This is a genomic window from Spirabiliibacterium pneumoniae, from assembly GCF_014884995.1.
Classification (GTDB): domain Bacteria; phylum Pseudomonadota; class Gammaproteobacteria; order Enterobacterales; family Pasteurellaceae; genus Spirabiliibacterium; species Spirabiliibacterium pneumoniae.
The window spans coordinates 165,930-223,600 of sequence record NZ_JABMII010000004.1; the positions used below are offsets into that span (position 1 = coordinate 165,930).

Genomic DNA, 57,671 nt, shown 5'->3' on the forward strand with positions numbered 1-57,671 from the left:
CCATTTGTGACTCAATCCATTTTCTGGCGTTAATGATTTCAACAATAGGGTCTTGTGCTTTTTCCGTCCACATCTCAATGAGAAAAGCACCACGATAATTTAATCGTGCTAACGTTTCAAAACATTTCACAAAGTCAACACAACCTTGACCAAAAGGGACATCTCTAAATTGCCCTGCGCATGCTTGGGTGACTTTATGGGTATCTTTCAAATGGATAGCCGAAATTTTATCAATACCTAATTCCAGCTCAGAAACCACATCATCATTCCATGCAGATAAATTGCCTAGATCGGGATACACTGTAAACCAAGGAGATCGCAGTATTTCATCATATTTTTTCCACCGCGAAATAGAACTCATAAACTTCGTATCCATGATTTCAACAGCCAATGTCACTTGATTACTAGCAGCCAATTGTACAGCCCACTCTAAACCTTCTTGAAAACGTGCAACTGTTCCTTCATCTTGTTCTTCGTAGTAGACATCGTAACCCGCTAACTGAATCGTTCTAATGCCAAGATCTACTGCAAGCTCAATGGCTTTTTGCATAAGATCGTAGGCTTGTTTTCTTATTGGACTGTCATGACTACCAAATGGGAAACGGCGATGCGCTGACAAACACATTGATGAAATGGTAATTCCAGAATCCAGAACAGCTTTAACAATGTTCAGTCTTTCTGATTTGCTCCAATTTAAACGTGATAGGCGTTCATCAGTTTCATCAATAGACATTTCCACAAAATCAAAACCGCAACATTTTGCAATGGCAAGTCTTTCTCGCCAACTTATTTCCTTAGGTAAGGCCTTCTCATAAATACCAATTTTATGGTTTCTCATTCTATCTCTCCTAAATATATTAGGCTAAGATAATATTCAAACCTCGTGCTTTTAAGGCAGAAATAATGTCAGGATCGGCTTCTTTGCCTGTCACTAAGGTATCAATACGACTTAACTCAGTAAATATCATCCCAACTTCCTTCCCTAATTTTTGACTATCAAGCAGAACAATCAAGCGCCCAACTTTATCAAGCATTTTTTGCTCTGAATTTGCAATCAGCATGTCGGTTTTATAAAGTCCCTTAGCCGAAATTCCTCGTCCGCTTGTAAACATAATATTGGCAGAGTACCCACAATCAACTCCAACGCCTAAAGACAGAGTAATAGCCTGATTTTTATTGTATTGTCCTCCCATAATAACAACATCATTATGGTCATGTTCAATCAACAAATTAGCTAACGGCAAATAATTGGTGATGATTTGCACAGGGCTGCCACACAAGCTTTGTCCTAACATCATCATGGTGGAACCACAGGTCAAAAATACGCTTTCGCCTCGTTGACACAAATTGGCTGCCACTCTCGCAATTCTCTCTTTTTCAGAAAAATTATTGATTTGATTAACATTACTGCTTAAATAATTTCGGTGATTAGAAATGCTTTCTTTAGTAACGGATTGAGCTCCATTACGCACTTTCTGCAACAACCCTAATTTATCTAACATCGTAATGTCGCGTCGCGCCGTTGCTGGCGAGACATTAAGAAGATGAATAATCTCTTCCGTCGATAATATTTCCCGTTCATTGAGAATATTGAGTAATTTCTCATGACGATATTGCTTGTTCATAATGACTTCTCCGTAAAACTAACCATGTATGAACAAAATAACACCACTTTGTAAAAATACAAAGCGGTGTATAAAGGTTAAAGTATTGACTTAAACGGAACATTAGGTTCTTGCTCAAAGCAATCATCAAAGCCACGCGGATAGTGATACTCTGTTAATGCTTTATCTTGAGGATAGACGTATTTACCCCCAACTTGCCAAATGAACGGTTTGAATTGATACTGAAGTCTATCTTTACGCATATTGTAAAGCGCTAAAATTTCATTTGTATCCGCTTGGAAATTTGTCCAAATATCATGATGCACAGGAATGACCACTTTTGTACGCAAGCACTCGGCCATACGCAACAAATCAATAGACGTCATTTTATCTTGAATGCCTAGCGGGTTTTCACCATAGCTACCCAAAGCGACATCAATCTCATAGTCTTTACCGTGTTTAGCATAATAGATTGAGTAGTGAGAATCACCAGAATGATAAATATTGCCACCAGGTGTTTTGATCAGATAGTTAACTGCCTTGAGCCCCATCTCTTCATCGCTTGGGCAAATGCCATTTAATTCGCCGCCATTTTCTTCTGAACCTCGGGCAGGCAGAGTAACTAAGCAAGTGCGGTCAAAAGAATCCAGTGCAATCAACTCAAGATCCTTAATTTTAACACTGTCTCCAGGTTTAACGACTACGCAACGATCTTGTGGCACACCCCACTTCGTCCACATATCCACACAATATTGTGGGCCGATGAATTTAACATGGTTGAGCTCAGGGTTATTGATAACTGCAGCAGCTACATTCACATCAATGTGATCGTTGTGGTAGTGTGTTGCCACAATGGCATCGACTTGATTAATTGCAAATGGGTCTAACACACTGACTGAATTTCTCAAATTTGGCTGTAATTTACGTACACCCGCCATGTTAGCCATTTGGTGGCCACGCACCATGTCTTTAACCTTTTTCGTAGCTTTACCACGACCACACCAAAGATCAATACAGAGATTCGCATTTCCAGGTGTTTTGACCCACAAGCCCACACAACCCAGCCACCACATAGCAACATTGCCTTGAGGAACTTGTTCAAGTTCAATCTCTTCATTCAGCCAAGTGCCCCACTCTGGAAAGGTTGATAAAATCCAGCTCTCACGGGTAATTTCATTCACTTTTGCCATAAATAACGCTCCTTAAAAAGCACAAAAAATCAAATATAACTCAAAAGTAATCATATATAATCATTTTTTATTTTGCAAGCATTAATATTGTTTTCATTAAATTCTTTTATTTATCCCTTTTATACAATAAATTAAATTTAAAAACCAAAAATGACGCTATAAATATTTTGTGATTAAAATCACAAATAATCAAAAAACTTCAAAACAACTCATTTTTTGCTGTTATGATGGGTTGGACGCTAAATGTGGGGCTAATCTCTGAGCTCATACTGATGGCTAACCATCAACATTCATATTGACAACTTACAGAGGTTTGTTATGGATATTTTAAATTCGCTATACGAACTGTTCCTTGGGTTCAATGCCCAGGTTCTATCAAAGGCGCCGCTTCTTCTTGGTATTGTGGCGTGTCTTGGTTATATATTGCTGAAAAAAGACACCACAACCATTTTAAAAGGTACGATTAAAACAATTGTGGGGTTCATGCTCGTTCAAGTAGGTGCAGGAACACTGGTAAAAGGGTTTAAACCAATTATTGAAAAACTCTCAGAATATCACGGTCTCACAGGTGCGGTTATCGACCCATACACCAGCATGCAAGCAACCATTCAGGCTATGGGAGATAATTACGGCTGGGTAGGCTATGCTGTTATTCTCGCACTTTTATTAAATATCTTACTGGTTGTCTTCCGTCGTTTTACTGGCATTCGCACCATTATGTTGACAGGCCACATCATGTTCCAACAAGCTGGCCTAATTGCCGTATTCTATATGATTATTGGCGCTTCAATGTGGGAAACCATCATCTATACAGCTGTTTTAATGGCGTTGTATTGGGGCATTTCTTCTAATATTATGTATAAACCAACTCAAGCGGTAACTGGGGGAGCTGGTTTTTCCATTGGTCACCAACAACAAATTGCCTCATGGATTGCAGTTAAACTTTCACCCAAATTGGGTAACAAAGAAGATAATGTTGATCACTTAAATCTGCCAAAATGGTTACACATCTTCCACGACAGTATTTCAGCAACCGCTATTGTTATGACTGTATTCTTCGGTATTATTTTACTGTCTTTTGGTTTAACTAACCTTCAAGCAATGGCTGGAAAAACGCACTGGACTGTTTATATTTTAGAAACAGGTCTTAAATTTGCCGTCGCCATCCAAATTATTGTTATGGGTGTACGGATGTTTGTTGCCGAGCTTTCAGAAGCATTTAAAGGTATCTCTGAAAAACTTATTCCTAACGCTGTACTTGCCATTGACTGTGCAGCCATTTACGCGTTCTCACCTAATGCGATGGTATTCGGTTTCATGTGGGGTGCCATTGGTCAGTTCATTGCAGTGGGTATTTTGCTTACGATGGGTGCGCCAATCTTAATCATCCCAGGATTTATTCCAATGTTCTTCTCCAATGCAACCATTGGGGTATTCGCTAACCACTTTGGTGGCTGGAAAGCTGTCATCAAGATTTGTTTAGTCATGGGTATGATTGAAGTATTAGGCTCTGCATGGGTCATCCATCTTCTTGCCACTCAAGGCGCTATCTTCAATGGCTGGATGGGTATGGCTGACTGGGCGCTATTCTTCCCACCAGTACTACAAGGTATTGTCAGTATTCCATTCTTCTTCTTTATCATTCTCGCACTTTGCCTTGTCTACATGGCTTATGCATCAAAACGCTTACGCGCAGATGAAGCAGCCGCTGCCGCTGCTGGCAAAACATTAGAACAAATGGACGGCTACAATCTAGACGATCTTGACCAAGACACAACTATCGCGCAAACAACAGAAGCTACTATCGCCAGCGACGAAAAACCAATTCGCATTTTAGCGGTTTGTGGTAGCGGACAAGGTTCTTCAATGATGATGAAAATGAAAATTGCCAATTATCTTGATAAACGTGGTATCCCAAATATTATGGATTCATGTGCTGTGACAGATTACAAATCTCGCCTTAATGATATTGATATTATTGTGTCATCTCGCCACTTGGCAAATGAAATTGAAGTAGGAGAAGGAAAAGCAGTATTAGGTGTACAAAATATGCTAAATCCAAATTCCTTTGGTGATGAATTGGTTGAATTAATCAAACAACATCATGCTCGCTAACTAATAATACTCGCCCACTTCTTTTGTGGGCGAAAAGGAGACAATATGAACTTAAAGCAATCGCTTATTGAAAATAACTCTATCAAACTTAATCAACATGCAGCAAGCTGGCAAGAGGCAATTAAAATTGGCACTGATATGCTGGTGAAGTCTGGCGCTATTGAACCACGCTATTACAACACCATTATTGAGTGCATCAAAAAAATGGGGCCATATATTATTCTAGCGCCAGGCCTAGCCATGCCCCATGCCCGCCCACAAGACGGCGTGAACCGTACAGCATTTGCACTGGTAACATTAACCGAGCCTGTCTATTTTGAAAGCGAGCCAGATCCTGTTCACGTTCTAATCACACTTGCTGGCAGTGACTCTAACAAGCATATGCAAGGATTAATGGAAATAACCCAAATGCTCGATGACCCAGACAGTGAAACAGGTGTTGATTTAGACAAAATCTTACGCTGCAAAACTCACGATGAAGTTTACACCGTGATTGATAATGCATTAAATTCATAACATTGAGGTATATTATGTCAAAACCTTTACTCCAAATTGCGCTGGATTCACTAGATTTAAAAACCGCGCAAGAAACTGCACAAAACGCGGCTGATTCTGTCGATATTATCGAAATCGGCACCATTTTAGCCTTTGCCGAAGGTATGAACGCTGTTCGTACACTGCGCAGTACTCATCCAAATCACATTATTGTGTGTGACATGAAAACAACGGATGGCGGTGCTATTTTAGCTAAAATGGCATTTGATGCGGGAGCCGATTGGCTGACTGTATCAGCAGCTGCACACATTGCCACTATTGAGGCCTGCAAAAAAGTCGCTGACAGCTATAATGATCACCGTGAAATTCAAATAGAAATTTACGGTAACTGGACATTTGAAGATGCCCAAAACTGGGTTGATCTTGGTATTAAGCAAGCAATCTATCACCGCTCGCGTGATGCCGAACTTGCTGGCAAAGGGTGGACAGAACAAGACCTCGAAAAAATGAGAAAACTCTCAGCCCTTGGCTTAGAAATTTCTATCACAGGTGGGATTGTGCCTGAAGATATTCACCTCTTTAAAGGCATTAATGCCAAGACTTTCATCGCAGGACGTGCTCTAGCAGGCGAGAGAGGGAAAGTAACAGCACAACAATTGAGAGATGAAATCAACAAATACTGGTAACATCCCATCCCCCCACCAATCGGTGGGGGTTATTTTTAAAACGCAAAGTGCGGTTAAAGTTTTTTCTCAAGCATGGCTTCGAGTTTTTCTTGGTCGGCAGCAAATTTGCGGATGCCTTCAGCTAGCTTTTCAACCGCCATTGGATCAAGGTTGTGTTCCCAGTAGAATTGCGCTTCAGTCATCTTTTCTGGGCGGGCAACTGTTTCGCCTTGGTAATCCAATTTGCGCTCAAGTTTGGCATCGGATTCTTGCAGCTCTTTGAGCAGTGCTGGGGCGATGGTTAAGCGGTCGCAGCCAGCCAGTTCGGTGATTTCACCCACGTTACGGAAGCTTGCACCCATCACGACAGTTTCATAGCCGTGTTTTTTATAGTAGTTGTAAATGTCAGTCACGGAAATTACACCTGGGTCTTCAGCTGGTGCAAATTCTTTTTTCTCGCCGTTCGCTTTGTGCCAGTCTAAAATGCGCCCTACAAATGGTGAGATGAGATACACGCCTGCTTCAGCACAGGCACGTGCTTGTGCTTGCGAGAATAACAAGGTAAGGTTACAGTTAATGCCTTCTTTTTCAAGGATTTCCGCTGCGCGGATGCCTTGCCAAGTGGAGGCGATTTTAATTAAAATGCGATCGTTGCTGATGCCAGCGTCGTTGTATAATTTGATTAAACGACGTGCTTTTTCAACGGTTGCGTTGGTGTCGTAAGAAAGACGCGCGTCCACTTCTGTTGAAATGCGTCCAGGGACAATTTTTAAAATTTCCAGTCCAATATTAACTGCCAATTTATCTTCTGCGTCAATGAGTTGTTGCGCTTTGTCTTGGCTTTGTGCTTTGGCATATGCAATAGCCTCATCGATAAGTGGGGCGTATTGCGGCAGCGATGATGCACTTAAGATCAGTGACGGGTTTGTGGTGGCATCTTGTGGTTGATAGGTTTTGATGGCCTCAATGTCGCCGGTGTCGGCGACAACCACTGTCATTTCGCGTAGGGCTTGTAATTGTGACATAGTTATTCCTTCTTTTTTCAGTAAAACTTCCGTTCATTCTAACCTTTAGAACGAAAATGTGCCAATAATTTGTCTGATAGGTAAAATTTTTCATTTTTGCGACTGCACTTTAAGAAAAATATGCGCGAAGGCGCAAATTCTTGTACAATCCGAGATAAGTCTATTGATTATTGATATGGGTTATGCAATGAAACGCAATCAGGTTACCCTTTTGACGGTGCTGGTGTGCACCGCACTTTACGGCAATCAGGCTGCCGCTGATCTCAAGCAGCAGTGCCTGCTCGGTGTACCGCACTTTGAAGGCGAAAAAGTCACTGGCAATGTGAACGACATGCCTGTTTATATCGAAGCTGACCGTGGTGAAATGCAAAATGCGACGCAAGCAACTTACAGTGGCGATGTGCAAATTCAGCAAGGCAACCGCACTTTGCATTCTGATCATGCGCAAATCACCACTGAACAGCGAGGCGATAAGGCGCAGCGCTATGCTTTTGTTAACGGCGCACTGCGTTATCAAGACGATTTAATCGCTTTAAAAGGGCGTGATGCGAAGATTGATCTCAATAGTAAAGACAGTGATATTCGCAACCTTGATTATCAGTTTGTTGACCGTCAAGGCCGTGGCAGTGCCGAACAAGCCCAAATGCAGGGGCGCTACCGCACTTTGCACAACGCCACCTTTACGTCATGCTTGCCTGATGACAATGCGTGGTCGATTGATGCCAATGAAATCCGCCAAGATCTGAAAGAAGAAGTGGCAGAGATGTGGGGCACGCGTTTTCGCATTCTCGGCGTACCCGTGTTGTACACACCGTATTGGCAGTTCCCGCTGGGCGATCGCCGCCGCAGTGGCTTGTTGATGCCAGATTTTGGCTCTTCTAGCCGTGATGGTTTGAGCTGGGGCCAGCCGATTTATTGGAACATAGCGCCAAATTATGACGCCACCATCACGCCAAAATACATGAGCAAGCGTGGGCTGCAACTGCTCGGCGAGTTTCGCTATTTAACCGCGTTCGGGCTGGGTAAAGTCGCTGGGGAATACCTTGCCAAAGACCGCTTAAAAGATTACATCGGTGAAAATAAATCTCGCCACTTGTTTTATTGGCAACACAGCGCACAATTTGCCAATGATTGGCGTTTGAACGTGGATTATACGCGGGTGAGTGATAAGCGTTATTTCAGCGATTTCACCTCGCAATACGGTAGCAGCACGGACGGCTATGCGACGCAACAATTTAAGCTTAGCTATTATCAGCCGAACTATAATCTCACCATCTCAGGCCGTCAATTCCAGGTGTTCGATGTGGCAGAAATTGGGCCGTATCGCGCTTTGCCACAGGTGGATTTTCACTACTATTCAGATGACTTAAACCCGTGGGGCATGAACTACGCGCTCTTTTCCCAAGCGGTGCATTTCGACAACGATTCAAAACGCATGCCAAGCGCATGGCGATTCCACCTTGAGCCAGAGCTGAATTTGCCATTGAGCAATCAATATGCCAGCCTCAATTTGCAAGGCAAGGTTTACGCCACCCATTATGCGCAAAAACAAGGCAAAGGTGCCAATGCCTTTGAAGTGCAAAGTGCGGTTACACGTGTGCTGCCACAATTTAAAGCTGACCTTGAAACAGTGTTACTGACCAATAAAACACTGTTTAAAGATTATTCTCAAACCATCGAGCCACATATTCAGTATCTTTATCGTCCGTATAAAAATCAAAGCAATATTGGCGCCAAGGGGCTTAACTCTAGTTTCTTGGGATTGGGCTACGACAGTGCTTTATTGCAGCAAGATTACTTCTCAATGTTCCGCGATCGCCGTTATAGCGGGCTAGATCGCATCGCTTCCGCCAACCAAATTACGCTGGGCGGCACTACGCGCTTTTTTGACGATCAAGCGCAAGAGCGTTTTAACCTCTCGCTGGGGCAAATTTATTATCTGCGTGACTCCAAAGTGGATGAAAGTGCGGTCAACAGCACCAGTGGGCATTCGTCGTCTTCTTGGGCGCTGGAATCAAATTGGAAAATCAACCCACATTGGGATTGGCGCGGCAGCTATCAATACGACACCACGCTGAGCGAAACCTCGCTGGCGAACATGGCGCTAGAATATAATCCATCGGGTAATAATCTAGTCCAGTTGAGCTACCGCTATGCGTCTAAAAATTACATCGACCAAAACTTGCTTAATGGCATCAACCGCTATAATCAAGACATTAAGCAAGTAGGCGCAACATTTGCTTGGGATCTTAGCGACAACTGGGCGGTGGTCGGGCGTTATTACCACGACGTAGCATTGGGTAAACCCGTTGAACAATACGCCGGCATTCAATACAACACGTGCTGCTGGAATGTCACCTTCAGTGCGCGACGTTATTTAACCTCCAGCACCCACACTACGCGTAACAGCGACAAAGAGCTGTTTTACGACAACGCCTTTGGCATCAACTTCCAAATCCAAGGTCTCGGCACAAATTACAATAGCGACCTGCGCAAAATGTTAAGCAAAGGCATGTTGCCATACGTCAAACCATTTAGTTTATAATCAAAAGTGTGGCATAACCGCACTTTGCGTTAAAGCAAACCCCACCAGCTGGTGGGGTTTTTGTTGGAGTTTAAAATTGTCGCTCTTCAAACAACCATTCGCCATCAGGTTGCTTGATCACATTATAAATACGGCTCGCTCCTTCTTCACTGGAAGGTGAAATATACCGCACTTTGAAATAGAGCGCATTGGCTGCGCTCATTTTAATGCTGTGAATGCTTTGAATATTCAAACAACCTGAACGGTGGTAATTCATATTGAGCGTCGGCTGCACATACGTCCATGTTTTATCAAAATAAGGTTTAACTTGGCTGGTGGTGGCATCACAGGCAATCAACCCTAATACCTTTTTGATCCTTGGTGTGGCTTGTTTGAACGCATTTCTCGCATTTTTAGGCACAACAGCTTTTTTTATGGCTAAATCAATGGATTGCTGCGTATTGTCATCAACATAGAGCATACCACCTGATAATACAGAATTGACTTGACCTAATGTTGAGTTGACCGTGCTGGCAATTTCACTGAGCGGTTGACAGGCGGCAAGGCAAGATGTTGTGATGATCAATAGTATTTTTTTCATATTTTCCTCAAATAACGACTTGACATGCAAATAAAAAAATCGCTTAATTTTACAGCACAGCACAGCACAAGCACTTTGCAACTTTTTTGTGACCATGACCGCACTTTGCCAATTAAAAGTGCGGTTTACATTCGTAATCTGCCTTTGCACTAGCTTGACGTGCAATAACAATTGAGATTAACCGCACTTTGCTATACACTATGATCCCGTCTTAGATAAGCCAACTTATCATCCATCACATTCAATTATTAGGTTTCAAATGGCTACCAATTATATTTTTGTAACAGGCGGTGTTGTATCTTCTTTAGGCAAAGGCATTGCTGCCGCCTCCCTTGCCGCAATCCTTGAAGCTCGTGGGCTGAATGTCACCATGATGAAGCTCGATCCGTATATCAATGTTGACCCTGGCACCATGAGTCCAACCCAACACGGAGAGGTGTTTGTCACCCAAGACGGCGCAGAAACTGACCTTGACCTTGGGCATTATGAGCGTTTTATCCGCACTAAAATGACCAAACGCAACAACTTCACCACGGGCAAAATCTACTCTGAAGTGTTGCGCAAAGAGCGCCGCGGTGACTATTTGGGCGCAACCATTCAGGTTATCCCACACATCACTAATGAAATTAAGGCACGCGTGATCGATGGTGCAGCGGATCACGATGTGGCGATTGTGGAAGTTGGCGGCACGGTGGGCGATATTGAATCATTGCCATTTTTAGAAGCTCTACGCCAGCTGGCTGTTCAGGTTGGCCGTGAACGCACATTGTTCATGCACTTAACGTTAGTACCGTACATTGCCGCCGCTGGTGAGCTGAAAACCAAGCCAACTCAACATTCAGTGAAAGAGCTGCTTTCTATTGGGATTCAACCCGATATTTTGATTTGCCGCTCAGATCGCGCTATTCCAGCTAATGAACGTGCTAAAATTGCGCTGTTTTGTAATGTCTCTGAGAAAGCGGTTATTTCCCTTAAAGACGTCAGCTCCATTTATCAAATCCCCGCGTTGTTGAAATCACAAGGCTTGGATGACTTTATTTGCAAACGTTTCCACCTTGAATGCCCTGAAGCAGATTTAAGTGAATGGGAGCAAGTGCTTTATCGCGAAAGCAACCCAAGCAATGGCGATGTCACTATCGGCATGGTGGGTAAATATACCGAGTTGCCTGATGCCTATAAATCCGTCAACGAGGCGTTGAAACACGCAGGGCTTGCTAATCGCGTGAACGTGCATATCAAATATGTTGACTCGCAAGATGTGGAAACCAAAGGTACCGAGATTCTCAAAGGGCTTGACGGCATTTTGATCCCAGGGGGCTTTGGCTACCGCGGTGTGGAAGGTAAAATTGCCACCGCACAATATGCCCGCGAAAATAACGTGCCGTATTTGGGCATTTGTTTGGGCATGCAAGTGGCATTAATTGAATTCGCGCGCCACAAAGCGGGCATGGCGGGTGCAAACTCCACCGAATTTGACAAGAACACACCATACCCAGTGGTGGGGCTGATTACCGAATGGCAAGATGCCGACGGCAAAGTGGAAAAACGCTCTGATAATTCCGATCTCGGCGGCACCATGCGCTTAGGCGCGCAGCAATGCCACTTGGCGTCGGGTTCAAAAGCGCGTGAGATTTATGGTGCGGACACCATTGAAGAGCGCCATCGCCACCGTTATGAAGTGAACAACAATTTATTGCCACAGATTGAACAGGCAGGCTTAAAAGTTAGCGGCTTGTCAGCAGATAAAAAATTGGTGGAAATTATCGAAATTCCAAATCATCCATGGTTTGTGGCAGCGCAATTCCACCCCGAGTTCACATCAACACCGCGTGACGGGCACCCACTGTTTGAAAGTTTTGTGAAAGCCGCGCACACAAATCAAGAAACGAAATAAGTTTAATCCAATACACCTTTATCGGCTTTGCTGATAAAGGTGTATTTTTATCAAAGTGCGGTTTTAAGCATTATGAACATCGAAGTCTGCGTTGAAAATAGTGAATCCATCCATGTGGTCAATCACTCAGGAGTGGAACGCATTGAGCTGTGTAGCGCGCTTGCTGTGGGTGGTTTGACACCGTGCTATGGGTTGCTGAAAAGTGCGGTCAAAATAGCTCAAATGCCAATTGCGATGATGATTCGCCCACGCGCAGGGGATTTTTTATTCAGCCGTGATGAAGTCGCAATGATGGTTGATGATATCCAGATGGCGCGAGAGCTCGGTGTGCATTGCGTGGTGATTGGCGCGTTGACCGAGCGCGGCGAAATTGATATAGCCACCACCCAACGCTTGGTTGAGGCGGCAGGGCCAATGGAGGTGACATTCCACCGTGCATTTGATGTGTGTGCTAATCCACAAACCGCACTTGAAACACTTATCGATCTCGGCTGCACGCGGCTGCTGACCTCCGGCCAAGCGCCCTCGGCGTGGCTAGGGCGTGAGCTGATCGCCAAATTGGTTGACCAGGCACATGGGCGCATCAGCATTATGGCTGGTGCTGGCGTGAGTGCGCAAAACGCCAAAGATTTATTAGCTGTCACCCACGCCGATGAACTGCATTTGTCAGCTAAGCGCTTTCGCTACAGTGCTATGGCACGCCAAAGTGCGGTCGCGATGGGGAAAAGTGCCGATGACGATCAACGCATTATGGTTACCGATGGTGAAGAACTCGCAAAGCTTCGGCAATCACTGGGCTTGTCATAAGCCATACTGGTATACGCTAAACTAGACTTAAATCAATCAATTTGTAATTTTTACAAGACAAACGGCGCAAATAGCTTTAAAATCAAAAAAGATTTTTTGAATTAAATCTTAGCACAAATGAGGAACTAAAAATGGCTAAAATTGTAAAAGTACTTGGTCGTGAAATCATCGACTCACGTGGTAACCCAACCGTTGAAGCAGAAGTACATCTTGAAGGTGGCTTTGTTGGTATGGCGGCTGCCCCATCTGGTGCATCAACAGGTTCTCGTGAAGCGTTGGAATTACGCGATGGCGATAAATCACGCTTTTTAGGTAAAGGTGTGTTGAAAGCGGTAGCTAACGTTAATGATGTTATCGCTCCAGCGCTGATCGGCAAAGATGCGACCAAACAAGCTGAAATCGACCAAATCATGCTTGATTTAGACGGCACAGAAAACAAAACCAAATTGGGCGCAAATGCCATTTTGGCGGTATCTCTTGCTAACGCAAAAGCTGCGGCGGCCGCTAAAGGCATGCCACTGTTTGCTTGGATTGCTGAACTCAACGGCACACCAGGTCAATACGCAATGCCATTGCCAATGATGAACATCATCAACGGTGGTGAGCACGCTGACAACAACGTTGATATCCAAGAATTTATGATTCAACCAGTAGGTGCAAAAACCTTACGCGAAGCCCTTCGCATCGGTGCTGAAGTGTTCCACAACCTCGCCAAAGTGTTAAAAGGCAAAGGCTTGAGCACAGCGGTTGGTGACGAAGGTGGTTTTGCACCAAACTTAGAATCCAATGCTGCTGCCTTAGCATGTATCAAAGAAGCCGTTGAAAAAGCAGGCTACGTATTAGGCAAAGACGTGACTTTGGCGATGGACTGCGCATCATCTGAGTTCTACAACAAAGACAACGGCATGTACGAAATGAAAGGCGAAGGCAAATCGTTCACCTCTCAAGAATTCACTCACTACTTGGAAGAGTTGTGCAAAAAATACCCAATTGTGTCTATCGAAGATGGCCAAGATGAATCAGACTGGGACGGCTTTGCTTACCAAACTAAAGTGTTGGGTGACAAAGTACAATTAGTCGGTGATGATTTGTTCGTAACCAACACCAAAATCTTGAAAGAAGGTATCGAAAAAGGTATCGCTAACTCTATCTTGATCAAATTCAACCAAATCGGTTCATTGACCGAAACCTTGAACGCGATCAAAATGGCGAAAGATGCAGGCTATACCGCTGTTATCTCTCACCGCTCTGGCGAAACTGAAGATGCTACCATCGCAGACTTAGCGGTGGGTACTGCGGCTGGCCAAATCAAAACCGGTTCTATGAGCCGTTCAGACCGTATTGCGAAATACAACCAATTGATCCGCATCGAAGAAGCATTAGGCGACAAAGCGCCATTCTTAGGCTTGAAAGCGGTGAAAGGCCAAGCATAATTTTTGCTTGATAAAAAAGGCTACCTGCGGGTAGCCTTTTTGTTTGACCGCACTTTGCCTTTTGCTCTTGCATTCACAGCTAGGCAATGTCAAACTGAGAGAATAACCCAATGCAAGGAGTGCCTATGCCACAGGATCCGAATTTCGCCCAAGAAGCCGAAAAATACGACAACCCCATCGCCAGCCGCGAGTTTATTTTACAAACCATCCGTGATCACAATGCGCCAATGAGCCGCAGCGATTTGCAAACCGCACTTTCGATCACCGACGAGGAGCAGCAAGAAGGCCTGCGCCGACGCTTGCGCGCAATGGAAAATGACGGTCAATTGGTATTCACTAAGCGCAAATGCTATGCCCTGCCTGAAAAATTATCTTTATTGAAAGGCACAGTGCTCGGGCATCGTGATGGCTTTGGCTTTTTGCAGGTGGAAAATGGGCAAGATTGGTATATTCCAAACAATCAAATGCAGCGGGTGATGCACGGCGATTATGTGCTCGCGCAACCCAATGGCTTTGATCGCCGTGGGCGGCAAGAAGTGCGGATTGTGCGTATTTTGGAAAGCCGTAAAAAGCAAATTGTTGGGCGTTTTTTCCTGGAAAGTGGCATTGGCTATGTGGTGCCTGACGACAGCCGCATCACGCAAGATATTTTAATCCCAGACGAGCACCGCATAGGCGCACGCATGGGGCAAGTTGTGGTGGTAGAGCTACAACAACGTACCCGTAAAAATCAGCCCGTGGGTAAGATTATCGAAATCCTCGGTGACAATATGGCACCTGGCATGGAGGTGGAAATTGCGCTGCGCAACCACGACATTCCGCATGTTTTCCCTGAAAGTGTTGAAAAGCAGATCGCCAATTTAAAAGAAGAAGTGCCAGAGGAGGCGAAAAAAGGCCGCGTGGATTTGCGTGAACTGCCACTGGTTACCATTGATGGCGAAGATGCGCGCGACTTTGATGACGCAGTCTATTGCCGACAAAATGACAACGGCAGCTGGACGCTATGGGTGGCGATTGCCGATGTGAGCTACTACGTGCGGCTGAAAACCGCATTGGACACCGAAGCTCGCGCGCGGGGCAACTCGGTTTACTTCCCTAATCGCGTAGTACCAATGCTACCCGAAGTGCTCTCTAACGGTCTGTGCTCACTTAACCCGCAAGTTGACCGTTTGTGTATGGTGTGTGAAATCACGCTCAATAAGCGTGGCAAAATGACAGGCTATAAATTCTACGAAGCGGTCATGAACTCCCACGCGCGTCTCACCTACACCAAGGTGTGGAAGATCTTGCAAGGTGATGAAGCCCTGCGTGAGCGCTACGCACCACTAGTGGGAGACTTAGAAGCATTATATGAACTGTACAAAGTGCTGATTAGCGCGCGTAAAAAACGTGGCGCGATTGATTTTGATACGATTGAGAGCAAATTTATCTTCAATGCGCAAGGGCGAATTGAGCGCATTGAACCACTGGTGCGTAACGACGCGCACAAAATCATTGAAGAGTGCATGATCCTCGCCAATATCGCCGCCGCCAGCTTTATGGAAAAAACCAAGGAGCCAGCGCTTTATCGCGTGCACGCAACGCCAAGCGAAGAAAAGCTCACTGCCTTTCGTGGCTTTTTGAAAGAGTGCGGTTTAACCTTGGGTGGCGGCTTGAAGCCGACGCCTGCGGATTATGCTGAACTGATGGAAAAAGTGCGGTCGCGTGCCGATCACGAATTAATCGAAACTATGCTACTGCGCTCTATGAGCCAAGCGGTTTATTCTGGCGATAACATTGGGCATTTCGGGCTGGCGCTGGAAGACTACGCGCACTTCACCTCCCCTATTCGTCGCTACCCTGACTTGAGCTTGCATCGCGGTATTAAATATCAACTTGCCAAAGCACAAGGTTCGAGCAAGCGTACCACCGCCACGGGCGGCTATCACTACACCTTAGATGAAATCGACCAACTCGGCGAGCACTGCTCCATGACCGAGCGCCGCGCCGACGACGCCACACGCGATGTTGCCGACTGGCTCAAATGTGAATTTATGCAAGACCACGTCGGTGAAGAGTTTGACGGCATCATCTCCGCTGTGACAGGGTTTGGCTTTTTCGTTCGCTTAAATGATCTGTTTATCGACGGGCTTGTGCATATCTCCACGCTGGACAACGACTACTACCACTTTGATGCACCAAGCCAGCGCCTGATTGGCGAAAACAGCGGGATGTATTACCGCCTAGGGGACAAAGTCAAAGTGCGGGTCAATGCGGTGAGCTTGGAAGAAAAACAAATTGACTTTGCCTTAATTTCAAGCGAACGCAAACCGCAACGCATGGGCAAAACCGCCAAAGATCGCGCCAAAAAACTACGCTACAGCGAAGCGCTGGAAAAACGTCTCGCCAAAGGCAAATGTGCGGTAAAAAAAGAGAAAAAACCAAGAAAACGTAGAAATAAACGGAAGAAATAGAGCAATATAATTATGAGTACACCAACCAATTTAGTTTTGCTCACCTTTGGTGATCGCTTGGAAACACATTACCAAGCGGCATTATCAATTTTGAGCTTTCTCAACGATCCGCATATTAACAAGGTCGTAGTGGTAACCGATCGCCAAGATTTTTATCGCTGTTTTGGTGATCACGTTGAATTTGTTGCCATTGATGAAACCACTCTCAGCGCTTGGCAAGGTGAGCAACAATTTTTCTGGCGGGTGAAAATAAAGGCGCTACAAACAGTTGCTGAGCGTTTTTGCGAACACCATATTTTGTATGTAGACTCTGACACTGTGCTCGGCGCACCTTTAACGCCATTAATTGACGGGCTCAATCGTCAGCAGCCGTTTATGCATATCTTTGAGGAGCGCCTAAGCGAGGGAAACAGCAAAACTGTGAGAAAAATGTGGAAATGTCTGCAAAACCGCACTTTTTCTGGTATCACCATCAACGAAAATACAGCGATGTGGAACGCGGGTGTCATCGCCTTACCACATGAAACCGCACACGAGATTTTGGCATTAGCGTTGACTATTTGTGATGAAATATGTGCTACTGATTGCCCACGACGATTAGTAGAGCAATTTGCGTTCTCTTTAGCGCTCAATCACCATCGACCACTACAAGGCTGTGAGCATATTATTGCGCATTATTGGGGCAACAAAGCGCAGTGGAATGTGCTTGCACAAGACCTTTTGCTCACAGCCTTTTTACACCACGAAAGCCTAGAACAAATGAAAGCACGAGCTGCCGAGTTACCCGTAAGGAGCGTGCCGATTTTTGTAAAAACCAGCAACACTGAAAAACGCCTAATACGTTTTATTCAGCGTTTATTCAAGCGTAATCAACAACGTTATTTCAATTCACAAGAGTAAACTCATGACCGAATTAATTTATGGCATTCATGCTGTGTCGTCATTTTTAGCGCGCTCGCCACAGCGGATTATTGAAGTATTTGCGTTAAAAGGGCGAGAAGATAAGCGCTTGACCGTACTTTTAGCGCAATTACAGTCTATTGGCATAACTGCCCAACTGGCTAATCGTGCCACGTTGGATAAAAAATGTGAGGGCGAGAATCACCAAGGGATTATCGCTCGTGTGCAAGCACAAAAAGAATACAATGAAAATGACCTTGACCGCACTTTGCAAGGCGTGGCTGCGCCATTTTTATTGATTTTAGACGGTGTGACAGACCCACATAATTTGGGTGCTTGTTTGCGTAGCGCCGATGCTGCTGGGGTGACGGCGGTGATTGTGCCTAAGGATAAATCCGCACAGCTTAATGCCACTGCGCGTAAAGTCGCGTGCGGTGCAGCAGAGAGTGTGCCGTTAATCCGTGTGACCAATCTTGCGCGCACGCTGCGTGAGTTACAACAAAAGTACAATATCTGGGTGGTGGGCACCGCAGGTGAAGCCACACAAACGCTCTATCAAGCCAAACTCACAGGCGCCATTGCGCTGGTAATGGGCGCGGAAGGAGACGGCATGCGCCGCTTAACACGGGAGTGTTGTGATGAGCTCATCAGCATTCCGATGGCAGGCTGTGTGTCGTCGCTGAATGTGTCGGTGGCAACGGGCGTGTGTTTATTTGAAATCGTACGCCAACGAGGCTAAAGGAGTGATTATGCAATATGAAGTGGTTGCCTTTGATTTAGATGGCACATTACTCAATTCACAAGGGCAAATTTTGCCTGAAACCCTTCACGCAATCGACAAAGTGCGGTCATTGGGTGTCAAGGTCGTACTCGTCACAGGTCGTCACCACACTGCAGCTCGCCCATACCACTCAGAGCTGGGGCTAGATACGCCAATTATTTGCTGCAACGGCACTTATCTTTATGATTATCAAAATGAAAAAGTGCTCAGTGCCAATCCGCTAACCTGGGCGCAATGCCAGCAAATTATCAGTCTCAACGAACGCTATGGCATTCATCTTTTGATGTACACGCGTGATGAAATGGCTTTTTGTGAAGTAAACCCACACATGGCGAAATTCCAACAATGGGTGGCGAGTTGCCCTGAAAATGTGCGCCCACACTTACGCCACTTAACCAGCTTTTATGAGCCATTGGCTGGACGGGAAACGATTTGGAAATTTGTCATCAGCGATCCTGATACCAAGCTGATGCAACAAGTGGTCGATACCCTGCCCGCCGATGAATTTAGCTGCGAGTGGTCGTGGGTTGATCGCGTGGATATTGCCAGCGGTGGCAACACCAAAGGCAACCGTTTGGCAGCGCTGCTTGATTTATGGCAAATTTCACCTAATGCGGTGATCGCATTTGGGGATAACCATAACGATATTAGTATGCTCTCAAGCGTAGGCTTAGGTGTGGCGATGGGTAATGCTGAAAGTGCGGTCAAAGCGCAAGCAAAATGTGTGATCGGTGATAATAATCACGCCAGCATCGCGCAGTTTCTAAGCGAGAAATTGACCTCGTGCTAATCTAAAATTAGTTGATCTTGCTCGCATTTTCAGCATTCCCTCGTTGACAGTAAGCGTGTAAACACGGTAGAAAAGAGCAACAGCAGTATAAATCGCTCTGCTTTAGTCTTTCGAGGCTTTAGCCCCAACGCCTGAAGGAGGTATTTATGCGAAAAAATGTTGGTCATATTGACCGTGCGATTCGTATTGTTATTGGTGCAGTGTTGTGCATTTTGAGTGCATTTAAAATCATTGGCCCATGGGGCTATATTGGAGTGGTGATTGCTATAAGTGGTGTGATTGGCTTTTGTGCATTATATCAATGGATTGGCTTTTCTACCTGTCCTTATGTCCCTCATCCCGATGTGGACGCAGATGAGGAATAAGCCTAACCTCTCAGCGCACTAGTATGTTTCATAGTGCGGTTTTTTATTTCGTAAACCGCACTTTAGCTTTTCGGCTAAAACTCGTATAATACCCCCATTTGAAGACAGCCATGTACAAATGCTTTATCCTAGCACTCACCGTCATGCTCACAACTCACTGTGGCACCATTGTAACCTTGATCAATCCCACCACGCCTTATCTACCTTATGCAGGCGTCAAATATGACTACGCCATGGCTAAACACTGGGGATTGCCTATGTTAGATATTCCATTATCGTTTATGCTCGACACCGCACTTTTGCCTTATGCGTGGGCGCAGGATAGCCAATGAAATTAAATCCACAACAAGCGCAAGCTGTTCACTTAAGCACGGGGCCGTGTTTGGTGCTCGCTGGAGCTGGCTCGGGCAAAACGCGGGTTATTATTAATAAAATTGCGCATTTGATTCGCCACTGCGCTTACAATCCGAGCCATATTGCCGCGGTCACATTCACCAATAAAGCCGCACGGGAGATGAAAGAGCGTGTGGCGCACGCCATTGGCAAAAAAGAAAGCCGTGGCTTGACGGTTTGCACCTTTCACACCCTCGGTTTTGATTTTCTTAAGCGAGAATATCGGCTGCTGGGCTATAAAGCCAATATCACTTTATTTGATCAACACGATCAGCTCGCGCTGCTCAAAGAGCTGTTTGAGCGCGCTTTCAAAAAGGATAAAGAGTGGTTTGCCCAATTACAAAATTATATCTCGCGTTGCAAAAATGATTTGCTGCTCCCCCCGCAGGCTATCGCACAAGCACATGACGCAAATGATGCGCTTTTTGCGCAGTGTTATCAGCACTATCAACAACAAATGAAGGCCTACAATGCGCTGGATTTTGATGATTTGATCATGCTGCCCACCTTGCTTTTACACGAAAATGATGAGGTGCGCGTGCGTTGGCAAAACAAAGTGCGGTATTTGCTGGTGGATGAATACCAGGACACTAACACCAGCCAATATGAGTTTATCAAGCTCTTGGTGGGTGAGAAGGCCAATTTTACCGTGGTGGGTGATGATGATCAGTCGATTTACTCATGGCGAGGGGCGCGGCCTGAAAATATGCAGCGCCTGCGTGATGATTTTCCTGATTTAACGGTGATCAAACTTGAGCAAAATTATCGCTCTAGTCAGCGGATTTTAAATGCGGCGAATATTTTGATTGATAATAACGATCACGTCTTCGCCAAGCGGCTGTTTTCCCAGCTAGAAGAGGGCGAAAAGCTCAACATTATTGAAGCCAAAAACGAAGAACATGAAGCAGAGCGGGTCATTGCCGAACTGGTGGCGCACCGCTTTATGCGCAAAACGCGCTACAAAGACTACGCGATTTTATACCGCGGCAACCACCAATCGCGCAGCCTTGAAAAGGTGCTGATGCAAAACCGCATTCCGTATAAAATCTCGGGTGGGACATCGTTTTTCTCCCGCGCGGAGGTGAAAGACATGATGGCCTATTTGCGCGTGTTGGTGAACCCCGATGACGACGCCGCCTTTTTGCGCATTGTCAACACACCCAAGCGGGAAATTGGCTCCGCCACGCTGGAAAAGCTCGGCCAGCTGGCGCAAGAAAAGCACATCAGCCTATTTGCCGCCATTTATGAATTTGAGCTGATTCAACGCCTGACACCGAAAAGCTATGCCGCACTGCAACACTTTGCCGACTGGCTGGTGGCGCTAAATGATGAAAATCAGCGCGTGAGCGGTGAAAGTGCGGTGCGCAGCCTGCTTGAGGGGTTGAATTATCAAGCCTATTTATTCGACAACGCCACCAGCCCCGCCATTGCTGAAATGCAAACACGCAATGTGGCAACACTGTTTGACTGGGTGAGCGCAATGCTTAAAGGATCCGAGCTTGAGCCACCGCTGACACTTAGCCAAGTAGTGGCACGCTTAACGCTACGGGATATGCTTGAGCGTGGCGAAGAGGGCGACGACGCCGATCAGGTGCAGCTCATGACACTGCATGCTTCAAAAGGCTTAGAATTTCCCTACGTTTACCTTATCGGCATGGAAGAAGGCATTTTGCCACACCAAACCAGTATTGATGAAGACAACGTGGAAGAAGAGCGCCGTTTAGCATACGTTGGTATTACGCGCGCGCAACGCGAGCTGACCTTCTCCCTTTGTCATGAACGACGGCAATACGGCGAAATCTTTAAGCCAGAACCAAGCCGCTTTTTGCTTGAGTTGCCACAACACGATTTGATTTGGGAGCGCGACAAGCCGCCAATGACGGAAGCGCAAATCGAACAAAAAACCCAAAGCCATGTGGCCAACCTGCGGGCATTTCTGAAGACGAAAAAATAACCAATTGCACTTTAATTGCTTGCAAATCAAGCAACCAAACCAAAAAGTGCGGTTTGAAGGCAAAAAGCATTTGACTTATTTTCAGAAAATCGTATCATGTGCGCTCAAACCAAATGTGGTGAGATGGCCGAGAGGCTGAAGGCGCACCCCTGCTAAGGGTGTATAGGGGAAACTCTATCGAGGGTTCGAATCCCTCTCTCACCGCCATTTATACTGCGCATCCGTAGCTCAGCTGGATAGAGTACTCGGCTACGAACCGAGCGGTCAGAGGTTCGAATCCTCTCGGATGCGCCATTCACTTTTACTCTAGGTGAATGTCAAAAGGATAAGTGCGGTTAACAATATATCAGCGCATCCGTAGCTCAGCTGGATAGAGTACTCGGCTACGAACCGAGCGGTCAGAGGTTCGAATCCTCTCGGATGCGCCATTTCTTTTTATCTTTACTCCACTATTTCTCGCAATCTTACACAGTGCTTTTTTACGTTCAAAACGAAATTAAGAATAAGTGTCATTTGTATTCAATAGTCAAAAACTATATAATCTAGCCATCATTAAATACAAGGACACATCATGTTAGTTACCTTTCTCATCATGCTGCGCGAAGGGCTTGAGGCAGCGTTGATCGTTGCCATTGTCGCTGGCTTTTTGAAACAATCAGGCCACAGCCATATGATCCCAAAAGTGTGGTTAGGCGTTCTCGGCGCATTAATTTTATGTGCACTCATTGGCTACGGCATCTATAAAGGCACAGGCGAAATCCCGCAACAGGCTCAAGCTATGGTGGCAGGCTCCATTGCTTTAATCGCCGTCGGCATGCTGACGTATATGATTTTATGGATGAAAAAAGCCGCACGCTCAGTTAAGCAACAGTTACAAGACTCCGTCACTGCCGCACTTAAACAAGGCAATGGGCAAGGCTGGGCGCTGGTGGGCATGGCGTTTTTAGCCGTGGTGCGTGAAGGGATTGAAACCGTCTTCTTCCTGCTAGCCGTGTTCCAACAAAGCAGCTCACAATATATGCCGCTTGGCGCCGTGCTGGGCTTGGTATTTGCCATTGTGATCGGCTGGCTGATTTATGAAGGCAGCGTGAGCCTCAATTTAGCCAAATTCTTCCGCTGGACAGGCGTATTCCTTATTTTTGTCGCCGCAGGCTTGATCGCCAGCGCCTTTCGTGGCTTTCATAATGCAGGGCTATGGCAATGGGGGCAAGAAGTGGTATTCAACTGGTCAAGCACACTCAACGAAAAAAGCCCGTTTGGCATTTTGCTCGGTGGCATTTTTGGCTACACCGACCACCCAACCGTGAGCGATCTCACGCTCTATTTCGGCTACCTTATCCCAGCACTGTTTTTCTTTTTATACCAAGTTAAACGCATACCTGCGAAGGCTTAATAAAAAACCGCACTTTCAAAGTGCGGTTTTTTTTCTGGTAACTTACTTCCCTTGCGATTGCTGCTTGGCTTTCGCTTGGGCGCGCGTTTTCTTTTGCTGCTCAAGGAGTGGCTCATAACGTTTGTCGGTGAGGGTCTCCATAAACGCCACCAGCGCATCAACTTTACGATCAGTGAGTTTTTGCGCTAACAATTTATCCATGCTCAACGTGCCTTCCACTTCTGGTTTACCCCATGGTTTGCCTGTTTCAGGGTTAATTTTATTATCTGGGTTATTATACTTATCGTAGAACAACACTACCGTACGCAAATCTTTAAACACACCGTTGTGCATATAAGGCCCGGTGACCGCAACATTGCGCAAGGTTGGCACTTTGAATTTGCCGCGTTGTTTCGCTTTATCGGCGGGATCGGTGATCATCGGATTTTCCGCCAAGCCCTCATCTTTAAAACTGTCAGGCAGTTTATCCAGCGCTAACAGTTCAGGATTCGATGGCACGCCAATGTTGTGATATTCATAATTGGTGAAGGTTTCGTTTTTCAGATCTTCACGTTTTTCCAACGTGTGGCATTCAATACATTTCAGATTATTATTTGAGAAAAACAGCGTGCGTCCCAAATCCTCTAGTAGTGTCAGCTCATACTCACCACGCAAATAACGGTCATATTTGGAATCAAATGGCGCAAATTCATCGGTCATTTCATAGGCGGCAATAGCATCGGTCATGGCGGCATAGGCTGTTTTCGTGCTGTCCCATACGTGCTCACCATAGAGCTGAATAAAATTGTCGTGATAAAACGGATTGGCTTTAATGCGTGCCACCACTTCATCTTCATTGCCCATCGCCATTTCAACTGGATTCACTGGCGGCCCTCCAGCTTGCGCGGCTAAATCGACTGCCCGTCCATCTAAGAATTGACCGCCGACATATTCACCCTTTTTCTTGTCAAAATGAAAGTGCGGTGAGAATTTAGCATAAGCGGCCGTTGGCGCATTACGCGTTCCGAAAGAATGCCCATCACTGCCCTCAGACACAATGCCATTCGCTTTGCTGGCACGGCCATCGGTGTAGCCATGATCGGGATTATGGCAGCTTGAACAACTTTCATTTTGGTAAAAAGAGAGATCGGTGTCAAAAAATAGCGCTTCGCCAAGGGCAACTTTGTCAACGGTTGCCTTCGCGAAGGCGAGATTGCCGACGCAGCAACACGCTGCGCTGACGATCAGCGTGAGATAACGTTTTTTCATGATTTTTTCTCCACAACATCCAGCAGTCAACAAACGGCTGCTTAAATAGATCAAATAAAGTGCGGTAATGCTTTGCCATTTTTTCAGGGAAGCCAAATGGCGGTGGCGTGTTGATATGTTCACTGGTTTGCAGTGTGCCAAAAGTGCGGTCGAACACGCTTAAATAGCCGCCAAAATTACGCGCCGCGTATTCATAGGTGTGATGCAATTGGTGCTGTGCTGGCGAGATCAACCAGTGCTCAAGCCATTTTGGGTAACGCAAATAGATGTGTGAGTGCCGCAAATTGCCACCGAGCATGGCCATTAACCAAATAAAGCCATTCGCACCACCGATCATATACACATTAATGCCCGCGCCAAACGCCCATAAAAACACCCCTGTCACCACACCTGCGGTAAGTGCATAGCGTAGCCCAAAGAGCAAGTTCTCCATCGGGTGTACACGATAAAACGTGATTGGGTTAAGCACAGGCGCGCTGTGATGCACTTTGTGAAATTGCCACAGCCATGGCACGGTGTGCAGCCAGCGGTGCAGCCAATAACGTGTAAATTCGCTGGCAACGAAAAGTGCGGTTGTGTAACACAATGTGGTCAGCCAAGGCGACCAACTTAAATGCAACGGTGCATGGAGTTTTAACAAAACAAGATTGGTATAAAGCGCCACCGTCTTGGCTGATAAAATCAGCGGCAAGAGAAGATAGACTTTCACCAGCCACACGGCGACAAAATAACGATAATCCAACAGCGCACTTGGGTGCAACCAATAGGTTTTTATCTCGCCCAAGCAACTGCGAACGGTGGTGGTTTGCCTACGAGGTTGGAACAACATATACAACAGCGCAATCGCCAGCGCGCTAGCAAGGTAGCCCCAATAGAGGCGCTGTTGCGGGTTGAACAAATAATCATCTATCAGTGGCACTATTGCACCTTCTTAATCCCCATCGGCTTCAAGAATTTTTGCCATTACAGGCAAGGCTTGGATAAGGCTATTATAGTAGCTACTTTGTAATTTACCGACCACTTGATACAACAATTTGCTCTCTTGCTGATCGAAATCAAATTCACTCTTATTTAATCTTGCCACTTCTGCTTGTGCTTGTTCTAGCTGGCTTTGTGCTTGCTCCAACTGTTTTTGAGCACCATAAATATCAGCAATTTCCACAAAATTAGGGAATGATTGCGGGCTGATCAGCTGGCTTTGCGTGTGTAAAATCTCACCTATCGCCGCTAAGCTTAAATGACTTAAGAAATACTCTGCACGGCGTGAATCGCCTTGATTGAGGTATTTTTTTGTCAAACCCGCCACATCACCAATGCGCCAGTCTTTCAAGCCCAACGTTTGATTGGCCAACACATTCGCCAGCATAGATAGCGCATTATCACGCGCACTGAGGAAGTGATCACGGTTGTTTTCATACACCGCCGCAATGTCACTCAAGCGCTCACAAATATTGTCACTGATGCCTTTGGCGATCGCCAGCTTACGCTCAGTTAGCTGATCATCGGCATAAAGCACCGCCTCCAGCGCGTTGACCGTTTTATAAGAATGCTTATAAAGTGCGGTTCTAGGCGCAGAACTGCTTTTTAACACTTTTTGCATTTGCTCGGTGATGCTTTCGTTGCCCACGTGGAAAATATCCAAATAGCGTGGATAATCGATGGCGTCTTGATCCAAATCCCCCGCGATATACGTCGCCTCCACCGCTTTCCAACGCAAGATCAGGTCTTTAAAGCCGTTATCTAGCGCCGTGCTGCGCTCGCCTGCTTGGGAGGTGTCTAGCGTTTGTTGCCATAGGTGGCATTGTTGCACCGCACTTTGTGCATTTTTCACCACCACATTGTCATACATCGCCCCAAGCGCTTCATCTTGCTGGGCATTTGGGTCTTTAATTAACACCAACACCGCCACCACACTCACAAGCGCCACGATAATGGCTATTTTTTTGATACTCATAACGACTCCACAAAATCAAGCAACGCTTGTCGGTCACCTGCGTTTAACTGTTTAAATTTCTCTTTACTCTCTTGCCCCTGCCCCGCGTGCCATAAAATGGCTTCGGTGACGGTGCGCGCACGCCCATCGTGCAGCAACAAAATGCCTGCTTTCAAGCGTGCATTCAGCCCCCAAAGTGCGGTTGTGCGCCACTCGGTGGCACTGGCGTCAAATTCAGGGCGGTTGTCTGACAGCCCATCCCCCATCTCGTGCAACAGCATGTCCGTATAGGGCATAAAACGAACGCGATCGGCGGTTTCTAGCACGGGCGTGTGGCATTCCTGGCAACCTAATTGATTAAAAAGCTGCTCGCCATGTTGATATGAGTGCTTGCCCACATTGGCAGGCGCACGCAATTTTTTAAGATAAAACGCAATCGCATCAAGGCGCAGCAGCGGCAAGTCAATCCGCCCTTGTGGCGAATTGCGTGACGGAGAAGCATTCAAGCACGCTATTTGTGCCGCAGTACAATTCTCCTGTGGGTAAAACGGATTGGTCAACCCCATGTCGTTGAGCGCCGCGTCAGCGGTTTGCATACGTACACTGCTGTGCGCTGCCTTATAACCAAATCGCCCAATCTCTTTTTGCTGCGTGTACGGATTATACACCCACTGCACTTTCCCTTTGACCGCACTTTGACTATTAGCCTGCTTTTCAGCCATGGCAAGAATCGCCTCATCAGGCACGGCTTCCAACAAACCAAGCCCTGTCAACACAGGCGCAATGCGCAAGCTAATACGCGTGTTTTTATCCAGTGGACCATAATTAAGCTCGCTGAGCTCACCGATAGGGCGACGCAGCGAAACGGCTGTGCCATCGGCAAGCGTGTCAGTATGTTCTTGCCAGCGAAGTGCGGTTTTTGCCTCAAATGGCACACTGCCAGTTGCATTAATCGCAATTTGGCTGCCATAAACAGGATCAACCATGGTGACGCTGTGCGCTGGGCGTTGCGAATGCAGGCTTGGCTGAGAAAGTTTAAACACTAAAGTGCGGTTGACGCCTTGCCCTTTATCAAGCGCTGTTTTATGGCGGTTTTCACTATGGCATGCCACACAAGCATTGGCATTAAATAGTGGCCCAAGCCCGTCACGCGCGGTAGTCGCACTCGGTGCGACCACCCAAGGAATTGTAAAAAAGGAGCGACCGAGCATAAATTCATCAAGCTCGTCATCGCTTAAATTGTTCACGGCATGGTGTGTTGGCAACAAAGTGCGGTTCTCAAACAACCCGCCGTCGGCAGTTTTCGCCATAAGAAGGAGTGGAAAAGAAAAGCACACTGCACCTACAAGCCAAGGTGCAATGTGACATGATTTGCTCAATTGCATAATAACCCAGTGTTAAAAATTGGCGACCAAGGCCGCCAATTTTAGCAGATTATTTTTCGTAATCGTGATTTTCTTCACTATCGGTGACATCATCTGTGGTCAAGCTAACACCATAGGTTTTCGCCACCATCACCATTTTATCGCCAAGGCGACGCAATTCATTTTTCAAGCTAACGATATTTTGCGCTTCAGCTTTATTTTCTGGGTGAATTTGATAGTCAAAGTGCATTGTTGTTTTCGCTAAATGATCAATTTTTGCGATACGACCATTAATGCTCTTCAACATTTTTTCAATTTCGGCTTTATCTTGGGCATTCAACGCATCAATTGGGGCTTCACCAATTTTTTTACCGTTGTATTGACCTAGCAACACGTTTTCAAAGCCTAAGAAGTTTTGTGCAATGTCACGGTGTGTGTTGTCAGAGAAACAAGAATGCTCATCTTCTTCACTTGGTGTCAACACCGCAACCGCAATACGCTCATTCGCCAACTCAGATTTGATAAACATCCCCATACCAATGAAAATGTCTTTCAGCGCATCTGCTTCAGGAATATTTTCTTTTGCTTTGTCGCCTGCTAGTTTACCAAGCAACGCTTGACGATATTCGCCGTCTGGCGTCCATGCACTGTAAACCACTTCTAAATCATTCACTAACTTGTCGGTTGTTGCTTTGAGGTAGTCAAGGCGACGTTGTGCAAATTTATCGGTGGTGAAGTCAGTTAATGGGCGTTGGCCAGCGGTCATCGCGCCGTGTGTGACTTTATCTTCAATGAAGTTATTATAGTCTTGATCTTGACCCCACAATAAAAATTCAATGGCGTGATACCCTGAAGCCACGTTAGCTTCACCACCATTTTGGTTAAGCTCAGTAATCACTTCAGGGGTAATTTTATCCACATTGACATCGGTTGGATTTTCCCCACCTGGATTAAATTTTCCTTTTGAATCAATGATATTACCGCTGGTTTTCTTACCTTCCGCATCCACGGTGTAGTCAATCATATTTTCATCCAGTGGCCACGCATTGATTTGCTCTTCTTTGTTACCGTATTTTTCTTCTACCCAGCCTTCTTCGGCATCAATTGGCCCTTGAGAAAGGCGGAATACTTCAGATTGACCATAAGATTCACGAGAATCAAGCCAGGCTTGTTTTGCTTGTTTTAATGTCTCTTCTGTCGGATTTTTCACAAAGGCGTCAATCGCTTGTTGCAATTTTTTGGCGTCTTTCAAACTATCGGCATAAGCAAGATCTGCAATCTGGGCATAAGTGTTTAAAAATGACTGCGCTTGTTTCACCTGTGCAGCCGTTAAATCAGCAGCATTTGCACTGAGTGTTGCTGTGCCAATGGCAAGCCCTGCACAAATAGCAACGGTTAGTGTTTTTAATTTCAACATGTGATTCTCCTCGGGTTAAAAATAGAACGACTGTAAATACTAACTATTATCAGTCAAATTTAAATCAATATCAAATTTTATCCATCAAAAGAGGTATTTTTTACCGCACTTTGCTTATTGTGTTTCATTTGGTAACAGGAAAACACCCCGCATAGATAGCGTAACATACGCCACTTTTTGCTCAGCATGAAAATCTTCAGGGCGAGTATTCACTAAAAGCGATTTTCCCTGCCACAGTGCAATTACCTCCCAGTGATTGCCCATGTAAACCGCACTTTTGATTTCACAACGCGCTGACGGCAACCCTTCTTGCTTTAAAAATACAGCTTCTGGACGAATACCCAGCATACACTCACCGTCTTTCACCGCAAAGTTGGCATAATCGGGGAAGTCAAATTCATAGTCATTAATGGCAACGCGCCCATCATTCAACGTGGCAGGATAGATCGTCGACTCGCCCATAAAATTAGCTAAAAACAGGGAATTAGGGCGAAGATAAAGCTCTTTGGCACTTGCTTTTTGCATAATGTGCCCTTTGTGCATCACAATCACCTCATCAGACACGGCAAACGCTTCCGTTTGATCATGGGTGACATACAGCGAAGTGATGTTGAGCTGTTGTTGCAATTCACGAATTTTCTCACGCATTGAGCGGCGCAAATTTGCATCAAGGTTAGACAATGGCTCGTCAAACAACAATACTTTAGGTTTCAACACTAAGGCGCGAGCCAATGCGACACGCTGTTGTTGCCCGCCAGAGATCTGATCCACATAGCGATCACCGAAGCCTTCTAAATCCACTAATGCGAGTGCCTCTTCAATGCGCTGCTTGCGCTCTTTACTACTCACATTCAACATTTTCAAACCGTACCCAACGTTATCAGCGATCGACATATGCGGGAACAGCGCATAAGATTGAAACACAATGCAAATATCGCGATTTTGAATAGATGATTTAGTCACATCTTCGCCATCAATAAAAATTTGCCCCGATGTTGGGCTTTCAAGCCCTGCCACTAGGCGCAAAATGGTGGTTTTGCCACAGCCTGACGGCCCGAGCAAAGTCGTCATGGTGCCACGTTTAATGCGTAAATTGAGATTATCAATCACCACCGATTTGCCAAAGGATTTCGTGACATTTTTTAATACTAAAAAATCTTCATTATGTGTTGTCATTAGTCGTTCCTATTCGTTTGTCATTTTTGCTCGAGAACGCGAAATGCGAGTATCCCCAATTGCCCAGTCGAACAATAAGATAATCGACATCATCACCACAATTAATACTGAGCCATAGGCAATGGCCGTGCCGTATTCGCCATCTTCCACGCGATTTAAAATGTACGCTGTTGCCACACGCGTATCGGCGGTAACCAAGAAAATAATCGCGCTGACCGTGGTCATCGCACGCACAAAGCTGGTGACCAACGCTGACAGCAACGCAGGCTTCAGCAGCGGGAAGACAATATAGATAATCGTTTTAAACGAACTGCCTTTAAGGGAAAGGGAGGCCTCATCCAGTGACTTATCAAGTTGCCCCAACCCTGCAATAGCCGCACGCATCCCAATTGGCAAATCACGCATCACCATAGAAATAATGATGATAATGCCCGTGCCAGTGATGTACATCGGGGCATTATTAAACGCCAAGATATAGGACACCCCTGCCACTGTTCCTGGCACCGCAAAGCACAACATGGTTAAAAACTCGAGCGTTTTTTTGCCTTGAAACTCTTTGCGCACCACAATATAAGCAATCAATAACCCAAAAAGTGCGGTCAGAGGCGCGGCAATGCCCGCATAAATAATAGTATTGATAAGTGATGGCCACGCGCCTTCGCTGAAACCTTGCCCGAACATTTCCACATAATTGCGTGTGGTTAAGGTGTAGTCCACGCCCCAGTTGACGGTGAAACTCCCGTAGAAAATGCTGCCATAGAGCACAAGGTTAAAAACAATCCAAAATGCTAACAATCCAATGATAAGATTTTTCAAGCCTGCGGGTAAATCTTGCACATCGCCACGGTAAGACTTCCCTGACACCGTGACATAAGAGCGGTTGCCGATCCAAATATACTGCACGATAAAAATCCCGAGCGAGAAAATCAACAACAGGGTGCCTAAGGTACTCGCCGAGGCATAATCAAGCTGCGAACCAGCAATGTAGAAATAGATTTGGGTCGCGATCACATCGAAGCTGCCACCAAGCACTAAAGGGTTGGAAAAATCCGCCAATGATTGGATAAACACCAACAAAAACGCATTGGCCAACGCTGGGCGCAACAGTGGAAAAATAATTTGGAAAAAGGTTTGATAGCGATTAGCGCGCAATGTGTAAGAGGCTTCTTCAATCGACGGATGAATGGATTTCAACGCACCATCTAAAATCATAAACGCCAGCGGCGTGAACGCCAAAATTTGTGCAATCGCAATCCCGTTAAAACCGTAAAGCCAATTGGTATTCGTAAACCCAAAGTGAGTGTAGAGAAAATCCGTCACATACCCTGAGCGCCCAAGCATTAACGTTACCCCAAGGCCGACCACAAATGGCGGTGTCACGATCGGCAAAATAGAAAAGATCTTACCAATAAAAGCCGTACGTTTCGCAATGCGTGTGGTGTAAAGCGCAAATGCCAGCCCAAACACGGTAGACATCAGCCCCACAAAGCCTGAGAGCAACAATGAGTTGGTGATCACCCTAATGATATAGTTTTGACTTAAAATATGCAGCACTTGGCTAGGAACAAACTCATCGCCGTCGTAAAACATGGAGATGAAAATCGCTACCGTCGGATAAACAATAAAGAAAAAGATCAGCAAGATGATCGCCAACAGCGAGGCGATAATAAATTTATCCCCTTGCATCACTTTTAATTTAGCTAAAGAGAGCGTGGCGATCGCGGTGAGCGCCATAAACAGCACAATCACCGAATACCCCAGGCTAACTTTATACATAATGGCACTAATAAAAACCAAAAGTGCGGTTGCGCACACCAATCCCAACGACAATATCGCCTGCGCGCGACTTCCCACACCTAGCATCGGCAAAAATAAAAAGAGCAACACTGGCGAAAACCACAGCCAACTTAGGTTGACACTATACCAACCCATCGCCTCAACCATCTCATCTAAAGTCGAGTCAATCAGCCCATAATCCAACGCCATTGATGGCAGGCAAACAAACCCTAAAAAGCAAATCAACACCCAAAAGTGCGGTTTGTTCGCCATTGTTGTTATCAATTTCATAAAACCTCAAACATTAAAAATAAAAAGGGAATGGCGCAGCACCATTCCCTCTATCTTCACATATTATTTAGACAACTTCACTTCCTCAACCCATTTATTGATCAATGCCTTACGCATCTCAGTTGAGCCATATTTCTCAAAATCGTAGTTCACCAATTTCAATTTATTAGGATCTATCGCACTTGGTGATTGCTCTGCCGTGGTATTCGTTAAGGTTTGGTGAGATTGCCCTGATTTCCACGCCACTTCTTGCCCTTCTTTTGACAAGGCCCAATCCACAAATAATTTTGCATTGTCTAAATTACGCGCACCTTTCAAAATGCTCACCCCACCAAGCTCATAGCCTGTACCTTCACATGGTGCAATCAGCTCCAATGGCGCGCCTTTTTCTTTCTCAAGCGCATAGTCGTGCAAAAAGCCTATCCCGACCGCACTTTCACCGCGCGCGGCATTGCGCGCAGGGGTAATGCCCGATTTCGTATATTGTGAAATATTTTTGTCTAAGTCTTTGAAATATTGGAACGCTTTTCCTTCGTCCCACAACTGGACAAAGGTTGCAATTGCAGTATAGGCTGTACCTGAACTTTGCGGGTCAGCAATTTGAATTTCCCCTTTTAAGCGCGGATCAAGCAAATCTTTCCAACATTTTGGCACTTCATTAATGCCCAGTTTTTTTAGCCGCTCGGTGTTCACCCCAAAGCCCAAAATCCCGATGTAAATAGCTGATGAAAGGTTACCTTTTACCTTACCAGGATCACGGAATTTTTCATCAATTTCTTTTAAATTAGGTGATTGATACGCTTCCAACAACCCTAATTCACCTGCTTGCGATTGTGGGTCAAACGTACCGCCATACCAAACGTCTGCTTGCGGATTGTTTTTTTCTGCCTCAATTTTAGCGAATGTGCTACCTGAGCCATTACGGATAAACGAGGTTTTCACATCGTATTTTTTAGAAAACGCTTGTACTTCGCTTTCGCACATTGCATTGGTTGCACTACAATACACCACCAGACGCCCCTTAGCCTGTGCCGTTGCCGTAAACACCCCCGCAATCAGTAATGATGCCGCCACCAAAGATAACTTAGACATTTTCATACGCTCTCCTTTTTATGTCGAAATACGAAAATTGAATTTAGTATATCGAAAAAATTCCTCCCATTCTGTGAGTTAATTCACAAGTTGTTAAATAGACGTCTATTTGTTCTAAAAGTGCGGTTTATGCCCACTATCATTTACGAGTTGGCTATAAAAATCCCACAATATGGAATACTTATTTTACATTATGAAACTATGGCATTGATCACATAAATTGAGTATTTATTGCGTTAAAGTAATTGCGGATAAGGATGAAATATGAATGAAACTAAAAGTATTTTGAAAAGCATCGATGTACTTGAAGCTATCTCTGTTGGATACAGAACACTAACTGATATCCAAAAAGCATTAGATATGCCTAAAACCACTGTGCATAGAACACTAAAATCATTAGAAACTAAAAATTATATTCGTCATGTTGCTGGCATTGGTTATGTATTGGGCACCAGTATTATTAGACTAGGCATTATTGCACAGGAGCAAATGCCACTCAAAGCCATTGCACATCCTTATTTGGAAGAGCTGGCAAGGCTAACAAAAGATACTGTCCACTTAGGCATTCGTGAAGGCGATTATATTTTTTATTTAGACAAAATTTCAGGATCTCGCCAGATAGAAATGCGTTCAAGAATAGGTGATCGACTGCCTTTAGTCATCACTGGTATAGGTAAATCTCTGATGCTTGATTTGCCAATAACAGAGATAAATCGCTTAATTACTCACTACGCGGCAACAGACAAACACGAAGAGCTGAAAAAACGGATGAGTGAGTATCGTAAAGGTGATTTTTCTTTTGATTTGGAGGATAACTGCGAGATTTTACGCTGTGTGGCTGTGCCAATACGCAACAAATATGGACAAATAATTGCTGCTATTTCTGTTGCGAGTATCAGTGTTTATATGCCTAACGAAAGAATGCATGAGCTAGTTGCTGTACTAAAAAACACTGCACAGACCATTTCAAACAAAATTGAAAATTTATGATATTCGCTACAAAAAATAAGGAGAGTATATGTTAAGTGATTTACGCAATAAAAAAGTCATCGTAACCGGCTCATCTGCTGGAATCGGTCTTGCTGTCGCGCAGCTTTTTGCTTCACTCGGTGCAACGGTTGCCATAACATCAAGGCGACCACCTAAAGATCTTGATAATTTACTGTCACAAATGTCGCAAGCAGGGGGAAAAGCAGCTTATTATTGTGCTGATTTAAGTGAGGAGTCTGAATGCAAAAAACTAGTCAATGAATTTGTTAGTGAGCATGACGGTATAGATATTCTTATCAACAATGTTGGCGGACTAGTTGGGCGAAAACAACTACCCGAAATTGATGAACAATTTCTTGAAGCCGTTTTTAACCTTAATGTAGCATCTGCACAATATATGACCAAATACGCCCTTCCTCATTTACTTGAATCAGCTAAACAAGCGAATTGGACTAGTTCGGTAATTAATGTTGGATCTTTTGCAGCTTATATGGGTGGCGGACCTGGCGCCTCGTTATATGCAGCATCTAAAGGCTGGCTACATACCATCACAAAATCATGGGCGATGGCCTATGCTAAAGATGGTATTCGCTGCAATCTTGTTTCACCAGGCACTGTTGATACTGATTTTCATGCAGATAAAGATCAGGCAACACGTGAAGCTATAAACAAAACTATTCCTCTTGGTCGATTTGGCACAGCCGAAGAAATGGCCCCCGCTTTTGCATTTTTGGCATCACATCAAGCCGCTGGTTATATAACAGGACAAATTATCAATGTTAATGGTGGGCAATATATGCCTTAATCTTTTCTCAAAATGTCATATTTTATTAGGAGACTTATATGAAAAAATTAACTCGGCTTATCAGCATCATCGGTGTTTCTTGCCTTGCCGCTACGACTGTCTCTCAGGCGGCAGATTATCCGACACGTAATATTGAGGTGATTGTGCCCTACTCTGCAGGCGGTGGAACTGATCTTGTTACTCGCGCATTTGTTGATACTGCAAATCAGTATCTACCGCACAATATGGGCGTTGTAAACAAAGCTGGCGGTGGTGGTGCTGTAGGTTTAACAGAGATCGTGATGGCTCGCCCAAATGGTTACAAAATTGGTACGGGTACTGTTGAATTAACTATGCTACCAAATTTAGGATTAGTTAATTGGAAAGCCAGTGATTTCAAACCTATTGCGCGTTTAAATGCAGAACCTTCTGCTATTTCAGTTAAATCTGACTCACAATGGAATACCTTCCAAGAATTCATTGATTATGCCCAAAATAATCCAGGCAAAATTCGCATTGGTAATTCGGGTACAGGTGCCATTTGGCATATTGCTGCCGAGGCATTAAGTGAAAAAACAGGGGCAAAATTTACACATATTCCGTATGGTGGTGCAAACCCAGCTGTAACCGCACTTTTAGGTGGACATATTGAAGCCGTGACCGTGAGTCCTGCAGAAGTGATCACACATGTTCAAAATAATACCGTGCGTATTCTTGCAATAATGGCAGATAAACGCTCAGAAAAATTCCCAGATGTTCCAACACTTAAAGAATTAGGTGTTGATCTTTCTATTGCAACATGGCGAGGTATTGTTGTCCCCAAAAAAACACCTGATGATATCGTAAATAAGCTCAGTGAAGTAGCTCTAAAAGTGAGTCAAAATGAGGCTTTCAACCAATCACTCGAAAAAATGAATCTGACACCTGCATATCTAAACTCAGAAGAATTTGAAAAAGTGATTGAGCACGATAATGCCTTTTTCCATGACATTATGACCAAATTAGGCATGGCTAAATAATTAATTTCAGGTGCTAACCTTAGTTAGCACCCATTTACTCGCTTGAGGTTAATTATGGAAAACCATAAAAAAATAATTGATTACATCATATTATCAATTTATATCTTCTTCCTCGCTGTCGCTTCTTTTGCTCTGTATTATGCTAATACTTTTCCTGATTTCACGATGGCAAATGATATTGGCGCAGCTCGCTTTCCACTGTTTTATGCAACCGCACTTGCGCTACTTTGTCTCATTGGTATAGGCAAAACCTTGTTTAAACCAAGTTTAACAGAACCCATTAGCTCATTACCACTCAATATCAAACGCGCGATTATTGCAATTATTTTTAATATATTAACTATTTATCTCATTCCAATAATTGGGTTTTATCTAGCTTCATTTTTATTTTCATGTGTGTTAATGCTGCTGCTAGGCATCAAGAGCAAAAAAAACATCATTTTAACTGCATTGGGAATAACAATCTTAATATATATCGTCTTTCAATTACTACTCAACGTTCCACTCCCACTGGGTATTATTTTTGAATAATATTGAAGGAGAAATCATATGGAAAACTTAGAATTATTACTTGCAGGATTTTATAGCTTGTTTACTCAACCCATGGCAATATTTTTAGGGCTTATGGGTGTGTGTATTGGCCTTGTCTTGGGTGTATTGCCTGGCTTAACAGCCACTATGGGTGTTGCCATTTTATTACCCTTTACCTTTGGTATGGACTCTGTTTCAGCACTTTTAATGATAAGTGGTGTTTTTTTCGGAGGTATTTACGGTGGCTCCATTACTGCTGTTTTATTAAACATCCCTGGTACGCCTGCTGCTGCCGCAACCGCACTTGATGGTTATCAACTTACACGCAAAGGTAAAGCGGGCTTAGCCCTAGGTTTTGCTACCATTGGATCCGTTATTGGTGGGATTGTTAGTGTTTTAATGTTAGTTTTCTTAGCACCATTACTGGCAAAATTTGCGCTTGAATTCTCAGCGCCAGAAAATTTCGCACTTGCCATTTTTGGTTTAAGCATCATTATTAGCATTTCAGGCAAGTCATTATTAAAAGGGCTCATCACAGGCTTTATTGGCTTGCTAATTGCAACAATAGGACTAGATCCTATGACAGGATACCCCCGCTTCACTTTTGGCAATCAAGAGCTTATGATCATTCCTTTCATCCCTGTTATGATCGGTTTATTTGCTGGCTCGGAGGCATTCAAATCCATTTCTGAGCCTAATGAAGTTGAACGCAATCATATTCAAATTCCTAGTGTTATACCAAAACTAAAAGAAATTAAAGATCAGTTTCTACTGATGATTCGCTCTGGTTTTATTGGTAGTTGCATAGGTTCGGTGCCAGGGGCTGGCGCAGATATTGCTGCTTTTGTGTCGTACAATGAGGCCAAACGCTTTTCAAAACATAAGGCGCATTTTGGTACAGGGCGAATTGAAGGCGTAGCCGCTGCTGAAGCTGGCTCAAACGGTTGCACAGGTGGCGCAATGTTACCTATGCTGAGTTTAGGCATTCCAGGTGATGCGGTCACTGCAGTAATGTTGGGTGCACTGACATTACAAGGACTTCAACCTGGCCCACTTTTATTTAAAGAACATAGTGGCATGGTATTCACATTATTTGCGGGAATGTTTATTTGCTACATTGCATTATTGGTCATTGGATTATCCACACTCAAATACTTAGTCAAAGTGTTGTCCATGCCTAAATCTTATCTAATTCCTATTATTCTGTGTTTATGCTTGGTAGGTACTTTTGCAATTAATAACTCTGTATTTGATATCAGCATCATGCTCACAGCAGGCATTGTCGGTTATGTGTTAAGAATGCGTGACTTCCCAGTATCACCCATTGTGTTAGCTATGATTATGGGGCCTATGGCTGAATCCAATTTCAGACGCGCACTCGCACTCCATAATGGCAGTGTTGAATTTCTCTACACAAGACCGATCACCGCCACACTGTTTTCAATTGCTATGCTTACTATTTTCTTCCCTGTTATCAAAGTAATCTATAACTATTTGGTTTCTAAATTTTCAGTGAATAAGGGAGTTTAATCATGCTAGAACAAAAACCATCAAATCACGCTCATCTGATTGCCGTAGATTGGGGAACATCTTCATTTCGTGCAAGAATAATAGGGCCACAAGGTGATATTATTGATAGTGTGTCAACAGATGAAGGCATTTTGAAAGCCTCTCCAAACTTCGAAACTGTGCTTTTTACACACATCACCCAGCTACAAGGCTATAGCGCTGAATTGCCTATTGTGATGTCTGGAATGATTGGCTCTAAAAATGGCTGGCTTGAAACACCTTACACATCACTTCCTTGCGATGCCAGCACACTTGCAAAAAATATGCTTGAAGTACCAAATAGCCAAAACGCCAAAATCTTGCTCATTCCTGGTGTAAACAAAACAGAAAAATCACCTGATGTTATCCGCGGGGAAGAAACTGAAATTATTGGTGCCATCAGTGCATTAAACTTAACCGATGCTTCAATGATTATCACGGGCACTCACTCTAAAGTTGCCACCATAAAAAATGCAAAAATGGTAGATTTTAAATCCTTTTTAACCGGAGAGATGTTTCACGCTCTTTGCCAATCAACTATATTAGGTGCATTTAAGGGTAGCGTTGATAGCCAATCAGTATGGTTCAAGCAAGGAGCCCAAAAAGGTTTCGAATCTAAACATGGCGGTGAATTGCTTAATCATATTTTTTTATCTCGCACCAAAGTCTTATGTGGTGATCTGCCACAGGAACATGCCATGAGCTTTTTAAGTGGCGTTCTTATTGGCGCAGAAATCGGCGCATCATCTTATCAAGATGACACTATTTGGATCATGGGTAATGGTAAATTACCACGAGCCTACGCCAGCGCACTGGATTATCTTGGATTTCACTTTAGGATAGTACCAGATAATACCGTTATTCAAGGCACATTATCCATCTTTAACCAATACAAAGGATGACATTATGCAGAACAAATTTGAACTTTGCCTTAGCACTTGCCCAATTATTGCTATACTGCGAGGCGTGACTCCCCAAGAGTGTATTGATGTCGGTAATTTACTCTATCAAGCTGGCATTAGAATTATTGAAGTGCCACTCAATTCACCTTCACCTTTTGAAAGTATCAAGTTACTTAAAAATCATTTCAAAGAAAAAGCTATTATTGGAGCTGGCACTGTTCTGTCGGTCAAAGATGTTATTGCGTTGCACGAAATTGACGCAGAAATTGTTATCGCCCCTAATTTGGATATTGACGTTGGGCTCAAAACCAAACAATTAGGAATGCTATGGCTGCCAGGCGTAATAACACCATCTGAGGGTTTCACTGCACTAAAATACGGTGCTGATGGTTTGAAACTTTTTCCATCTGAAATGATTTCACCTTTCGTTATCAAAGCATGGAAAAGTGTTTTTCCTAAAAATACAAAACTCATCCCCGTCGGCGGTGTTAATGCAGAAAATAGTAAAGCCTTTATGCAAAGTGGCGCGTGTGCACTTGGTATCGGTGGGAATATTTTCAAAGCAGGCGATACTCTAGATGAGATTCAAACTAAAACACAACGGCTTATCGAATCACTGTAATTTAGTACTATGCAGTTGTAATCTTGTCATAACCACCCTAAGATAGCGGCATTGTTTGATGTTAGAGGATTAATGATGCAGGGGTGGACTAAACCATGTGAAGATGAAACCGCACTTTTGAATGTGGCGCAGGCTTTTGCTCACGCTATTCAGGCGCAAAATACCGCACTTTGTGTGTATTTAAACGGTGATTTGGGTGCGGGCAAGACGACATTTAGCCGTGGCGTGGTGCAAGCTTTAGGTCATCAGGGTAATGTAAAAAGCCCAACCTACACATTGGTGGAAGAGTATCATCTTTCTCCTATGGCGGTGTTTCATTTCGATCTCTACCGCTTGGCTGACCCTGAAGAGTTAGAATTCATGGGCATTCGGGACTATTTTGAAAGCCAGGCGCTGTGTTTGCTTGAGTGGGCAGAAAAAGGCGAGGGCTTTATTAAGCCGCCAGATATTGTGCTAGATATTGCCTATCAAGCAGCAGGAAGGGCGTTGAGCTTTACACCGAAAACCCCACTCGGCGCACAAATCATTTGCCAATTGGCGCAAATTTTCGCACAATAAGCAGTTTAAACATCAACTGAGGGGAACTGGCTGTGATGAGCAAATTGGCTCGCGTTTTGAGTGCGGTGGCGCTGTTTTTTTTGCTTTGTGTTTCAGCGTTTGCTGGCACGCTAAATGCTGTCAAGGTGGCAGAAAATAATACTAATACACAGGTGCAATTCTCATTTTCGCTGCCGAGTAAATTCAGTTATTTTGCGCTACATAACCCTGAGCGTTTGGTGATTGATTTTCAAAATAGCCAATTAGACAATAACTCACTGCTCCCTGTGCGTGGCAGTGGTGCAGTAAAAAAAGTGCGCACCAGCCAATCCCCACGCAGCACGACCTTGCGAGTGGTGTTAGAACTTGAAGGTCAAAGTACGGTCAAATTTGCGCAAAAAGGCAAAACGGTGACCGTCAGCGTGCCGAAAAGTGCTGGCGCAAAAAGCCAAAGTGCGGTCAGCACCGCCAAGCAAGTCAGCCAAAGCAAACCCGTTGCGAAAGCTGCTCCCGTGCCACCAATGCGCCGTTCAAGTGTGCTGACCATCGCCATTGATGCAGGCCACGGCGGCAAAGACCCAGGGGCAACAGGCGCCAATTTACAAGTGCGCGAGAAAAATGTTACCTTGCAAATTGCCAAAGAACTGAAAGCCATGCTGGACGCTGACCCACGTTTTCGCAGTGTGCTCACGCGCCGAGGTGATTATTATATTTCTGTGCCTGAGCGTTCAGAAATTGCACGCAAAAATAAAGCCAATTATCTTATTTCTATCCATGCTGATTCCAACGTGTTAGCGAGCTTCCAAGGGGCGTCGGTGTGGGTGCTGTCGAACAAGCGTGCTAACAGTGAGATGGGGCGCTGGCTTGAAGATCACGAAAAGCAATCCGAACTGCTCGGCGGCGCGGGCAATGTGTTGGCCTCGCACGATGAAAAATACCTCAACCAAACCGTGTTAGACTTGCAATTTGGACATTCACAACGGGCGGGCTACCAATTGGGGCAGTCAATTTTGCGCCGTATTGGGCGGGTGGCGAGTTTGAGTAAAAACCGTCCGCAACACGCCAGCCTTGGGGTGTTACGCTCGCCAGATATTCCTTCCGTGTTGGTGGAAACGGGCTTTTTATCCAATGCCCGCGAGGAACAGCTGCTGTCCACCACCGCGCACCGCCGCAAGATTGCCAATGCCATTTATCAAGGCTTAATTGATTACTACAACACCAGTGGTGAGGCCGCCAATTATAAAAGTGCGGTCAGCACCCGCAGCAAAAATGTCGCCAGCGATGATACGCCGAGCATGCATGTTGTCAAGCCAGGGGAAAGTTTGGGGCTGATTTCGATTAAATACAATATTAAATTGCGCGAGTTGCGCCGCTTAAATGGGCTGAAAGATGACAACGTGCGCGTTGGGCAAAAAATTAAGTTGAAATAAGATGCCGATTCAAATCCTGCCACCACAATTGACCAACCAAATCGCCGCAGGCGAAGTGGTGGAGCGCCCTGCGTCTGTGGTGAAAGAGCTGGTGGAAAATAGCCTTGATGCTGGCGCAAGTGAGATTGTTATCGACATTGAACGCGGCGGCGCGCAATTAATTCGGGTGCGCGATAATGGCGTGGGCATCGCCAAAGATGAGTTAGCCCTTGCGCTCGCGCGCCACGCCACCAGCAAAATCAGCGACCTTGATGATCTTGAACATATTTTAAGTTTTGGCTTTCGGGGCGAGGCGCTGGCAAGCATCAGTTCAGTGTCGCGCCTGACACTCACCTCACGCACCGCCGAGCAAAATGCCGCATGGCAAGTGTATGTGGAAGGGCGCGATATGCTCGCCACCCTCAAGCCCGCCGCGCACCCTGTCGGCAGCACGGTGGAGGTGGCAACACTGTTTTACAACACGCCCGCACGGCGCAAATTTATGCGCACCGAGAAAACCGAATTTAGTCATATTGATGAAGTTATCCGACGCATTGCGTTAGTGAAAAACACCACCGCCTTTACGCTAACCCACAACGGCAAAGTGGTGCGGCAATACCCCAAAGCGCAAACCGACGCCCAAAAACGCAAACGCCTCAGCCAAATTTGCGGTGCGGATTTTGTGCAGCACGCGCTAGAAATTAACTGGCAACATGACGGCTTACACCTTTATGGCTGGGTGGCAGACACGCAATTTTTACGCCATCAAAATGATCTCAATTACAGCTATGTCAACGGTCGCATGATGCGTGATAAAACCCTTTTGCACGCCATTCGCCAAGCCTACGGCGAACAGCTCGACACTCAGCTCTACCCCGCTTTTGTGCTGTTTTTGGATCTCGATCCGAGTTTGGTGGATGTGAATGTACACCCCGCCAAACACGAAGTGCGGTTTCATCAAGCGCGCTTAGTGCATGATTTTATTTATCAAGGGGTTAAAGACGCGCTCAGCCAAGCAGAACAACTGCCATTGGATACACCAAGCCACACGCCTAATCGCGCGGCTGCGGGTGAAAATAGTTTTGCTTCGCGCCATCTCGGCACGCCTTACACCCCCAATAAGCCCAGTGTGCCAAAAGCGTGGCGTGAGAGCTATCGCCAGCTGCTGGCAACAGACAGTGCACACGAGCCACAAGAACATTACGCCAGCACGCCTGTTTGTACCTCGGGCAAACAACAAAATGCGCTAGCCACTTCACTGGAAACACAAAGTGCGGTCGAACAACCGCCCAGCCGCCATCTGCGCTTGTTGACACTGCTCACTGACAGCCAGTTAATTTTACTGCAACGCCAACAGCACATTTTTGTCTGTCAGGCTCAAAAATTAGCGCAGTGCGCACTGTCTCTTGAGCTGCGCCAAAACGTGGATAAACACGCCTTGCTGATTCCCCTCGCACTTAAGTTAGACGCTCAGCAATTTGCCCATTGGCAAGCACAAGCAGAATGGTTTCATACGCTAGGATTTGAGGTGAGTGTGTACTCACAAGGCGCGCAACACCGCCTGACCTTTGCTGCCGTACCGCGACAGCTGCGCCAGCAAAACTTGCAAGCCTGTGTGCTCAGTGCGCTGTCCACGCAACACAACAGTTTAGTGGCTATGATTGATGCGCTGTGTCGCCCCATTGCTCACAACACGGCCTCCTTAGCAGACGCCAGCCAAGCATTAATCACGATTGAACGTTATGACGACAAGGCCTTGACCGCACTTTTAATGCCGTTAGATTTAAGCCATTATCGAGGCGCACATGAATAAGCCTCTTGCGATTTTTTTAATGGGGCCGACCGCCTCGGGCAAAACCAACTTAGCCATTGAGCTGCGTAAACAGTTGCCTTGTGAGCTGATCAGTGTCGATTCCGCGTTGATTTATCGTGGCATGGACATTGGCACAGCAAAGCCGAGTGCTGCAGAACTAGCCCTTGCCCCACACCGTTTAATTGATATTAAAGACCCATCGGAAAGCTACTCAGCCGCGGATTTTCGCGCTGATGCCCTGCGTGAAATGGCAGAGATTTGCGCGCAAGGCAAAATCCCGTTGCTGGTGGGCGGCACGATGCTTTATTTTCGCGCTTTGCTGGAAGGATTATCACCACTGCCCGCTGCCGATAGCAAAGTGCGGTTGGAAATCGAACGTGTTGCGCAGGCAAAGGGCTGGGCGCATCTGCACCAAGAATTAGCCAAAATTGATCCCATTTCCGCCGCACGCATTCACCCCAATGATCCACAGCGGATCAACCGTGCATTGGAGGTGTATTATATTTCAGGCAAGAGCTTAACAGAACTGTCGCAAACGCTCGACGATGATTTGCCCTATCACATTGTGCAGTTTGCTATTGCGCCCGCGGAGCGCGAGATTTTGCACCAGCGCATTGAGCAGCGCTTTGATATGATGCTCTCTCACGGCTTTGAGCAAGAAGTGCGCTCGCTCTATGCACGCGGTGATTTGCACCTTGATCTCCCTTCTATGCGCTGTGTGGGCTATCGTCAAATGTGGGCCTATCTGCGCGGTGATTATGACTGGGAAGAAATGCGTTATCGTGGCATTTGCGCCACGCGCCAGCTCGCTAAGCGGCAAATGACTTGGCTGCGCGGTTGGAAACACCCGCTCACTTGGCTAGACAGCCTGCAAGGTGAACAAAATAAAAATCGCGTTTTGCAAAAAATAACACAAAGTGATAATTTCCCTTCGCTTTCCTGATGACTTTTGTCAAGAAAATTGCTATATTGAGCGCGGAGACTTGTTTTCTTTATTTCTCACATAATTATGTTATTTTTGAAACTAACCTATAACAATTAAGGAATTCATTATGGCAAAAGGACAATCCTTACAAGATCCTTATTTGAACTCGCTACGTCGTGAGCGCATTCCTGTTTCAATTTATCTCGTCAATGGCATCAAGTTGCAAGGGCAAATTGAGTCATTTGATCAGTTCGTGATTTTGTTGAAAAACACGGTTAGCCAAATGGTGTATAAACACGCGATCTCAACCGTTGTGCCCGCTCGTGCAATTTCACACCACAGTGGTAATGCCAGCCCAGTGGCCAGCAGCGAAAGCATTGAAAACAGCTAAGGCCATTGTGCTGAATGCCTGAAGTGGCGCAAAAGGCTAACACCGCCTTTGATATTACCGTCAGTGCGGCTAAAGGCGTACATGAACACGAGAAAGCCATTCTCGTGCATGTGTTTTTTTCGCAGCAAAAAGATGTTGAAAACATTGAAGAGTGCCGCCTGCTAGCAAATTCTGCTGGCGTTGATGTGCTGGAGGTGCTCACCACAAGCCGCGCAACGCCACAAGCCAAATATTTTGTCGGTCTAGGCAAAGCGGAAGAAATTGCTGCAGCGGTAAAAACGCACGGTGCCGATTTGGTGTTAGTCAACCATGTGCTTAGTGCGGCACAAAATCGCAATTTAGAAAAACTCTGCGATTGCCGCGTGATTGACCGCACAACCTTAATTTTAGATATTTTTGCCCTGCGTGCACGCTCCCACGAAGGTAAACTACAGGTGGAACTCGCCCAACTCAAACATATTTCCACCCGTCTTGTACGCGGCTGGACGCACCTTGAGCGGCAAAAAGGGGGGGTTGGGTTACGTGGCCCAGGTGAAACCCAGCTGGAAACCGACCGTCGTCTAATCAAAGTGCGGTTAAGCCAACTGCAAGCGAAGCTCGCTAAAGTCAGCGCACAACGGCATTTAAATCGTCGCACACGCCAAAAAGCAGAAATCCCAACCGTATCCATCGTGGGCTACACCAATGCAGGTAAATCCACTTTATTTAATGCGCTCACCCGCGCTGATGTGTACGCCGCCGATCAATTGTTCGCAACCCTTGACCCCACATTGCGCCGACTTGAGCTTGAGCAAGTGGGCACCACGATTTTGGCTGACACGGTGGGCTTTATCCGCCACCTACCACACGATTTGGTGGAAGCCTTTAAATCGACCTTACAAGAAACCACCGAAGCCACATTGCTCTTACATGTGTTGGATGCCAGTGATGAACGCCGTGAAGAAAATATTGAGGCAGTGTGTGGCGTGCTCGATGAAATTGGCGCACAAGATGTGCCACAGCTATTGGTGTATAACAAGATTGATCAATGCGAAAATGTTACGCCGCATATCGACTACGATGATCAAGGTCGACCAAGCGCGGTGTATATCTCGGCCCAGATGGGATTAGGGCTAGACTTATTAGTCGATGCAATGACGCAGTGGCTGAAAAATACCATGCTCACGCTATCATTAACCTTGCCCGTACACGCTGGCAAGCTGCGCCACGTGCTTTATCAACAAAATGCCATCACCCATGAGCAAATTGATGAGCACGGTAACTTTTTGCTCGCCCTTCATATCGACAGTGTCAAATGGCAGCAATTACTTGCTCGCCACGCCGAACTCACCAGTTTTATCACTGAGAAAAACTAAACCGCACTTTTCTTATTGTTTAATCCCAAAAACAAATTTTGTGAACTAGCTCTTGTTTCACATCTTTGTTGCTTTACGCATATAGAAAACGTTTACATAATATTGTTACCACATTTTTAATCGCAACGATGTAAGTAAACCGTTTGGGTTAGCCCCCATAGGCTATATGCTAAGGAGAAAAATATGCCAAATATTGTACTAAGTCGTATTGATGAAAGATTGATCCACGGCCAAGTGGGTGTGCAGTGGGTTGGCTTTGCTGGCGCAAATTTAGTCTTGGTTGCAAATGATGAAGTTGCGGAAGATGAAATGCAGCAAAACTTAATGGAAATGGTGCTTGCCGATGGTATTGCTGTACGTTTTTGGCCACTGCAAAAAGTGATCGATAACATTCATAAAGCAGCTGATCGCCAAAAAATTCTTTTAGTGTGCAAAAAGCCTGCCGATTTTTTAAAACTTGTAGAAGGCGGAGTGCCAATCACGCGCATCAATGTCGGCAATATGCACTTCACTGAAGGCAAAAAACAAATCCATAAAACGGTTTCTGTTGATCAAGAAGACATTCAAGCGTTTGAAAAACTGAAAACACTCGGCGTGGAATGCTATGTGCAAGGCGTACCAACAGAAGAATCTCACGATCTGTTCAAATTACTCAATAAATAAGGGGGCATAGAATGGAAATTAGTTTACTGCAGTCCATTATACTCGGTATAGTGGCGTTTTTTGCAGGGCTTGACCTGTATAACGGCTTAACCCACTTTCACCGCCCTGTTGTACTTGGGCCGATTGTCGGCTTGGTGCTAGGCGATTTGCAAACAGGTATCCTTGTTGGCGGTACTCTTGAGTTAGTATGGATGGGCTTAGCTCCATTGGCTGGCGCTCAACCACCAAATGTGATCATCGGTACCGTGGTTGGCACCGCCTTTTCTATCACCACAAAAACCGACCCGAAAGTCGCCGTAGGGGTGGCCGTACCATTTGCCATCGCGGTACAAATGGGGATCACTTTCCTGTTCTCTGTGATGTCTGCAGTGATGTCTCGCTGTGACCAAATGGCAGAAGAGGCTAATTTGCGCGGCATTGACTGGGTTAACTACTTAGGCTTAGCGGTGTTGGGGACTTTCTATTTCTTCTGTGCTTTCTTACCCGTCTATTTCGGCGCCGATCATGCTGGTAAAATCATCGAAATGTTGCCAAAACAAGTGATCGATGGTCTCGGTGTTGCTGGTGGCATCATGCCAGCTATCGGATTTGCTGTGCTAATGAAGATCATGATGAAAAATGTCTATATTCCGTATTTTATTTTAGGTTTTGTTGCAGCTGCCTGGTTGAAACTACCCATCTTGGCGATTGCTACCGCAGCCACTGCTATGGCGTTAATTGACTATGCACGCAAAGGCACAGAAAAACCTGTTGTTGTGAAAAAAGAGGAGTTTGAAGATGGAATCTAAAACAACCGAGCAACAAGCACTGCAAAATGACAATTTCTATGAAGATCAAACCATTGGTGCTGAACTGACAAAACATGATATTAACGTGATGGCATGGCGTTCACTGTTGTTGCAAGCGTCTTTCAACTATGAACGTATGCAGGCAGCTGGTTGGCTTTATGGTCTTTCTCCTGCGTTGAAAAAAATCCATACCAACAAAAATGACTTAAGCCGTGCCATGAAAGGCCACTTAGGCTTTTTCAACACACACCCCTTCTTGGTGACTTTTGTTATGGGGATTGCTTTGGCAATGGAGCGTTCAAAACAAGATGTGAATGCCATTCAATCGACCAAAATCGCCGTGGGTGCGCCACTTGGTGGAATTGGGGATGCGATGTTCTGGCTCACCTTATTGCCAATTTGTGGTGGTATTGGCGCAAGTTTGGCATTGCAAGGCTCAATTATGGGTGCCATTTTCTTCTTTGTGGTGTTCAACATTGTACACTTTGCCTTGCGTTTTGGTTTGGCGCACTACTCTTACCGCATGGGGGTTGCTGCCATTCCAGTTATCAAAGCTAACACCAAAAAAGTGGGTCACGCCGCCTCTATGGTAGGGATGACCGTAATTGGTGCATTGGTTGCAACCTACATCCGCTTTAACACGACCCTTGAAATTACCGCCGGGGACGCGGTAGTAAAAGTGCAAGAGGATGTGATCGACAAACTGATGCCGGCATTCTTCCCATTGGTGTACACCTTGCTCATGTACTACCTTGTCAAACGTGGCTGGTCGCCACTACGCTTAATTATTCTCACAGTGATTTTAGGTATCGGTGGACGTTTCTTAGGCGTATTATAATGATAATATCGGCTGGGCTTCCAGCCGATGATGTTTACAGGAGTCAAACATGATTAGTATGATTGTGCTTGGTCACGGGCAATTTGGATCTGGCTTGCAGGCTGCAATGCAGCAAGTTATTGGCCCACAAGATAATGTGGCTTTTTTGAATTTTACCGAAAGCAAAAGCCCTGCGGAGTTAAGAGAGGAAATTGAAACTGCACTTGATGAAATGGGACGTGATGATGGCGTGTTATTTTGCTGCGATATTTTAGGGGGTACACCATTTCGCACCGCCTCGACTATCGCGCACAGTTTAAACACCGTTGAGGTGGTTGCTGGGGCTAACTTGCAAATGATCATTGAATGTGCAATGGAAAAAGACGCTTTATCCTTCCCAGAATTGGTGGATTTGGCGGTGGAAAGCGGCACTCGCGGCATCGTTAAACTCAGCGAGGAATTAGCTAAGAAAAAACAAAGTCGCCCTGATGACGAAGAAGATGGCATCTAACCATTCGATAAAAAGTGCGGTCAAACCGCACTTTTGTCCATCACAATCGACACCAATTCATCCATCGCGCGAATCTCAAATGTCAACGGATATACCTCATTTTGAACCGCTTTGGGGTTGAACCAACAACACGACAGACCTGCGTTCATCGCACCTTGAATATCCGTTTCAAGGCTATCACCCACCATCAAAACCGCACTTTTATCACGCACGCCCGCTTGTGTCAGCGCATAATCAAAAATGCCCTTATGCGGTTTTGCCACCCCAACTTGTTCAGAAATCGCCACAAAGGCAAAATGGTGCGCTAAGCCCGTGCGTTCTAGGCGCAACTGCTGCAATGCTGTAAAACCATTCGTGATGATCCCAAGTTTCACATCGTGGGCGCGCAAGCACTCCAGCATCTCAACAACGCCAGGCAACGGCTGGCAAATTTCCGCCATTTTAAGCAAAAATTGATGGTTTAGCGCCTCGGCACTGACGCGCAATTTAGCAGCCAGCTCAGCAAAGCGCGTAGTTTGCAACTGCGCGGCGGTGATTTGCCCTTGATTATATTGCGCCCAGAGTGGCTTATTGAGCTGTTGGTATTGCGCAAAATCCTGCGCATTAAATCCCACACCGTAATCGGCCAGCAGCAGTTGCAGCCCGCGGAAAGAATCAAATGAGAATAGCGTTTCATCTGCGTCAAAAAAGACCCAATCAAATCGTGCCATCAATATACTCCTTGGCATAGTCTGCTACTGCACCGCAAAGTGCGGTACGATCCATAATCGGTTTGATACGCTCAAACAGTGTATGCGCATCATCATATTGCACCATTAAAAAACGCAACCACTGCTTGATGCGCGCAATATGATACAGCACGCGTTGCTGTTCGTCGTCCAACGCAAGGTATTCCAACAGCAGCGCCACTACCTCACTCCACGTCATCGCGTTAGCCTGCTGTTTAACTACGCGCGATAAGTTGGGCAAACTTAATGCACCGCGTGCTACCATCAAGCCTGAACACTGCGTCACCTGAGCACAGCGTTTTGCATCTTGCTCGTTCCAAATCTCCCCATTGGCGAACACAGAAATGGGTAAACGTTGCACCAGTTCAGCAATTTTTCCCCAGTCAATTTTTTCCGCGCGATAGCCATCAAGCTTAGTGCGCCCGTGCACGGCGATTTCATCTGCGCCACCTTGCACTACAGCATCAGCAATCTCAAAAGCTTCCGCACTGCTTGCCCAGCCTAACCGCACTTTCACACTCACCACCGCCGAACCTGCTGCTTGACGTAGTGCGTGCGTAGCGCGATAAATCAGTTCTGGATCTTTGAGCAAACTGGCGCCACCACAGCTGCCATTGACCGTTTTTGATGGGCAGCCGCAGTTGAGATCAATACCATGAGAGCCCAGCGCAATAGCCAGTGCCGCGTTTTCAGCCAACACATCGGGTGATTGTCCTAACAATTGCACCCTCACGGGCGTGCCCGCTTTTGTGCGTCCTTGGTTCAACAGCTCTGGGCAGAGGCGATAAAACACTTTTTCAGGCAAACGTTGGTCAACTACTCGTACAAATTCCGACACGCATAAATCGTAGTCATTCACGCGCGTGAGCAACTCTCGCATCAACGGATCGAGCACCCCTTGCATCGGAGCAAGAATAATATTAGTCATTGCGGTGTTGCACACAAAAAAGGCAAAGTGCGGTCAGTGCGCCAAGTGTGTCAGCCAGTATATCTTTTTGCGCGTCCCACTCGTCCCCTTGGCTGCCTAAAAATGCCACACCTTCATCACCACCTGCGATCACAGCATACTGCCATTCAATCAGCTCATAGCTTGCCGCTAAGCTCATGATAAAAAACAGCCCAAATAGTATAGCTAAAGTGCGGTGGCATGCACGCTTACGCAGTAGTAGCTCCGCAACAGGATAAGCATACAAACCAATCGCAAAATGCGCCACACGGTCAAAATGGTTGCGTCCTTCCCCCAGCCAAGGGCTGAGCAATTCACTGCCCCACGCAAACGGCACTCGCTCAAAGGTATAATGTGCGCCAATAGTGTGCATAATCAGCCAAGCACTCATCAACACATAGGCCGTTTGGCTAAATTGAAACTTAGCATAAGTGAGTACTAACAAAGCAAACACAGCAATAATCGGAATCGCTTCAGCATACCACACTGCGCGTGAGTAGGGTGCGCTGCCCGACCAAATAAGCAGACACAAAATAAACCCGCACAACAGTGCGGGTAATAAATGACACGCGCGCAAAGGCATTATTTCCACCCATTGGCTTTGCAGATCATATCGTATGCCGCTTGAATTTTTTGCGCCTTCTCTTTGGCAATTTCCATCATTTCAGGCGGCAGCCCTTTTGCCACCAGTTTATCGGGGTGATATTCATTCATCAATTTGCGGTACGCACGCTTGACGGTGGTTTTATCATCATTTTCACTCACGCCTAACACTTGATAAGCGGAATGTAGGCTGCTTTGGCTGGTATAGCCACCGCGTTGCCCTTGATACTCATAATCTCCTTGGCTTTGACTACGCTGCTGATAGCCACCACTGGTAAAATTTTGCGCAGCAAAAATCATCGCCATCATTTGTTCAAATTGTAGCTGACTTAAGCCTAACTCTTGGGCGATAACAAACAGCAATTCGCGCTCGGCAGTTTCAATTTGCCCATCTAAAAGTGCGGTTTGAATCTGAATGTCCAAAAACATCCGCAGCAAATCAGGTCGTTGCCCACAGCTTTGGCGAAACTCTCGGATCACTTGGCGTACAGGAAAATCACTCTGTTTGCCTTGATTAAACGCCTCTTGCGCCATTTTGCGCCCATTCGCATCTAGATTCAGGCGGCTCATCAGCGATTGCGCCATTTGGATATCTTCTTCCGTCACCCGCCCCTTCGCTTTACTCAAGTGCCCCATCACTGCAAAAGTGGTTTGCAAAAATAACTGCTGGCGCGTTAACTTGCGACTAAAAATACTTGAACTGACCGACCCCATTTCATAGAGTTTTTTGTCCGCCATGTGCCCCAAAATGACACCAAAAATCGCGCCGAAAAAGCCACCATAACGGTAGCCCAAAATAAAACCTAAAATTTTCCCGATAAAATTCATTTCCTATCCTTGACCGCACTTTGGTTTTTTCACATTCGCGACAGTATACCAAAAGTGCGGTTAAAGCCCAAAGAAAAAGGCAGCCGTGGCTGCCTTTGTCGGTTGTGCGCCATTAGGCTTTGTCGTTTAACAATACCGCATCAAGCGCAATTTCAATCATTTCATTGAAGGTTAATTGACGCTCTTCGGCGCTGGTTTGCTCGCCTGTACGAATGTGGTCAGACACGGTGCAGATGGTCAAGGCTTTTGCACCGTATTCAGCCGCCACGCCGTAGATGCCAGCGGCTTCCATTTCAACCCCTAAAATGCCGTATTTTTCCATATAGTCAAACATTTCAGCATCTGGGGTATAGAACAAGTCGGCGGAGAACAAGTTGCCCACACGCACGTTCACACCGCGCGCGCGTGCTGCCTGTACCGCACTTTCCACCAAAGAATAATCCGCAATCGCAGCAAAGTCGTTGTCTTTAAAACGGATGCGGTTAACTTTGGAGTCAGTGCAAGCCCCCATGCCGATCACCACGTCACGCAATTTCACGTCTTCCTTCACCGCGCCGCAAGAACCAACACGAATGATTTTTTTCACGCCGTAGTCTTTCACCAATTCAGTGGCGTAAATCGAGCAAGATGGAATGCCCATGCCGTGTCCCATGACAGACACTTTGCGACCTTTGTAGGTGCCTGTGAAACCGAGCATATTGCGCACATTAGTGACTTGCTCTGGGTTTTCTAAGAATGTTTCTGCGATGTATTTGGCGCGCAGTGGGTCGCCAGGCATTAATACGACGTCTGCGAATGCGCCATCTTTAGCGTTAATGTGTGGAGTTGCCATAATCTATCCTTATTTTTCTTGTTTAAAATCAATAATGGTTTTGCCGTAATCCATTGGGCTTAAGTCAAAATAGTTGGCTAACGTTTGCCCGATGTCGGCGAAGGTATCACGTTTGCCTAAAAACTCGCGCGGTACATCGCTGCCGTACATCAACACAGGTATATGCTCACGGGTATGATCGGTGCCATGCCATGTTGGGTCACAGCCATGGTCAGCGGTGATAATTAACAAATCACCCTCTTCAATCAGTTTCAGCACTTCTGGCAAGCGTGAGTCGAAGTATTCAAGCGCTTGTGCATAGCCTGCCACGTTACGACGGTGTCCATAGTCTGAATCGAAGTTCACGAAGTTAGGGAATACGATGGTGTTATCCCCTGCGGCTTTGATTTCTGCCACGGTTTTATCGAAAATTTCTTCAATGCCAGTGGCTTTGATTTTGCGGGTAATCCCTGTGTGGGCATAGATGTCTGCAATTTTACCAATAGACACCACATCGCCACCTTTTTCGTCTACCAACTTTTGCAACACAGTGGCTGAAGGTGGCTCAATCGAATAGTCGTGGCGGTTACCTGTGCGTTGGAAGTTACCTGCACGATCGCCTACAAATGGGCGCGCAATCACACGGCCAATGTTATAGCCTTCCAGCTCTTCACGCACGATGTGGCACAATTCGTAGAGTTTTTCTAAACCATAGGTTTCTTCATGGCAGGCAATTTGGAACACAGAATCGGCCGAGGTGTAGAAAATCGGTTTGCCTGTTTTCATATGCTCTTCGCCAAGCTCATCTAAAATCACGGTGCCTGATGAGTGACAGTTACCCAAATAACCTGGAATGCCCGATTTTTCAACAATGCGATCCAAGAGCTCTTGCGGGAAGCTGTTTTTGTGATCTTTAAAATAGCCCCATTCAAACAACACTGGCACACCCGCAATTTCCCAGTGACCTGATGGGGTGTCTTTGCCCGAAGAAATCTCTTTAGCGTAAGCATAACCACCGATGATCTCGCTGTTTGCATCCATGCCTGCAGGCACGCTACCAGCAGATTCTTTTGCCGCCAGCGCAAGACCAAGTTTGGTTAGGTTTGGCAAATTCAATGGCCCTTGGCGATGCTCATTGTCCGCCTTACCTTCGGCACAAAGTTGTGCAATATGACCCAATGTGTTCGCGCCTGCGTCACCGAATTTTTCAGCATCGTCAGCCGCGCCGATTCCAAAGGAATCCATCATTAAGATAAATGCTCTTTTCATTATTTTTCTCCTAGCGTAGTACAACGCAAGTGACGTTGTCTATTAGTATGAGTTATCGGATTTAGACAACGAATCGACGCCTAAAGTTCGCAACAGCGCTGTCAATAGCCCTGATGCACCAAAGCGGAAATGTGAAGCGTCCAGCCATTTCTCGCCTAAAATATCCGCCGCCAGCTGTAAGTAGTGCTGCGCATCTTCACTTGTGCGCACGCCACCCGCGGCTTTAAAGCCCACTCTGTCCTCAACACCCATCTCTTTGATGGTATTAAGCATCACTTTTGCCGCCTCTGGCGTCGCATTCACGCTCACTTTACCTGTGGAGGTTTTGATAAAATCCGCACCCGCACGAATGGCAATTTCTGAGGCTTTTTTAATCAATTCAGGTGTTTTTAGTTCCCCTGTTTCAATGATAACTTTCAATTTAACGCCTGCATCAGCGCACACTTTTTTGCACTCTTGTACCAACACAAAACCGCACTTTTCATCCCCCGCCATTAAAGTGCGGTAAGGAAAAACAACATCCACTTCATCAGCCCCCGCTTGCACGGCATTGGCTGTTTCTGCAACCGCTTGCGCAACATCACTATTGCCATGGGGGAAGTTGGTGACGGTTGCCACTTTTACATGCTCAAGGCCAAGTTGTAAAAGGGTCTGTTTGGCCAATGGGACAAATTGTGGATATACACACACAGCCGCAGGCGCACCTTTTGGTGTATTTGCCTGATGGCAAAGTGCGGTGATGGTCGCGTCGGTGTCGTCGTCATTCAAACTGGTTAAATCCATCAATGACAATGCCCATTGAGCGGCATATTCAAGAGATTGCAAATTCGACATAAAAGCCTCGCTTTTTTATTATTGTTTTTTGAAAAAAGGACACCACGGGCAAGCCGTGGTGTGAAAGGTAAATTAACCGAGTACAACTGCGCCTGTCAAGCCAATGAAAAGGCCAGCAATGGTTGCACTCATCAAGTTAGACAATGATCCTGCGATAACCGCGCGGATACCTAAGCGCGCGATGTCGCTGCGACGATTTGGTGCCATAGTACCTAGGCCACCGATCAAAATCGCAATAGAGCTGAAGTTAGCGAAACCACACAACGCAAAGGTAATAATGGCTTTGGTTTTTTCATCTAACACCATTGGTGCGTTTTCACCGAGATAGCGGGCAAAGTCAACATAAGCGACAAATTCGTTAATTACCAATTTTTGACCGATCATCGCACCCGCCACTTCAGATTGTTCCCAAGGCACACCGATCACCCATGCAAGCGGGCGGAAGATCCAACCTAAAATAGTTTGCAAGTTCAAGTCGCCGTAGCCAAACCAGCCGCCCACACCACCAATGATGCCGTTAAGCATTGCGATCAAGGCGATAAACGCCAGCAACATCGCACCGATGTTAAGTGCCAATTGCATACCTGATGATGCACCCATCGCAGCGGCATCCAGCACGTTAGCAGGTTTGTCTGACTCATCAGACACCTCCAATGAGTCATCCACATGTTCTGTTTGTGGGTAGAGAATTTTAGCAAACAGCAAGCCACCTGGTGCAGCCATAAATGACGCAGCGATTAAGTATGGCAATGGCACACCCATTTGTGCATAACCAATCATAACCGCCCCCGCGATAGAGGCCACACCACCACACATGATGGCAAACAGCTCAGATTCCGTCATTGTGGCTAAATATGGACGCACCAACAATGGTGCTTCGGTTTGCCCCACGAAAATGTTCGCGGCCGCCGACATTGATTCCGTTTTAGAGGTTTTTAATACTTTTTGTAAAAATCCACCAATCAAACGAATAACCACTTGCATAATACCCAAATAGTACAACACCGAAATGAGGGAAGCGAAGAATACGATGGTTGGCAACACGCGCAGTGCAAACACAAAGCCACCGCCGCCAAACACTTCAAACATTTTGTCACTCACCAAGCCACCGAAAAGGAAATTAATCCCATCATTGCCGTAGCTAATCACTTTATTGACGGCTTCAGAAGCCGCTAACAAGGCTTGACGACCCGGTGGCACATACAGCACTAATGCACCGATACAAAATTGGATTAAAAATGCGCCAATTACTGTGCGCAAATTAATTGCACGACGATTGTTGGAAAAGATCACCGCAATGGCGATCAGTACCACGATACCAATAATACTCATTAGCGAGTTCATAAATTACCTCTAAAGTAGAAAAGAAATGTTGTTGAAATATGACTTATTATTACCGAAAAATCTTTATAAAAAATCCAAAAACGCGATCAAAATCAAACTTAGCTCGCCACAAACGTGCAAGTGCGGTTTTTTCAGTCATTCCGCGTTTAATAAATCGTCACCACCTTTGCCACCCCGCACGCTTTGGCTTGTTGTGCCAGTGCGTCAATCTCCTGCGTACTCGGGATGAACGACGTCAGTCCATCAGCGTCGCGCGCGCCCTTGGCATGCACGCGAATAATTTTTAGCAACACCTCGGGGTAGCGCTTTAATATGGCTCCAAGGTCTTGCACCAAGGCGTGTGCATCAAAAAAGCCGTTTATCGCCACCAACCGCACTTCTTCAATTTTGCCCATCGGCAACAAACGCGTGAGATTGTGCATATTGCGCGCCAAATTATCAAGTTTGATGTGCGCTCGCACACCTGCCATTGGGTTTGACCGCACTTTGCCTGCACGATTTTGTCGATCAAAACACAGCTGCTGCAAGCCCAAACCATTGCCTTTAATGTCAAATAAAAATTTGTCTGTAAGTGCAACCAACTCACGCATTGCCTCAAAATCAAAAAAGCCTGACGTATCAAGGTAACATGTTAGCCCTAATTCATGCACCGCCTGAAATAACGGCACCAATTTACGATGATGAATGGTTGGCTCACCGCCTGAAAAGGTCACCCCACGAATAAATGGCATGGCATTTTTCACTTCATCAAGTAAATACTGCAAACTCACCTCTCGCGCACTATCACTATGGCGGGCAATGGTTTCAGGATTATGGCAATAAAGGCAATTGAGCTTGCAGCCTTGCAAAAAAACACTTGTGCGATTACCTTGCCCTTCTACATTTGAAAACGGAATAATGCGGTGCAGCGGCAAATAAATCTCATCAAGAGCCCTCCCTTGACCGCACTTTGCCTTTTCCTGCACTATCACGCTGCACTCACATCCTGCTCGTCGCGTAATTGACGATCAAATACATCTGCACA

Annotated in this window: 54 protein-coding genes, 3 tRNA genes and 2 pseudogenes (2 of these 59 cut by a window edge); 36 read left to right on the plus strand and 23 right to left on the minus strand. The window is 45.7% G+C overall.

Annotated elements, in window-relative coordinates:
* The 3 genes from HPC38_RS03195 to ulaG form a co-directional block, all read right to left on the minus strand.
* Positions 1-838: the 5' portion of an L-ribulose-5-phosphate 3-epimerase gene (locus tag HPC38_RS03195; protein ID WP_208119832.1), read on the minus strand. The gene continues 23 nt to the left of window position 1, outside the view; only the first 838 of its 861 coding nucleotides appear in the window; it begins with the start codon at positions 836-838; its stop codon lies beyond the left edge, outside the window.
* Between the two features lie 19 nt (positions 839-857).
* Positions 858-1,625 (minus strand): HTH-type transcriptional regulator UlaR, encoded by a 768-nt coding sequence (gene ulaR / locus HPC38_RS03200; RefSeq protein ID WP_208119833.1) that lies wholly within the window; start codon positions 1,623-1,625, stop codon positions 858-860.
* A 77-nt stretch (positions 1,626-1,702) separates the two neighbouring features.
* Positions 1,703-2,794 carry an L-ascorbate 6-phosphate lactonase gene (gene ulaG, locus HPC38_RS03205; RefSeq protein WP_208119834.1) on the minus strand — a complete coding sequence of 364 codons (1,092 nt, stop codon included), beginning with the start codon at positions 2,792-2,794 and terminating at the stop codon, positions 1,703-1,705.
* A gap of 318 nt (positions 2,795-3,112) precedes the next feature.
* On the opposite strand from ulaG, the gene HPC38_RS03210 reads away from it, so the two are divergent.
* Genes HPC38_RS03210 through HPC38_RS03220 form a run of 3 tightly spaced genes read left to right on the plus strand, consistent with a single transcriptional unit; the run spans position 3,113 to position 6,090 of the window.
* On the plus strand, positions 3,113-4,909 hold the full coding sequence (locus tag HPC38_RS03210) for a PTS ascorbate-specific subunit IIBC (protein ID WP_208119835.1): 1,797 nt from the start codon (positions 3,113-3,115) through the stop codon (positions 4,907-4,909).
* 45 nt (positions 4,910-4,954) lie between these two features.
* Entirely contained in the window at positions 4,955-5,425 is a 471-nt protein-coding gene (locus tag HPC38_RS03215) for a PTS sugar transporter subunit IIA (RefSeq protein WP_208119836.1), read from the plus strand.
* A 14-nt stretch (positions 5,426-5,439) separates the two neighbouring features.
* The gene (locus HPC38_RS03220; RefSeq protein ID WP_208119837.1) at positions 5,440-6,090 is read left to right on the plus strand and encodes a 3-keto-L-gulonate-6-phosphate decarboxylase UlaD; all 651 of its coding nucleotides are present in this window, start codon (positions 5,440-5,442) and stop codon (positions 6,088-6,090) included.
* 53 nt (positions 6,091-6,143) lie between these two features.
* On the opposite strand, the gene tal is transcribed toward HPC38_RS03220, so the two are convergent.
* Positions 6,144-7,094 (minus strand): transaldolase, encoded by a 951-nt coding sequence (tal, locus tag HPC38_RS03225; RefSeq protein WP_208119838.1) that lies wholly within the window; start codon positions 7,092-7,094, stop codon positions 6,144-6,146.
* 187 nt (positions 7,095-7,281) lie between these two features.
* Here tal and lptD point away from each other — a divergent pair, with 187 nt between their 5' ends.
* Positions 7,282-9,639 carry an LPS assembly protein LptD gene (lptD, locus tag HPC38_RS03230; RefSeq protein ID WP_208119839.1) on the plus strand — a complete coding sequence of 786 codons (2,358 nt, stop codon included), beginning with the start codon at positions 7,282-7,284 and terminating at the stop codon, positions 9,637-9,639.
* Positions 9,640-9,709: 70 nt separating this feature from the next.
* Here lptD and HPC38_RS03235 read toward each other — a convergent pair whose 3' ends face one another.
* On the minus strand, positions 9,710-10,219 hold the full coding sequence (locus tag HPC38_RS03235; protein WP_208119840.1) for a hypothetical protein: 510 nt from the start codon (positions 10,217-10,219) through the stop codon (positions 9,710-9,712).
* Between the two features lie 259 nt (positions 10,220-10,478).
* Here HPC38_RS03235 and HPC38_RS03240 point away from each other — a divergent pair, with 259 nt between their 5' ends.
* The 14 genes from HPC38_RS03240 to efeU all read left to right on the plus strand — a co-directional run bounded on the left by HPC38_RS03240 (position 10,479) and on the right by efeU (position 23,382).
* On the plus strand, positions 10,479-12,113 hold the full coding sequence (locus tag HPC38_RS03240; protein ID WP_208119841.1) for a CTP synthase: 1,635 nt from the start codon (positions 10,479-10,481) through the stop codon (positions 12,111-12,113).
* A 72-nt stretch (positions 12,114-12,185) separates the two neighbouring features.
* Positions 12,186-12,920: a copper homeostasis protein CutC gene (locus tag HPC38_RS03245; protein ID WP_208119842.1), complete on the plus strand. Its 735-nt coding sequence runs from the start codon at positions 12,186-12,188 to the stop codon at positions 12,918-12,920.
* Positions 12,921-13,051: 131 nt separating this feature from the next.
* Complete coding sequence (gene eno, locus HPC38_RS03250; protein WP_208119843.1) at positions 13,052-14,353, plus strand: phosphopyruvate hydratase; 1,302 nt, start codon at positions 13,052-13,054, stop codon at positions 14,351-14,353.
* A 110-nt stretch (positions 14,354-14,463) separates the two neighbouring features.
* Positions 14,464-16,806, plus strand: a complete 2,343-nt coding sequence (rnr, locus tag HPC38_RS03255; RefSeq protein WP_208119844.1) for a ribonuclease R — start codon at positions 14,464-14,466, stop codon at positions 16,804-16,806.
* A gap of 12 nt (positions 16,807-16,818) precedes the next feature.
* Positions 16,819-17,706 (plus strand): hypothetical protein, encoded by an 888-nt coding sequence (locus tag HPC38_RS03260; protein WP_208119845.1) that lies wholly within the window; start codon positions 16,819-16,821, stop codon positions 17,704-17,706.
* Between the two features lie 4 nt (positions 17,707-17,710).
* Complete coding sequence (rlmB, locus tag HPC38_RS03265) at positions 17,711-18,445, plus strand: 23S rRNA (guanosine(2251)-2'-O)-methyltransferase RlmB (RefSeq protein ID WP_208119846.1); 735 nt, start codon at positions 17,711-17,713, stop codon at positions 18,443-18,445.
* Between the two features lie 10 nt (positions 18,446-18,455).
* Positions 18,456-19,277 carry a pyridoxal phosphatase gene (locus HPC38_RS03270; RefSeq protein WP_208119847.1) on the plus strand — a complete coding sequence of 274 codons (822 nt, stop codon included), beginning with the start codon at positions 18,456-18,458 and terminating at the stop codon, positions 19,275-19,277.
* A 146-nt stretch (positions 19,278-19,423) separates the two neighbouring features.
* A complete protein-coding gene (locus HPC38_RS03275) occupies positions 19,424-19,642 on the plus strand; it encodes a YgaP family membrane protein (protein WP_208119848.1) in 219 nt (72 codons plus the stop codon).
* A 110-nt stretch (positions 19,643-19,752) separates the two neighbouring features.
* Positions 19,753-19,974, plus strand: coding sequence for a YceK/YidQ family lipoprotein (locus HPC38_RS03280; protein WP_208119849.1), 222 nt, complete (start codon positions 19,753-19,755; stop codon positions 19,972-19,974).
* Positions 19,971-21,989, plus strand: a complete 2,019-nt coding sequence (gene rep, locus HPC38_RS03285) for a DNA helicase Rep (protein WP_208119850.1) — start codon at positions 19,971-19,973, stop codon at positions 21,987-21,989. Before HPC38_RS03280 ends, rep begins: the two co-directional genes overlap by 4 nt.
* A gap of 117 nt (positions 21,990-22,106) precedes the next feature.
* A tRNA-Ser gene (locus HPC38_RS03290) sits at positions 22,107-22,196 on the plus strand.
* 10 nt (positions 22,197-22,206) lie between these two features.
* A tRNA-Arg gene (locus tag HPC38_RS03295) sits at positions 22,207-22,283 on the plus strand.
* A gap of 57 nt (positions 22,284-22,340) precedes the next feature.
* Positions 22,341-22,417, plus strand: a tRNA-Arg gene (locus HPC38_RS03300).
* Positions 22,418-22,560: 143 nt separating this feature from the next.
* On the plus strand, positions 22,561-23,382 hold the full coding sequence (efeU, locus tag HPC38_RS03305; protein WP_208119851.1) for an iron uptake transporter permease EfeU: 822 nt from the start codon (positions 22,561-22,563) through the stop codon (positions 23,380-23,382).
* A gap of 42 nt (positions 23,383-23,424) precedes the next feature.
* Here efeU and HPC38_RS03310 read toward each other — a convergent pair whose 3' ends face one another.
* From HPC38_RS03310 to HPC38_RS03345, 8 genes are all read right to left on the minus strand, one after another.
* Entirely contained in the window at positions 23,425-24,630 is a 1,206-nt protein-coding gene (locus HPC38_RS03310; protein WP_208119852.1) for a cytochrome-c peroxidase, read from the minus strand.
* Positions 24,548-25,549 carry a sterol desaturase family protein gene (locus HPC38_RS03315; RefSeq protein ID WP_208119853.1) on the minus strand — a complete coding sequence of 334 codons (1,002 nt, stop codon included), beginning with the start codon at positions 25,547-25,549 and terminating at the stop codon, positions 24,548-24,550. The genes HPC38_RS03310 and HPC38_RS03315 overlap by 83 nt, the downstream gene beginning before the upstream one ends.
* Before the next feature lie 12 nt (positions 25,550-25,561).
* On the minus strand, positions 25,562-26,584 hold the full coding sequence (locus HPC38_RS03320) for a hypothetical protein (protein ID WP_208119854.1): 1,023 nt from the start codon (positions 26,582-26,584) through the stop codon (positions 25,562-25,564).
* The gene (locus HPC38_RS03325; RefSeq protein WP_208119855.1) at positions 26,581-27,873 is read right to left on the minus strand and encodes a di-heme oxidoredictase family protein; all 1,293 of its coding nucleotides are present in this window, start codon (positions 27,871-27,873) and stop codon (positions 26,581-26,583) included. The genes HPC38_RS03320 and HPC38_RS03325 overlap by 4 nt, the downstream gene beginning before the upstream one ends.
* A 124-nt stretch (positions 27,874-27,997) precedes the next feature.
* Positions 27,998-29,344 (minus strand): imelysin family protein, encoded by a 1,347-nt coding sequence (locus HPC38_RS03330; RefSeq protein ID WP_208119856.1) that lies wholly within the window; start codon positions 29,342-29,344, stop codon positions 27,998-28,000.
* A 114-nt stretch (positions 29,345-29,458) separates the two neighbouring features.
* Complete coding sequence (gene fbpC, locus HPC38_RS03335) at positions 29,459-30,520, minus strand: ferric ABC transporter ATP-binding protein (RefSeq protein WP_208119857.1); 1,062 nt, start codon at positions 30,518-30,520, stop codon at positions 29,459-29,461.
* A gap of 9 nt (positions 30,521-30,529) precedes the next feature.
* Entirely contained in the window at positions 30,530-32,569 is a 2,040-nt protein-coding gene (locus HPC38_RS03340) for an ABC transporter permease (protein ID WP_408021841.1), read from the minus strand.
* Between the two features lie 81 nt (positions 32,570-32,650).
* Positions 32,651-33,685 (minus strand): ABC transporter substrate-binding protein, encoded by a 1,035-nt coding sequence (locus HPC38_RS03345; protein ID WP_208119859.1) that lies wholly within the window; start codon positions 33,683-33,685, stop codon positions 32,651-32,653.
* Positions 33,686-33,943: 258 nt separating this feature from the next.
* On the opposite strand from HPC38_RS03345, the gene HPC38_RS03350 reads away from it, so the two are divergent.
* The 18 genes and pseudogenes from HPC38_RS03350 to agaF all read left to right on the plus strand — a co-directional run bounded on the left by HPC38_RS03350 (position 33,944) and on the right by agaF (position 49,284).
* Positions 33,944-34,669, plus strand: a complete 726-nt coding sequence (locus HPC38_RS03350) for an IclR family transcriptional regulator (RefSeq protein ID WP_208119860.1) — start codon at positions 33,944-33,946, stop codon at positions 34,667-34,669.
* Between the two features lie 28 nt (positions 34,670-34,697).
* Positions 34,698-35,474: an SDR family NAD(P)-dependent oxidoreductase gene (locus HPC38_RS03355; RefSeq protein WP_208119861.1), complete on the plus strand. Its 777-nt coding sequence runs from the start codon at positions 34,698-34,700 to the stop codon at positions 35,472-35,474.
* Between the two features lie 38 nt (positions 35,475-35,512).
* Positions 35,513-36,472: a Bug family tripartite tricarboxylate transporter substrate binding protein gene (locus HPC38_RS03360; protein WP_208119862.1), complete on the plus strand. Its 960-nt coding sequence runs from the start codon at positions 35,513-35,515 to the stop codon at positions 36,470-36,472.
* Between the two features lie 54 nt (positions 36,473-36,526).
* Entirely contained in the window at positions 36,527-37,003 is a 477-nt protein-coding gene (locus tag HPC38_RS03365; protein WP_208119863.1) for a tripartite tricarboxylate transporter TctB family protein, read from the plus strand.
* Between the two features lie 18 nt (positions 37,004-37,021).
* Complete coding sequence (locus tag HPC38_RS03370) at positions 37,022-38,533, plus strand: tripartite tricarboxylate transporter permease (RefSeq protein ID WP_208119864.1); 1,512 nt, start codon at positions 37,022-37,024, stop codon at positions 38,531-38,533.
* Positions 38,534-38,535: 2 nt separating this feature from the next.
* Positions 38,536-39,453: a 2-dehydro-3-deoxygalactonokinase gene (locus HPC38_RS03375; protein ID WP_208119865.1), complete on the plus strand. Its 918-nt coding sequence runs from the start codon at positions 38,536-38,538 to the stop codon at positions 39,451-39,453.
* 4 nt (positions 39,454-39,457) lie between these two features.
* Positions 39,458-40,075 (plus strand): 2-dehydro-3-deoxy-6-phosphogalactonate aldolase, encoded by a 618-nt coding sequence (locus HPC38_RS03380; RefSeq protein ID WP_208119866.1) that lies wholly within the window; start codon positions 39,458-39,460, stop codon positions 40,073-40,075.
* A gap of 75 nt (positions 40,076-40,150) precedes the next feature.
* On the plus strand, positions 40,151-40,633 hold the full coding sequence (gene tsaE, locus HPC38_RS03385) for a tRNA (adenosine(37)-N6)-threonylcarbamoyltransferase complex ATPase subunit type 1 TsaE (RefSeq protein WP_235977604.1): 483 nt from the start codon (positions 40,151-40,153) through the stop codon (positions 40,631-40,633).
* 35 nt (positions 40,634-40,668) lie between these two features.
* Positions 40,669-41,019 (plus strand): annotated as a pseudogene (locus HPC38_RS10425) (AMIN domain-containing protein); the annotation flags it as partial.
* 114 nt (positions 41,020-41,133) lie between these two features.
* Positions 41,134-42,036: pseudogene (locus HPC38_RS03390) on the plus strand (N-acetylmuramoyl-L-alanine amidase); the annotation flags it as partial.
* 7 nt (positions 42,037-42,043) lie between these two features.
* Positions 42,044-43,834, plus strand: a complete 1,791-nt coding sequence (gene mutL, locus HPC38_RS03395) for a DNA mismatch repair endonuclease MutL (RefSeq protein WP_208119869.1) — start codon at positions 42,044-42,046, stop codon at positions 43,832-43,834.
* A complete protein-coding gene (gene miaA / locus HPC38_RS03400) occupies positions 43,827-44,777 on the plus strand; it encodes a tRNA (adenosine(37)-N6)-dimethylallyltransferase MiaA (protein ID WP_208119870.1) in 951 nt (316 codons plus the stop codon). Before mutL ends, miaA begins: the two co-directional genes overlap by 8 nt.
* A 109-nt stretch (positions 44,778-44,886) precedes the next feature.
* Complete coding sequence (gene hfq / locus HPC38_RS03405; protein ID WP_208119871.1) at positions 44,887-45,150, plus strand: RNA chaperone Hfq; 264 nt, start codon at positions 44,887-44,889, stop codon at positions 45,148-45,150.
* A gap of 14 nt (positions 45,151-45,164) precedes the next feature.
* Positions 45,165-46,505 (plus strand): ribosome rescue GTPase HflX, encoded by a 1,341-nt coding sequence (hflX, locus tag HPC38_RS03410; protein ID WP_208119872.1) that lies wholly within the window; start codon positions 45,165-45,167, stop codon positions 46,503-46,505.
* A gap of 183 nt (positions 46,506-46,688) precedes the next feature.
* Positions 46,689-47,168 carry a PTS N-acetylgalactosamine transporter subunit IIB gene (gene agaV / locus HPC38_RS03415; RefSeq protein WP_208119873.1) on the plus strand — a complete coding sequence of 160 codons (480 nt, stop codon included), beginning with the start codon at positions 46,689-46,691 and terminating at the stop codon, positions 47,166-47,168.
* An 11-nt stretch (positions 47,169-47,179) separates the two neighbouring features.
* Positions 47,180-47,956 (plus strand): PTS N-acetylgalactosamine transporter subunit IIC, encoded by a 777-nt coding sequence (agaW, locus tag HPC38_RS03420; RefSeq protein WP_208119874.1) that lies wholly within the window; start codon positions 47,180-47,182, stop codon positions 47,954-47,956.
* Complete coding sequence (gene agaE / locus HPC38_RS03425; protein ID WP_208119875.1) at positions 47,946-48,794, plus strand: PTS N-acetylgalactosamine transporter subunit IID; 849 nt, start codon at positions 47,946-47,948, stop codon at positions 48,792-48,794. The genes agaW and agaE overlap by 11 nt, the downstream gene beginning before the upstream one ends.
* A gap of 49 nt (positions 48,795-48,843) precedes the next feature.
* Complete coding sequence (gene agaF / locus HPC38_RS03430; RefSeq protein WP_208119876.1) at positions 48,844-49,284, plus strand: PTS galactosamine/N-acetylgalactosamine transporter subunit IIA; 441 nt, start codon at positions 48,844-48,846, stop codon at positions 49,282-49,284.
* 20 nt (positions 49,285-49,304) lie between these two features.
* On the opposite strand, the gene yjjG is transcribed toward agaF, so the two are convergent.
* The 10 genes from yjjG to HPC38_RS03480 form a co-directional block, all read right to left on the minus strand.
* Positions 49,305-49,994, minus strand: a complete 690-nt coding sequence (yjjG, locus tag HPC38_RS03435; protein ID WP_208119877.1) for a pyrimidine 5'-nucleotidase — start codon at positions 49,992-49,994, stop codon at positions 49,305-49,307.
* Complete coding sequence (dusC, locus tag HPC38_RS03440; RefSeq protein WP_208119878.1) at positions 49,981-50,940, minus strand: tRNA dihydrouridine(16) synthase DusC; 960 nt, start codon at positions 50,938-50,940, stop codon at positions 49,981-49,983. The genes yjjG and dusC overlap by 14 nt, the downstream gene beginning before the upstream one ends.
* On the minus strand, positions 50,933-51,541 hold the full coding sequence (locus tag HPC38_RS03445; RefSeq protein WP_208119879.1) for a DUF2238 domain-containing protein: 609 nt from the start codon (positions 51,539-51,541) through the stop codon (positions 50,933-50,935). Before HPC38_RS03445 ends, dusC begins: the two co-directional genes overlap by 8 nt.
* Complete coding sequence (djlA, locus tag HPC38_RS03450; RefSeq protein ID WP_208119880.1) at positions 51,541-52,389, minus strand: co-chaperone DjlA; 849 nt, start codon at positions 52,387-52,389, stop codon at positions 51,541-51,543. The genes HPC38_RS03445 and djlA overlap by 1 nt, the downstream gene beginning before the upstream one ends.
* A gap of 112 nt (positions 52,390-52,501) precedes the next feature.
* Positions 52,502-53,221 (minus strand): purine-nucleoside phosphorylase, encoded by a 720-nt coding sequence (gene deoD, locus HPC38_RS03455; protein WP_208119881.1) that lies wholly within the window; start codon positions 53,219-53,221, stop codon positions 52,502-52,504.
* Between the two features lie 9 nt (positions 53,222-53,230).
* Positions 53,231-54,469 (minus strand): phosphopentomutase, encoded by a 1,239-nt coding sequence (gene deoB, locus HPC38_RS03460; protein WP_208119882.1) that lies wholly within the window; start codon positions 54,467-54,469, stop codon positions 53,231-53,233.
* Positions 54,470-54,511: 42 nt separating this feature from the next.
* On the minus strand, positions 54,512-55,303 hold the full coding sequence (deoC, locus tag HPC38_RS03465) for a deoxyribose-phosphate aldolase (protein ID WP_208119883.1): 792 nt from the start codon (positions 55,301-55,303) through the stop codon (positions 54,512-54,514).
* A gap of 72 nt (positions 55,304-55,375) precedes the next feature.
* The gene (locus tag HPC38_RS03470) at positions 55,376-56,647 is read right to left on the minus strand and encodes a NupC/NupG family nucleoside CNT transporter (protein ID WP_208119884.1); all 1,272 of its coding nucleotides are present in this window, start codon (positions 56,645-56,647) and stop codon (positions 55,376-55,378) included.
* Positions 56,648-56,793: 146 nt separating this feature from the next.
* Entirely contained in the window at positions 56,794-57,612 is an 819-nt protein-coding gene (locus tag HPC38_RS03475) for a 4Fe-4S cluster-binding domain-containing protein (RefSeq protein ID WP_208120064.1), read from the minus strand.
* Positions 57,613-57,614: 2 nt separating this feature from the next.
* Positions 57,615-57,671, minus strand: the end of a protein-coding gene (locus HPC38_RS03480) for a YjjI family glycine radical enzyme (RefSeq protein WP_208119885.1). It continues 1,485 nt past the right edge of the window; the window shows 57 of its 1,542 coding nt (coding positions 1,486-1,542); the start codon falls outside the window, past its right edge — the gene reads right to left on this strand; it ends in the stop codon at positions 57,615-57,617.

Bases quoted from the DNA above. Each gene is read 5' to 3' on its own strand.
- rlmB (WP_208119846.1), top strand. From the start codon at position 17,711: ATGACCGAATTAATTTATGGCATTCATGCTGTGTCGTCATTTTTAGCG.
- agaE (WP_208119875.1), top strand. From the start codon at position 47,946: ATGGAATCTAAAACAACCGAGCAACAAGCACTGCAAAATGACAATTTC.
- HPC38_RS03310 (WP_208119852.1), bottom strand. From the start codon at position 24,630: ATGAAAAAACGTTATCTCACGCTGATCGTCAGCGCAGCGTGTTGCTGC.
- efeU (WP_208119851.1), top strand. From the start codon at position 22,561: ATGTTAGTTACCTTTCTCATCATGCTGCGCGAAGGGCTTGAGGCAGCG.
- HPC38_RS03275 (WP_208119848.1), top strand. From the start codon at position 19,424: ATGCGAAAAAATGTTGGTCATATTGACCGTGCGATTCGTATTGTTATT.
- mutL (WP_208119869.1), top strand. From the start codon at position 42,044: ATGCCGATTCAAATCCTGCCACCACAATTGACCAACCAAATCGCCGCA.
- HPC38_RS03365 (WP_208119863.1), top strand. From the start codon at position 36,527: ATGGAAAACCATAAAAAAATAATTGATTACATCATATTATCAATTTAT.
- agaV (WP_208119873.1), top strand. From the start codon at position 46,689: ATGCCAAATATTGTACTAAGTCGTATTGATGAAAGATTGATCCACGGC.
- HPC38_RS03240 (WP_208119841.1), top strand. From the start codon at position 10,479: ATGGCTACCAATTATATTTTTGTAACAGGCGGTGTTGTATCTTCTTTA.
- HPC38_RS03375 (WP_208119865.1), top strand. From the start codon at position 38,536: ATGCTAGAACAAAAACCATCAAATCACGCTCATCTGATTGCCGTAGAT.
- djlA (WP_208119880.1), bottom strand. From the start codon at position 52,389: ATGAATTTTATCGGGAAAATTTTAGGTTTTATTTTGGGCTACCGTTAT.
- dusC (WP_208119878.1), bottom strand. From the start codon at position 50,940: ATGACTAATATTATTCTTGCTCCGATGCAAGGGGTGCTCGATCCGTTG.
- HPC38_RS03215 (WP_208119836.1), top strand. From the start codon at position 4,955: ATGAACTTAAAGCAATCGCTTATTGAAAATAACTCTATCAAACTTAAT.
- HPC38_RS03260 (WP_208119845.1), top strand. From the start codon at position 16,819: ATGAGTACACCAACCAATTTAGTTTTGCTCACCTTTGGTGATCGCTTG.
- HPC38_RS03330 (WP_208119856.1), bottom strand. From the start codon at position 29,344: ATGTTGAAATTAAAAACACTAACCGTTGCTATTTGTGCAGGGCTTGCC.
- HPC38_RS03245 (WP_208119842.1), top strand. From the start codon at position 12,186: ATGAACATCGAAGTCTGCGTTGAAAATAGTGAATCCATCCATGTGGTC.
- yjjG (WP_208119877.1), bottom strand. From the start codon at position 49,994: ATGGCACGATTTGATTGGGTCTTTTTTGACGCAGATGAAACGCTATTC.
- HPC38_RS03210 (WP_208119835.1), top strand. From the start codon at position 3,113: ATGGATATTTTAAATTCGCTATACGAACTGTTCCTTGGGTTCAATGCC.
- ulaR (WP_208119833.1), bottom strand. From the start codon at position 1,625: ATGAACAAGCAATATCGTCATGAGAAATTACTCAATATTCTCAATGAA.
- HPC38_RS03280 (WP_208119849.1), top strand. From the start codon at position 19,753: ATGTACAAATGCTTTATCCTAGCACTCACCGTCATGCTCACAACTCAC.
- HPC38_RS03445 (WP_208119879.1), bottom strand. From the start codon at position 51,541: ATGCCTTTGCGCGCGTGTCATTTATTACCCGCACTGTTGTGCGGGTTT.
- miaA (WP_208119870.1), top strand. From the start codon at position 43,827: ATGAATAAGCCTCTTGCGATTTTTTTAATGGGGCCGACCGCCTCGGGC.
- HPC38_RS03325 (WP_208119855.1), bottom strand. From the start codon at position 27,873: ATGGCGAAAACTGCCGACGGCGGGTTGTTTGAGAACCGCACTTTGTTG.
- HPC38_RS03380 (WP_208119866.1), top strand. From the start codon at position 39,458: ATGCAGAACAAATTTGAACTTTGCCTTAGCACTTGCCCAATTATTGCT.
- fbpC (WP_208119857.1), bottom strand. From the start codon at position 30,520: ATGACAACACATAATGAAGATTTTTTAGTATTAAAAAATGTCACGAAA.
- HPC38_RS03340 (WP_408021841.1), bottom strand. From the start codon at position 32,569: ATGGCGAACAAACCGCACTTTTGGGTGTTGATTTGCTTTTTAGGGTTT.
- agaW (WP_208119874.1), top strand. From the start codon at position 47,180: ATGGAAATTAGTTTACTGCAGTCCATTATACTCGGTATAGTGGCGTTT.
- agaF (WP_208119876.1), top strand. From the start codon at position 48,844: ATGATTAGTATGATTGTGCTTGGTCACGGGCAATTTGGATCTGGCTTG.
- HPC38_RS03320 (WP_208119854.1), bottom strand. From the start codon at position 26,584: ATGAGTATCAAAAAAATAGCCATTATCGTGGCGCTTGTGAGTGTGGTG.
- deoB (WP_208119882.1), bottom strand. From the start codon at position 54,469: ATGAAAAGAGCATTTATCTTAATGATGGATTCCTTTGGAATCGGCGCG.
- HPC38_RS03270 (WP_208119847.1), top strand. From the start codon at position 18,456: ATGCAATATGAAGTGGTTGCCTTTGATTTAGATGGCACATTACTCAAT.
- tal (WP_208119838.1), bottom strand. From the start codon at position 7,094: ATGTCACAATTACAAGCCCTACGCGAAATGACAGTGGTTGTCGCCGAC.
- HPC38_RS03220 (WP_208119837.1), top strand. From the start codon at position 5,440: ATGTCAAAACCTTTACTCCAAATTGCGCTGGATTCACTAGATTTAAAA.
- eno (WP_208119843.1), top strand. From the start codon at position 13,052: ATGGCTAAAATTGTAAAAGTACTTGGTCGTGAAATCATCGACTCACGT.
- HPC38_RS03355 (WP_208119861.1), top strand. From the start codon at position 34,698: ATGTTAAGTGATTTACGCAATAAAAAAGTCATCGTAACCGGCTCATCT.
- HPC38_RS03370 (WP_208119864.1), top strand. From the start codon at position 37,022: ATGGAAAACTTAGAATTATTACTTGCAGGATTTTATAGCTTGTTTACT.
- rep (WP_208119850.1), top strand. From the start codon at position 19,971: ATGAAATTAAATCCACAACAAGCGCAAGCTGTTCACTTAAGCACGGGG.
- HPC38_RS03235 (WP_208119840.1), bottom strand. From the start codon at position 10,219: ATGAAAAAAATACTATTGATCATCACAACATCTTGCCTTGCCGCCTGT.
- HPC38_RS03360 (WP_208119862.1), top strand. From the start codon at position 35,513: ATGAAAAAATTAACTCGGCTTATCAGCATCATCGGTGTTTCTTGCCTT.
- deoC (WP_208119883.1), bottom strand. From the start codon at position 55,303: ATGTCGAATTTGCAATCTCTTGAATATGCCGCTCAATGGGCATTGTCA.
- hfq (WP_208119871.1), top strand. From the start codon at position 44,887: ATGGCAAAAGGACAATCCTTACAAGATCCTTATTTGAACTCGCTACGT.
- rnr (WP_208119844.1), top strand. From the start codon at position 14,464: ATGCAAGGAGTGCCTATGCCACAGGATCCGAATTTCGCCCAAGAAGCC.
- ulaG (WP_208119834.1), bottom strand. From the start codon at position 2,794: ATGGCAAAAGTGAATGAAATTACCCGTGAGAGCTGGATTTTATCAACC.
- HPC38_RS03345 (WP_208119859.1), bottom strand. From the start codon at position 33,685: ATGAAAATGTCTAAGTTATCTTTGGTGGCGGCATCATTACTGATTGCG.
- HPC38_RS03350 (WP_208119860.1), top strand. From the start codon at position 33,944: ATGAATGAAACTAAAAGTATTTTGAAAAGCATCGATGTACTTGAAGCT.
- tsaE (WP_235977604.1), top strand. From the start codon at position 40,151: ATGCAGGGGTGGACTAAACCATGTGAAGATGAAACCGCACTTTTGAAT.
- lptD (WP_208119839.1), top strand. From the start codon at position 7,282: ATGAAACGCAATCAGGTTACCCTTTTGACGGTGCTGGTGTGCACCGCA.
- hflX (WP_208119872.1), top strand. From the start codon at position 45,165: ATGCCTGAAGTGGCGCAAAAGGCTAACACCGCCTTTGATATTACCGTC.
- HPC38_RS03470 (WP_208119884.1), bottom strand. From the start codon at position 56,647: ATGAACTCGCTAATGAGTATTATTGGTATCGTGGTACTGATCGCCATT.
- deoD (WP_208119881.1), bottom strand. From the start codon at position 53,221: ATGGCAACTCCACACATTAACGCTAAAGATGGCGCATTCGCAGACGTC.